Annotated in this window: 53 protein-coding genes (2 of these 53 running past the window's edge); 37 read left to right on the top strand and 16 right to left on the bottom strand. The window is 64.7% G+C overall.

Annotated elements, in window-relative coordinates; translation table 11 throughout:
- Positions 1–122, bottom strand: the start of a protein-coding gene (locus tag GA0061099_RS33630) for a hypothetical protein (RefSeq protein WP_036015722.1). It extends 160 nt beyond the left edge of the window; the window shows 122 of its 282 coding nt (coding positions 1–122); its start codon is at positions 120–122; its stop codon lies off the left edge, out of view.
- Positions 123–697: 575 nt separating this feature from the next.
- On the opposite strand from GA0061099_RS33630, the gene GA0061099_RS33625 reads away from it, so the two are divergent.
- The 6 genes from GA0061099_RS33625 (at position 698) to GA0061099_RS33600 (ending at position 6,573) form a co-directional block, all read left to right on the top strand.
- Positions 698–1,876 carry an ABC transporter substrate-binding protein gene (locus GA0061099_RS33625; RefSeq protein WP_036015725.1) on the top strand — a complete coding sequence of 393 codons (1,179 nt, stop codon included), beginning with the start codon at positions 698–700 and terminating at the stop codon, positions 1,874–1,876.
- 191 nt (positions 1,877–2,067) lie between these two features.
- A complete protein-coding gene (locus GA0061099_RS33620; RefSeq protein WP_036015727.1) occupies positions 2,068–2,937 on the top strand; it encodes a branched-chain amino acid ABC transporter permease in 870 nt (289 codons plus the stop codon).
- Between the two features lie 8 nt (positions 2,938–2,945).
- Positions 2,946–3,974, top strand: coding sequence for a branched-chain amino acid ABC transporter permease (locus GA0061099_RS33615; RefSeq protein ID WP_036029893.1), 1,029 nt, complete (start codon positions 2,946–2,948; stop codon positions 3,972–3,974).
- Positions 3,971–4,726, top strand: coding sequence for an ABC transporter ATP-binding protein (locus GA0061099_RS33610; RefSeq protein ID WP_036029897.1), 756 nt, complete (start codon positions 3,971–3,973; stop codon positions 4,724–4,726). The genes GA0061099_RS33615 and GA0061099_RS33610 overlap by 4 nt, the downstream gene beginning before the upstream one ends.
- Positions 4,719–5,435, top strand: a complete 717-nt coding sequence (locus GA0061099_RS33605; protein WP_036029900.1) for an ABC transporter ATP-binding protein — start codon at positions 4,719–4,721, stop codon at positions 5,433–5,435. The genes GA0061099_RS33610 and GA0061099_RS33605 overlap by 8 nt, the downstream gene beginning before the upstream one ends.
- Before the next feature lie 19 nt (positions 5,436–5,454).
- Entirely contained in the window at positions 5,455–6,573 is a 1,119-nt protein-coding gene (locus tag GA0061099_RS33600) for a cobalamin-independent methionine synthase II family protein (RefSeq protein ID WP_036015736.1), read from the top strand.
- A gap of 160 nt (positions 6,574–6,733) precedes the next feature.
- On the opposite strand, the gene GA0061099_RS41525 is transcribed toward GA0061099_RS33600, so the two are convergent.
- Complete coding sequence (locus GA0061099_RS41525) at positions 6,734–6,880, bottom strand: hypothetical protein (RefSeq protein ID WP_157784118.1); 147 nt, start codon at positions 6,878–6,880, stop codon at positions 6,734–6,736.
- A gap of 318 nt (positions 6,881–7,198) precedes the next feature.
- Between GA0061099_RS41525 and GA0061099_RS33595 the strand changes: the two genes are divergently transcribed.
- The 6 genes from GA0061099_RS33595 (at position 7,199) to GA0061099_RS33570 (ending at position 14,372) form a co-directional block, all read left to right on the top strand.
- Positions 7,199–8,554 (top strand): hypothetical protein, encoded by a 1,356-nt coding sequence (locus GA0061099_RS33595; RefSeq protein ID WP_057028724.1) that lies wholly within the window; start codon positions 7,199–7,201, stop codon positions 8,552–8,554.
- 60 nt (positions 8,555–8,614) lie between these two features.
- The gene (metK, locus tag GA0061099_RS33590; protein ID WP_036015759.1) at positions 8,615–9,811 is read left to right on the top strand and encodes a methionine adenosyltransferase; all 1,197 of its coding nucleotides are present in this window, start codon (positions 8,615–8,617) and stop codon (positions 9,809–9,811) included.
- A 123-nt stretch (positions 9,812–9,934) separates the two neighbouring features.
- Positions 9,935–11,356, top strand: a complete 1,422-nt coding sequence (ahcY, locus tag GA0061099_RS33585; RefSeq protein WP_036015760.1) for an adenosylhomocysteinase — start codon at positions 9,935–9,937, stop codon at positions 11,354–11,356.
- A 159-nt stretch (positions 11,357–11,515) separates the two neighbouring features.
- Positions 11,516–12,976, top strand: coding sequence for a flavin-containing monooxygenase (locus GA0061099_RS33580; protein WP_036029923.1), 1,461 nt, complete (start codon positions 11,516–11,518; stop codon positions 12,974–12,976).
- Positions 12,977–13,117: 141 nt separating this feature from the next.
- Entirely contained in the window at positions 13,118–13,780 is a 663-nt protein-coding gene (locus GA0061099_RS33575) for a ParA family protein (protein ID WP_036029927.1), read from the top strand.
- Positions 13,749–14,372 carry a phasin family protein gene (locus tag GA0061099_RS33570; RefSeq protein ID WP_036029929.1) on the top strand — a complete coding sequence of 208 codons (624 nt, stop codon included), beginning with the start codon at positions 13,749–13,751 and terminating at the stop codon, positions 14,370–14,372. The genes GA0061099_RS33575 and GA0061099_RS33570 overlap by 32 nt, the downstream gene beginning before the upstream one ends.
- Positions 14,373–14,493: 121 nt before the next feature.
- Here GA0061099_RS33570 and GA0061099_RS33565 read toward each other — a convergent pair whose 3' ends face one another.
- Positions 14,494–14,730, bottom strand: coding sequence for a tautomerase family protein (locus tag GA0061099_RS33565; protein ID WP_036029931.1), 237 nt, complete (start codon positions 14,728–14,730; stop codon positions 14,494–14,496).
- Positions 14,731–14,745: 15 nt separating this feature from the next.
- Positions 14,746–15,456, bottom strand: a complete 711-nt coding sequence (locus GA0061099_RS33560) for an SDR family NAD(P)-dependent oxidoreductase (RefSeq protein ID WP_036015767.1) — start codon at positions 15,454–15,456, stop codon at positions 14,746–14,748.
- A gap of 212 nt (positions 15,457–15,668) precedes the next feature.
- Between GA0061099_RS33560 and GA0061099_RS33555 the strand changes: the two genes are divergently transcribed.
- The 3 genes from GA0061099_RS33555 to GA0061099_RS33550 all read left to right on the top strand — a co-directional run bounded on the left by GA0061099_RS33555 (position 15,669) and on the right by GA0061099_RS33550 (position 17,967).
- A complete protein-coding gene (locus GA0061099_RS33555; RefSeq protein ID WP_036029935.1) occupies positions 15,669–16,592 on the top strand; it encodes a LysR family transcriptional regulator in 924 nt (307 codons plus the stop codon).
- A 146-nt stretch (positions 16,593–16,738) separates the two neighbouring features.
- Positions 16,739–16,894, top strand: coding sequence for a hypothetical protein (locus GA0061099_RS41520; protein WP_007612486.1), 156 nt, complete (start codon positions 16,739–16,741; stop codon positions 16,892–16,894).
- A gap of 143 nt (positions 16,895–17,037) precedes the next feature.
- Entirely contained in the window at positions 17,038–17,967 is a 930-nt protein-coding gene (locus GA0061099_RS33550) for an aspartyl/asparaginyl beta-hydroxylase domain-containing protein (protein WP_036029938.1), read from the top strand.
- A gap of 93 nt (positions 17,968–18,060) precedes the next feature.
- Here the strand turns inward: GA0061099_RS33550 and GA0061099_RS33545 are convergent, their stop codons facing one another.
- Complete coding sequence (locus GA0061099_RS33545) at positions 18,061–18,609, bottom strand: Spy/CpxP family protein refolding chaperone (RefSeq protein ID WP_036015773.1); 549 nt, start codon at positions 18,607–18,609, stop codon at positions 18,061–18,063.
- Positions 18,610–18,775: 166 nt separating this feature from the next.
- Between GA0061099_RS33545 and GA0061099_RS33540 the strand changes: the two genes are divergently transcribed.
- A complete protein-coding gene (locus tag GA0061099_RS33540) occupies positions 18,776–19,234 on the top strand; it encodes a YybH family protein (protein ID WP_036015790.1) in 459 nt (152 codons plus the stop codon).
- Between the two features lie 72 nt (positions 19,235–19,306).
- On the opposite strand, the gene GA0061099_RS33535 is transcribed toward GA0061099_RS33540, so the two are convergent.
- From GA0061099_RS33535 to galE, 3 genes are all read right to left on the bottom strand, one after another.
- Positions 19,307–20,008: a fumarylacetoacetate hydrolase family protein gene (locus GA0061099_RS33535; RefSeq protein WP_036029941.1), complete on the bottom strand. Its 702-nt coding sequence runs from the start codon at positions 20,006–20,008 to the stop codon at positions 19,307–19,309.
- Between the two features lie 33 nt (positions 20,009–20,041).
- Positions 20,042–21,844 carry an ABC transporter ATP-binding protein gene (locus tag GA0061099_RS33530; protein ID WP_036015777.1) on the bottom strand — a complete coding sequence of 601 codons (1,803 nt, stop codon included), beginning with the start codon at positions 21,842–21,844 and terminating at the stop codon, positions 20,042–20,044.
- Between the two features lie 119 nt (positions 21,845–21,963).
- Positions 21,964–22,977 carry a UDP-glucose 4-epimerase GalE gene (galE, locus tag GA0061099_RS33525; RefSeq protein ID WP_036015779.1) on the bottom strand — a complete coding sequence of 338 codons (1,014 nt, stop codon included), beginning with the start codon at positions 22,975–22,977 and terminating at the stop codon, positions 21,964–21,966.
- Positions 22,978–23,103: 126 nt separating this feature from the next.
- Here galE and GA0061099_RS33520 point away from each other — a divergent pair, with 126 nt between their 5' ends.
- On the top strand, positions 23,104–24,141 hold the full coding sequence (locus GA0061099_RS33520; protein WP_083235142.1) for a glycosyltransferase family 4 protein: 1,038 nt from the start codon (positions 23,104–23,106) through the stop codon (positions 24,139–24,141).
- 185 nt (positions 24,142–24,326) lie between these two features.
- Here GA0061099_RS33520 and waaF read toward each other — a convergent pair whose 3' ends face one another.
- Positions 24,327–25,388 (bottom strand): lipopolysaccharide heptosyltransferase II, encoded by a 1,062-nt coding sequence (gene waaF / locus GA0061099_RS33515; protein ID WP_036029947.1) that lies wholly within the window; start codon positions 25,386–25,388, stop codon positions 24,327–24,329.
- A 158-nt stretch (positions 25,389–25,546) separates the two neighbouring features.
- Between waaF and rfaD the strand changes: the two genes are divergently transcribed.
- From rfaD to GA0061099_RS33490, 5 genes are all read left to right on the top strand, one after another.
- Complete coding sequence (gene rfaD, locus GA0061099_RS33510; protein ID WP_036029948.1) at positions 25,547–26,527, top strand: ADP-glyceromanno-heptose 6-epimerase; 981 nt, start codon at positions 25,547–25,549, stop codon at positions 26,525–26,527.
- A 13-nt stretch (positions 26,528–26,540) separates the two neighbouring features.
- Positions 26,541–28,025, top strand: a complete 1,485-nt coding sequence (gene rfaE1 / locus GA0061099_RS33505; RefSeq protein ID WP_036029951.1) for a D-glycero-beta-D-manno-heptose-7-phosphate kinase — start codon at positions 26,541–26,543, stop codon at positions 28,023–28,025.
- Positions 28,022–29,308 (top strand): O-antigen ligase family protein, encoded by a 1,287-nt coding sequence (locus GA0061099_RS33500; RefSeq protein ID WP_036029954.1) that lies wholly within the window; start codon positions 28,022–28,024, stop codon positions 29,306–29,308. The genes rfaE1 and GA0061099_RS33500 overlap by 4 nt, the downstream gene beginning before the upstream one ends.
- 84 nt (positions 29,309–29,392) lie before the next feature.
- Positions 29,393–31,306, top strand: coding sequence for an SDR family NAD(P)-dependent oxidoreductase (locus GA0061099_RS33495; protein ID WP_074448259.1), 1,914 nt, complete (start codon positions 29,393–29,395; stop codon positions 31,304–31,306).
- Between the two features lie 35 nt (positions 31,307–31,341).
- The gene (locus GA0061099_RS33490; RefSeq protein ID WP_036029971.1) at positions 31,342–32,289 is read left to right on the top strand and encodes an NAD-dependent epimerase/dehydratase family protein; all 948 of its coding nucleotides are present in this window, start codon (positions 31,342–31,344) and stop codon (positions 32,287–32,289) included.
- Here GA0061099_RS33490 and GA0061099_RS33485 read toward each other — a convergent pair.
- The gene (locus tag GA0061099_RS33485; protein ID WP_036015796.1) at positions 32,277–33,296 is read right to left on the bottom strand and encodes an MraY family glycosyltransferase; all 1,020 of its coding nucleotides are present in this window, start codon (positions 33,294–33,296) and stop codon (positions 32,277–32,279) included. The two genes, GA0061099_RS33490 and GA0061099_RS33485, sit on opposite strands and share 13 nt — an antisense overlap.
- A complete protein-coding gene (locus GA0061099_RS33480) occupies positions 33,293–34,252 on the bottom strand; it encodes a lysylphosphatidylglycerol synthase transmembrane domain-containing protein (RefSeq protein WP_036029974.1) in 960 nt (319 codons plus the stop codon). Before GA0061099_RS33480 ends, GA0061099_RS33485 begins: the two co-directional genes overlap by 4 nt.
- A 225-nt stretch (positions 34,253–34,477) precedes the next feature.
- On the opposite strand from GA0061099_RS33480, the gene GA0061099_RS33475 reads away from it, so the two are divergent.
- From GA0061099_RS33475 to GA0061099_RS33450, 6 genes are all read left to right on the top strand, one after another.
- Positions 34,478–35,467 carry an SDR family NAD(P)-dependent oxidoreductase gene (locus GA0061099_RS33475; RefSeq protein ID WP_036029977.1) on the top strand — a complete coding sequence of 330 codons (990 nt, stop codon included), beginning with the start codon at positions 34,478–34,480 and terminating at the stop codon, positions 35,465–35,467.
- Between the two features lie 7 nt (positions 35,468–35,474).
- The gene (locus GA0061099_RS33470; RefSeq protein WP_074448258.1) at positions 35,475–36,887 is read left to right on the top strand and encodes a mannose-1-phosphate guanylyltransferase/mannose-6-phosphate isomerase; all 1,413 of its coding nucleotides are present in this window, start codon (positions 35,475–35,477) and stop codon (positions 36,885–36,887) included.
- Between the two features lie 182 nt (positions 36,888–37,069).
- Positions 37,070–38,074 carry a Gfo/Idh/MocA family protein gene (locus tag GA0061099_RS33465; RefSeq protein ID WP_036032059.1) on the top strand — a complete coding sequence of 335 codons (1,005 nt, stop codon included), beginning with the start codon at positions 37,070–37,072 and terminating at the stop codon, positions 38,072–38,074.
- 38 nt (positions 38,075–38,112) lie between these two features.
- Positions 38,113–39,264: a DegT/DnrJ/EryC1/StrS family aminotransferase gene (locus GA0061099_RS33460; protein WP_036032061.1), complete on the top strand. Its 1,152-nt coding sequence runs from the start codon at positions 38,113–38,115 to the stop codon at positions 39,262–39,264.
- Positions 39,265–39,478: 214 nt separating this feature from the next.
- The gene (murJ, locus tag GA0061099_RS33455; RefSeq protein WP_036032063.1) at positions 39,479–41,005 is read left to right on the top strand and encodes a murein biosynthesis integral membrane protein MurJ; all 1,527 of its coding nucleotides are present in this window, start codon (positions 39,479–39,481) and stop codon (positions 41,003–41,005) included.
- Positions 41,006–41,261: 256 nt separating this feature from the next.
- Complete coding sequence (locus GA0061099_RS33450) at positions 41,262–41,657, top strand: YjiS-like domain-containing protein (protein WP_036032065.1); 396 nt, start codon at positions 41,262–41,264, stop codon at positions 41,655–41,657.
- A 14-nt stretch (positions 41,658–41,671) separates the two neighbouring features.
- On the opposite strand, the gene GA0061099_RS33445 is transcribed toward GA0061099_RS33450, so the two are convergent.
- The gene (locus GA0061099_RS33445; protein WP_036015524.1) at positions 41,672–42,136 is read right to left on the bottom strand and encodes a hypothetical protein; all 465 of its coding nucleotides are present in this window, start codon (positions 42,134–42,136) and stop codon (positions 41,672–41,674) included.
- Between the two features lie 267 nt (positions 42,137–42,403).
- On the opposite strand from GA0061099_RS33445, the gene GA0061099_RS33440 reads away from it, so the two are divergent.
- From GA0061099_RS33440 to GA0061099_RS33425, 4 genes are all read left to right on the top strand, one after another.
- Complete coding sequence (locus GA0061099_RS33440; RefSeq protein WP_036015526.1) at positions 42,404–42,685, top strand: hypothetical protein; 282 nt, start codon at positions 42,404–42,406, stop codon at positions 42,683–42,685.
- 183 nt (positions 42,686–42,868) lie between these two features.
- Positions 42,869–45,178: a xanthine dehydrogenase family protein molybdopterin-binding subunit gene (locus GA0061099_RS33435; RefSeq protein ID WP_036032067.1), complete on the top strand. Its 2,310-nt coding sequence runs from the start codon at positions 42,869–42,871 to the stop codon at positions 45,176–45,178.
- A 128-nt stretch (positions 45,179–45,306) separates the two neighbouring features.
- Positions 45,307–45,756: a cytochrome c gene (locus GA0061099_RS33430; protein ID WP_036032069.1), complete on the top strand. Its 450-nt coding sequence runs from the start codon at positions 45,307–45,309 to the stop codon at positions 45,754–45,756.
- 308 nt (positions 45,757–46,064) lie between these two features.
- The gene (locus GA0061099_RS33425; RefSeq protein WP_036015534.1) at positions 46,065–47,348 is read left to right on the top strand and encodes a cystathionine gamma-synthase family protein; all 1,284 of its coding nucleotides are present in this window, start codon (positions 46,065–46,067) and stop codon (positions 47,346–47,348) included.
- 212 nt (positions 47,349–47,560) lie between these two features.
- Here GA0061099_RS33425 and GA0061099_RS33420 read toward each other — a convergent pair whose 3' ends face one another.
- The gene (locus tag GA0061099_RS33420) at positions 47,561–47,980 is read right to left on the bottom strand and encodes a CHRD domain-containing protein (protein WP_036015536.1); all 420 of its coding nucleotides are present in this window, start codon (positions 47,978–47,980) and stop codon (positions 47,561–47,563) included.
- A gap of 147 nt (positions 47,981–48,127) precedes the next feature.
- Between GA0061099_RS33420 and GA0061099_RS33415 the strand changes: the two genes are divergently transcribed.
- The gene (locus tag GA0061099_RS33415) at positions 48,128–49,051 is read left to right on the top strand and encodes a c-type cytochrome (protein WP_036030288.1); all 924 of its coding nucleotides are present in this window, start codon (positions 48,128–48,130) and stop codon (positions 49,049–49,051) included.
- A 135-nt stretch (positions 49,052–49,186) separates the two neighbouring features.
- On the opposite strand, the gene GA0061099_RS33410 is transcribed toward GA0061099_RS33415, so the two are convergent.
- Complete coding sequence (locus GA0061099_RS33410; RefSeq protein WP_018642903.1) at positions 49,187–49,432, bottom strand: Lrp/AsnC ligand binding domain-containing protein; 246 nt, start codon at positions 49,430–49,432, stop codon at positions 49,187–49,189.
- A 102-nt stretch (positions 49,433–49,534) separates the two neighbouring features.
- On the bottom strand, positions 49,535–51,514 hold the full coding sequence (locus GA0061099_RS33405) for a hybrid sensor histidine kinase/response regulator (RefSeq protein ID WP_141697708.1): 1,980 nt from the start codon (positions 51,512–51,514) through the stop codon (positions 49,535–49,537).
- A gap of 320 nt (positions 51,515–51,834) precedes the next feature.
- Between GA0061099_RS33405 and thiD the strand changes: the two genes are divergently transcribed.
- The 4 genes from thiD to GA0061099_RS33385 all read left to right on the top strand — a co-directional run bounded on the left by thiD (position 51,835) and on the right by GA0061099_RS33385 (position 55,742).
- Positions 51,835–52,635 (top strand): bifunctional hydroxymethylpyrimidine kinase/phosphomethylpyrimidine kinase, encoded by an 801-nt coding sequence (gene thiD, locus GA0061099_RS33400; protein WP_036030282.1) that lies wholly within the window; start codon positions 51,835–51,837, stop codon positions 52,633–52,635.
- 190 nt (positions 52,636–52,825) lie between these two features.
- Positions 52,826–53,638, top strand: coding sequence for a UDP-2,3-diacylglucosamine diphosphatase (locus GA0061099_RS33395; RefSeq protein WP_036030281.1), 813 nt, complete (start codon positions 52,826–52,828; stop codon positions 53,636–53,638).
- A gap of 13 nt (positions 53,639–53,651) precedes the next feature.
- Positions 53,652–54,695: a glycosyltransferase family 4 protein gene (locus GA0061099_RS33390; protein ID WP_036030278.1), complete on the top strand. Its 1,044-nt coding sequence runs from the start codon at positions 53,652–53,654 to the stop codon at positions 54,693–54,695.
- 63 nt (positions 54,696–54,758) lie between these two features.
- Positions 54,759–55,742, top strand: a complete 984-nt coding sequence (locus GA0061099_RS33385) for a threonine/serine dehydratase family protein (protein WP_036030275.1) — start codon at positions 54,759–54,761, stop codon at positions 55,740–55,742.
- A 187-nt stretch (positions 55,743–55,929) separates the two neighbouring features.
- On the opposite strand, the gene GA0061099_RS33380 is transcribed toward GA0061099_RS33385, so the two are convergent.
- On the bottom strand, positions 55,930–55,977 hold the final stretch of the coding sequence (locus GA0061099_RS33380) for a caspase family protein (protein WP_036030273.1). Its footprint extends 1,776 nt past the window's final position; only the last 48 of its 1,824 coding nucleotides appear in the window; its start codon lies beyond the right edge, outside the window; the stop codon is at positions 55,930–55,932.

Here is a 55,977-nt window from a genome sequence, read left to right as displayed (position 1 = left end):
CCGCCGGCCCATTGCGGGACGTAGTCGCCCATCCCGGCGGAGAGCTTCTCGTTGACCGTCCCGCAGCCTGCGAGATTGAGCAGGGCGAGTGCGGCGGCGATCGAAAGCGAGCGAGAACGCATGAATATCTCTGGTCGTGCCCCCGACGGGGCGCGGATGGTGGAGCGCCATAGGCGTTAGCGGCAACCATATCTCTCAATAGGTAAAATTGGCCTATTCGAGGGAGGGCAAAGCTGTATACAGAGAAGGTATTATAATAGGCATATTTTGGACTTGATGAGGTCGCCGCTGTTGGTACGGTATACACCGGGTATTTGTCATTGGACGGATCGTAGGACGGGCATGCCACGGACGCACTTAAGGTGTCCGGATTCTGCAAATGAGAGACTGAATCCTCCATCCCCGGTGTGGTGCGGCCCTCGTAGGGTGGCAAAGCCATCGCCCTCCGGCCCAGTGTCACAGGGCTTTTTCGTTGACAGGACCATTTCATTTGTACAATCGTACAAATAGCTCTCCGCCGTTGTTGAGGCAGATTGCGCGGCTTGCGCCGAATGGTCGCCCAACGTTCGATTGACAACGGGGTTACAGAGGACGCCATGTGGCCGCACGGCATGGCTTGTCCGTGAGTGAAGCGCGGCAAGGACCGGGTACTCGGTCCGCCGCACAAGAGGTGAGGAATGAAGGGGAGGGACATCTGATGTTCGAACGCAGGATTTTTTTACGCACCGCAGCGGTCGTTGCGATCGCGGGCCTCGCGGCCGTCGCGCCTGCCAAGGCGCAAGACACGGTCAAGATCGGGCTGATCCTGCCGATGACCGGCGGCCAGGCCTCGACCGGCAAGCAGATCGAGAACGCGATCAAGCTCTACATGCAGCAGAAGGGCGACACCGTCGCCGGCAAGAAGATCGAAATCATCGTCAAGGACGACGCGGCGATCCCGGATAAGACCAAGACTGCCGCGCAGGAGCTGATCGTCAACGACAAGGTCAACTTCATCGCCGGCTTCGGCGTGACGCCGGCCGCGCTCGCCGCCGCGCCGCTGGCTACCCAGGCCAAGATTCCTGAAGTCGTGATGGCGGCCGGCACCTCCATTATCACCGAACGTTCGCCCTATATCGTGCGCACCAGCTTCACGCTGGCGCAGTCCTCGACCATCATCGGCGATTGGGCGGTGAAGAACGGCATCAAGAAGGTCGCGACGCTGACCTCGGACTACGCGCCGGGCAATGACGCCCTCAACTTCTTCAAGCAACATTTTACGGCCGGCGGCGGTGAGGTGGTCGAAGAAGTCAAGGTGCCGCTGCAGAACCCCGACTTCGCTCCGTTCCTGCAGCGCATGAAGGACGCAAAGCCGGACGCGATCTTCGTGTTCGTGCCGGCGGGCCAGGGCGGCAACTTCATGAAGCAATATGCCGAGCGTGGCCTCGACAAGGCCGGCATCAAGGTGATCGGGCCGGGCGACGTCACCGACGACGATCTGCTCAACAACATGGGCGACGCCGTGCTCGGCACGGTCACCGCGCATCTCTATTCCGCGGCGCACCCCTCGCAGATGAACAAGGATTTCGTCGCGGCCTACAAGAAGGCCTTCGGCAACCGTCCGGGCTTCATGGCCGTGGGCGGCTATGACGGCATCCACCTGATCTACGAGGCGCTGAAGAAGACAGGTGGCGACACCAACGGCGACAAGCTGATCGAGGCCATGAAGGGCCAGAAGTGGGAGAGCCCGCGCGGTCCGATCTCGATCGACCCCGAGACCCGCGACATCGTGCAGAACATCTACATCCGCAAGGTCGAGAAAGTGGATGGCGAACTCTACAATGTCGAGTTCGCGACCTTCGAGGCTGTCAAAGATCTCGGCAAGACCAAGAAGTGACGCGCGAAAGCGCGTCATCCCGGGGCTCTCCTCACCTCTCCCGCCTGCCCTGCGGGAGAGGTCGACGCGGAGCGCCGGGTGAGGGTTCTCTCGTCGTCGGGAATCCTCCAAGTGGAAAGACCCTCTCCCGCAAGCGGGAGAGGGAGTGCAGCACGGCCCTTGGCCACACTTGAGATGACCCTCGACTGCTGATGACCGCAATCCTCACCAACCTGTTCGATGGCGTCGCTTACGGCATGCTGCTGTTCGTGCTCGCCTGCGGGCTCGCGGTCACGCTGGGCCTGATGAACTTCGTCAATCTCGCCCACGGCGCCTTCGCGATGGCGGGGGGCTATATCTGCATGGTGCTGGTCAACCGGATGGGTTGGCCGTTCTTCGCCGCTTTGCCGCTCGCTTTCGTCTCCTCGGCTGCAATCGGCATCGCGCTCGAACGGACGCTGTACCGTCATCTCTACGCCCGCAGCCATCTCGACCAGGTGCTGTTCACGATCGGCCTGACCTTCATGTCGGTGGCAGCCGTCGATTACATCCAGGGATCCTCGCGGGTCTTCATCAATTTGCCCGCCGCGCTCCAAGGCCAGTTCGATCTGTTCGGCGTCGGTATCGGCCGCTACCGGCTGATGATCATCGTGATCTGCGGCCTGCTAACCATCGCGCTTCAAATGGTGCTGGCGAAGACACGTTTCGGCAGCCGCCTGCGCGCGGCCGTCGATGACCCCCGCGCCGCGAGCGGTCTCGGCATCAACGTGCCGCAGGTGTTCGCCTTCACCTTTGCCTTCGGTTGCGGGCTCGCCGGCCTCGGCGGCGCGCTCAGCGCCGAGATCCTCGGCCTCGATCCGTATTTCCCGCTGAAGTTCATGATCTACTTCCTGATCGTGGTCACCGTCGGCGGCTCCTCCTCGATAACGGGCCCGTTCCTCGCCTCGCTGCTGCTCGGCATCGGCGACGTCGCCGGCAAATATTACGTGCCGAAGATGGGCCCCTTCGTGATCTACACCATCATGATCGTGATCCTGATCTGGCGCCCGAACGGCCTGTTCGGCCGAACGGCCGCGCGTTGAGTTCACCGATGAGCGCTGCTTCCGACGTCGGCTACCATGCCCAGCGCCAGGCGCGCTGGCACTACGGCGAAATCGCCTTCTGGCTGATCGTGCTGGCCTGCGGCTTCGCATTTCCGTCGCGCTATCTGATCATGACTGACATCCTGCGCCTCGCGCTGTTCGCGATGTCGCTCGATCTCATCCTCGGCTATGCCGGCATCGTTTCGCTGGGCCATGCCGCCTTCTTCGGCGTCGGCGCCTATGCCGCGGGGCTGCTGGCGCTGCACGGCATCGTCAAGGAACCCGTGCTGGCGCTGATCGTCGCCGGCCTTGCCGCCATGGTGCTCGGCTTTGCCACCAGCTTTCTGGTGATCCGCGGCGTCGACCTGACGCGCCTGATGGTGACGCTCGGCATTGCGTTGCTGCTGGAAGCGCTCGCCGAGCGCTTCTCCAATATCACCGGTGGGACCGACGGCCTGCAGGGCATCGAGATGCAGCCGATCTTCGGCGAGATCCCGTTCGACATGTTCGGCAAGGCCGGCTTCTTCTATTCGCTCGCCGTGTTGTTCCTGCTGTTCCTGTTGGCCCGCCGCGTCGTAAATTCCCCGTTCGGCCTGTCGCTGCGCGCCATCAAGAACAATCCTCTCCGCGCCGCCGCCATTGGCATTCCGGTCAACCGCCGCCTGGTCGCGATCTATACGCTGGCTGCGTTCTATGCCGGCATTGCGGGAGCGCTGTTCACCCAGACGACCGCGATCGCCTCGCTCGACGTGTTCGCCTTCGAGCGCTCCGCGGACCTGATGCTGGTGCTGGTGATCGGCGGTACCGGCTATCTCTACGGCGGGCTGGTCGGCGCGGTGATCTTCCGCCTGCTCCAGGAATTGTTCTCGACCATCACGCCGCAATACTGGCAGTTCTGGATCGGCCTCGTGCTGGTCGTGATCGTGCTGGTCGGCCGCCAGCGCCTGCATCGCTGGGTGCTGTATGTGCCGAACCTGATCATCAGGCGGATTGCGGGGCGCAAGGCGATCGTTGCCGTGCCGGAGAGCGATTCATGACCATCGCGCTCGAAACCCAGAATCTCGAAAAGCAGTTCGGCGGCCTGCGCGTCACCCGCGATCTGTCCTTGAAGGTCGAGCAGGGCGCCCGCCACGCGCTGATCGGTCCGAACGGTGCCGGCAAGACCACGGTCATTAACCAGCTCACGGGCGTGCTGAAGCCGAACTCGGGCCGCATCCTGCTCGAAGGCCAGGACATCACCGATCTGCCGGTGCACAAGCGCGTGCTGCGCGGGTTGTCGCGCACGTTCCAGATCAACCAGCTCTACCCGGACCTGACTCCCCTGGAGACCATCGGGCTCGCGGTCTCCGAGCGCCTCGGCCATGGCGGCGACTGGTGGCGACGGATGGGCACGCGCAGTGACGTCAATGGCGAGACCGCCGATCTGCTCTCCCGCTTCCATCTGCTCGACGTCATGAACGAAGAGACCGTGACGCTGCCCTACGGTAAGCAGCGCCTGCTCGAGATCGCGGTGGCCATTGCGGCCAAGCCGCGCGTGCTGCTGCTCGACGAGCCCGCCGCCGGCGTGCCCGAGAGCGAGCGCCACGACATTCTCGCCGTCGTGGGCAGCCTGCCGCGGGACGTCACCGTGCTCCTGATCGAGCACGACATGGACCTCGTGTTCTCCTTTGCCGATCGCATCTCGGTGCTGGTCTCCGGCGCGCTGCTGACCGAAGGCCGGCCCGAAGAGGTCGCGCGCGATCCGCAGGTGAAGGCGGTCTATCTCGGCGAGGAGGCGGTCGATGTCTGACCTGCTCGCGATCGATTCGCTTCGCGCCGGCTACGGCGAGGCGGTGGTGCTGCCGAAGATGACGCTCCGCCTCGCCGAAGGACAGGTGCTGGCGCTGCTCGGGCGCAACGGCACCGGCAAGACCACGCTGATCAACTCCATCGTCGGCGTCACGCGCCGCTTCGCAGGCTCCATTGCGCTGGCCGGCACCGATGTCACGGCGATGCGGCCCGACCAGCGGGCGCGCGCCGGCATCGGCTGGGTGCCGCAGGAGCGCAACATCTTCCGCTCGCTGACGGTGGAAGAGAACATGACCGCCGTAGCGCAGCCCGGTCCCTGGACGGTCGAGAAGGTCTACGAGATGTTTCCGCGGCTGAAGGAGCGGCGGAGCAATTTCGGCAACCAGCTCTCCGGCGGCGAGCAGCAGATGCTGGCGATCGGTCGCGCACTTACCCTCAATCCGAAAGTCCTGCTGTTGGACGAGCCGATGGAGGGCCTTGCGCCCATCATCGTCGAGGAACTCTTGAAGGCGATCGGGACCATCACCCGGTCCGGAGGTATCTGCTCGATCATCGTAGAGCAGAATGCCCAAAAGATTCTGGGGCTCGCCGATCGCGTTGTGATATTGGAGCGCGGAACGATCGTCCACGACGCTCCGAGCGCCGCGCTGAAGACCGACCCCTCTGTCCTGGAGCGCCATCTCGGCGTCGCCGGGGCGGCGGCCCACTAAGATGTCCAGGGAGTAACACATGCAGCGAACCACAGCCCCCTTCCGCGCCGACGAGGTCGGCAGCCTCCTGCGTCCGCTCAAGATCAAGGAAGCCCGTAGCCGGCTGGAGAAGGGCGAGATCTCGGCCGACGATCTGCGCAAGATCGAGGACATGGAGATCGAGAAGGTCGTGCACAAGCAGGCCTCGATCGGGCTGAAGCTCGCGACCGACGGCGAATTCCGCCGCTCCTGGTGGCATTTCGACTTCCTGGCCAAGCTCACCGGCTGCGAGCTGTTTCACCCCGACACCGGCATCCAGTTCACGGGCGTGCAGACCCGTCACGATGCGGTCCGCGTCATCGGCAAGCTCGACTTTCCAGACAGCCACCCGATGCTGGACCACTTCCGCTTCCTGAAGAAGGTCGCCGACCAGGCTCACGTCACCGCCAAGATGACGATCCCTTCGCCGGCAGTGCTCCACTTCCGCGGCGGACGCAAGTCGATCTCCAAGGACGTCTATCCCGATCTCGACGCCTTCTACGAAGATCTCGGCAAGACCTACCGCAAGGCCGTGAAGGCGTTCTACGACGCCGGCTGCCGCTATCTCCAGTTCGACGACACCGTCTGGGCCTATCTCTGCTCGCAGGACGAATTGCAGAAGGCACGCGAGCGCGGCGATAATCCGGATGGGCTGCAACAGATCTATGCGCGCATCATCAACTACGCGCTGGCGGAGAAGCCGGCCGACATGGTGGTGACGACCCACGTCTGCCGCGGTAATTTCCGCTCGACCTGGATTTCCTCGGGTGGCTACGAGCCGGTGGCCGAGACCATGCTCGCCGGCACCAATTACGACGGCTACTTCCTGGAGTACGACAGCGACCGCGCCGGCGGTTTCGAGCCGCTGCGCTTCCTGCCCAAGGGCAACAAGGTCGTCGTGGTCGGCGTCATCACCTCGAAGTTCGGCGAGCTCGAGAAGAAGGACGACATCAAGCGCCGCCTGGAAGAAGCCGCCAAGTTCGCGCCCTTGGAGCAGCTCGCGCTGTCGCCGCAATGTGGCTTTGCCTCGACGGAAGAGGGCAACATCCTCTCCGAGGAGGAGCAGTGGGCCAAGCTCAGCCTCGCGGTCGAGATCGCGAAGGAAGTGTGGGGGCAGTAAGGCTCCGCCGTTAAGGCTCACCCGTGTCCCGGACGCGCAGCAACGCTCCAGCGTTGCTGCGCAGAGCCGGGACCCATGCTGCTCGACTTGCTGCGCGGAGCTATAGGCCTCAGCTCTGCAGAGCACCGCTGAGAAGCGCTGCGCTGCGTCCGGGCACGAGTCACTTCTCCGCCAGATAGACCCCCACAGAGAGGAGTTCGACCATGGGCACATGCTTGTTCTTCGGGGTCGAGATCACCTTGCCGCGCCTGGCCTTGCCGCGATTGAGCTCGTGCCGCTCGGCGGGCCGTGCCCCTGCACCTCCCACGCGATGATTCCTTCGCAGGCATTGATCATCTTGTCTGCGGCGTCGTGTCCGCCGTGCAGCTCGGCTCGAGCTGATTGCGCGTGCCTGCGCGACCGCGGGCGGACCACAGGAGCGCGGCGAGCAGGGCGACCGGGCAGGCGCGCACGGTAAGGAGGCGATCAGAGGAGAAGCGCCAGTTGTTGCTCGGCGGGGCCAGAGTGGGGCGCGGCTCGCGGCCGGAGCAAACTGTGAAGGAGGCGCTTGGATCCGCTATTCCCTCAGTGGGCAGATTTTGCTAGGAGATTGGTCCCAATCCGTCTGCCCACCGATTTCCCACTCATGAAGAACGACGAAATCCTGAGCCAGATCACCGACTTCTGCCGCAAGGCGGACATGGCGGAATCGACGTTCGGCCGGCGCGCAGTGAACGATGGGAAGCTGGTGCATCGCCTGCGCGAGGGAAAGCGCATCACCATCGACACGCTGGAGCGGATCCAGGCCTATATGGCGGCCTCGATGGCCGGCGGCGTGCCGCCGCCGCGGGGACTTCAGGTGCCGCCCGAGAAGCGCGATCCGCGCGGCAATTTCCGCTTCTTCGAGAACCGCCAGAAATATCTGCTGTTCGTCCACACCTGCAGCGAAAAGCGGGTGATCGCGGACCGCGTCGCGCTGGAGCTTGCCTCCATCCATCCGCGCCCGCCGGCGCTGCGCCTGTTCGACGCCGGCGTCGGCGACGGAACGGTGCTGGCGCGGGTGCTGCGCGCCACGCACCAGCGCTTTCCGCACATGCCGTTCTACGTCGCGGGCAAGGAACTCAGCCTGGAGGATTTGCGCCTGACGCTGGAGAAGGTGCCGGACCGCATTTTCGAGCACCCGGCATCGGTGTTCGTGTTCACCAACATGTTCTACGCCGAGGCGCCCTGGCTGACGCCAGCGTCGCCCGCGGCGGCGGCCGCCACCGTCTGGCATGAGGTGCCGCTCCGCGGCGCTTCGTCGGGCGAGTTCGAGCAGCAGATCGCGGAACTGAGGCCCTTTCTGGAGCAGAACTGGCGCGCTGCGATCAGCCCACGCACTGCCATGCCGCTCTACGAGCGGCCGGTCGTCCTCGTGCTCTATCGCGAGGATCACCGGTTCCTGCTCGATTCGACCATTCCGCGGCCAGGTCAGACTGAGGCCAATTTCGACCTCGTCATCGCATCCCAGCCGTACCGGGCCCTGTCATCGGTCAATTTCCGGGCCAAGCGGATCATTGCACCTCTGGCGCGGGCGCTGCGGCCGGGCGGCAGGCTGATCGGTATCCACTCCCATGGGCAGGATCCGGGCATGGAAATGATCCAGGCGATCTGGCCGGGAGAAAATCCTTTCTCAGTCAGCCGTCATGAGCTACTGCGTGCCGTTAAGTATGAACTTGGATCGGTGGGCCGCGACTTAAATTTTAATGCATACGCGGACAATCGTTCGATCTTCAGGTATGATATGGAAGCTCTGCCCAACGAGGTCACCGGCACCATCGGAACCTCGACGGCCTTTGCAGCGTGGAATGCGGCGGTGTATGTCGCTCAGATTGAGGACGACCGATTGACAGAAATGACTCAAAACGGCCGCACTCTGGATGCCGCCAGGGATGTGCTGCGGAAGTACAACGGGCTCTGGTTTCTCGACGAATCCTACGTCATCTCGCGCCGGCGTGATTGACATCATCAAAAGTAAACATCGCAAACGCCCGCCGGCTAGCGGCGGAACAAGGGGTTACTGATGCGCGCGTCCTATCTCTTCACCAGCGAGTCCGTGTCCGAGGGCCATCCGGACAAGGTCTGTGACCGGATCTCCGATGAGATCGTCGACCTGTTCTACCGTGAAGGGCCTAAGGCGGGCATCGACCCCTGGCAAATCCGCGCCGCTTGCGAGACGCTCGCGACCACCAACAAGGTGGTGATCGCCGGCGAGACCCGCGGCCCGAAGTCGGTGACCAACGAGCAGATCGAGGGCGTCGTCCGCGGCGCGATCAAGGACATCGGCTACGAGCAGGAAGGCTTCCACTGGAAGACCTGCGACATCGAGATCCTCCTGCATCCGCAATCGGCCGACATCGCCCAGGGCGTCGATGCGCTGCAGCCGGGCGAGGTCAAGGAAGAAGGCGCGGGCGACCAGGGCATCATGTTCGGCTACGCCACCAACGAGACGCCCGATCTGATGCCGGCGCCGATCTTCTACGCCCACAAGATCCTGCGCCTGATCTCGGAAGCCCGCCACTCCGGCAAGGAGAAGGTGCTGGGTCCGGACTCCAAGAGCCAGGTCACCGTGCAGTACGAGAACGGCAAGCCGGTCGGCGTGCGCGAGATCGTCGTGTCGCACCAGCATCTGGTTCCCGACCTCAGCTCGAACCAGGTTCGCGAGATCGTCGAGCCCTATGTGCGCGAGGCGCTGCCGAAGGACTGGATCACCGCGAAGACAATCTGGCACATCAACCCCACCGGCAAGTTCTACATCGGCGGTCCCGACGGCGATTCCGGCCTGACCGGCCGCAAGATCATCGTCGACACCTATGGCGGTGCGGCCCCGCACGGCGGCGGCGCGTTCTCCGGCAAGGATCCGACCAAGGTCGACCGCTCCGCGGCCTATGCTGCGCGCTACGTCGCCAAGAACATCGTCGCCGCCGGTCTTGCCGACCGCTGCACCCTGCAGCTCGCCTACGCCATCGGCGTGGCGCGCCCGCTGTCGATCTACATTGACACCCACGGCACCGGTAAGGTTTCGGAAGACCAGCTCGAGAAGGCCGCCGCCAAGGCGATGGACCTCACCCCGCGCGGCATCCGCACTCATCTCGATCTCAACCGGCCGATCTACGCGCGCACCTCGGCCTACGGCCATTTCGGCCGCACGCCCGACAACGAGGGCGGCTTCTCCTGGGAGAAGACCGACCTCGTCGAGCAGCTCAAGCGCGCGCTCTAATAAACGCGACATCCCGGGGCGCGTACGCGAGCGACCCCGGGATCCTCATCTATCACGTCGAGATTCCGGGTTCGCCTCTTGGAAGTGCCCCGGAATGACGAGTTCAACAACAGGACACTCGCCATGAACGCGAAGCCCGGCTTCACCGATTACATCGTCAAGGACATTTCGCTCGCCGATTTCGGCCGCAAGGAGCTCTCGCTGGCCGAGACCGAGATGCCCGGCCTGATGGCCACCCGCGAGGAGTACGGCCCGAAGCAGCCGCTGAAGGGCGCGCGCATCGCCGGCTCGCTGCACATGACGATCCAGACCGGCGTGTTGATCGAGACGCTCGCCGCGCTCGGCGCCGACATCCGCTGGGTCTCCTGCAACATCTATTCGACGCAGGATCACGCTGCCGCTGCGATCGCCGCCGCCGGCATTCCCGTCTTCGCCGTCAAGGGCGAGACGCTGACCGAGTACTGGGACTACACCGCCAAGCTGTTCGACTGGCACGGCGGCGGTCACCCGAACATGATCCTCGATGACGGCGGTGACGCCACCATGTATGTCCATCTCGGTCTGCGCGCGGAGAACGGCGACACCGCCTTCCTCGATAAGCCCGGCTCCGAGGAGGAGGAAGTGTTCTTCGCGCTTCTGAAGAAGCAGCTCAAGGAAAAGCCGAAGGGCTACTTCGCGGGGATCGCCAACAGCATCAAGGGCGTCTCCGAAGAGACCACCACCGGCGTGCATCGTCTCTATGACATGCAGAAAGCGGGCACGCTGCTGTGGCCGGCCATCAACGTCAACGACAGCGTCACCAAGTCGAAGTTCGACAACCTCTATGGCTGCCGTGAATCGCTGGTCGACGGCATCCGCCGCGGCACCGACGTGATGCTGTCGGGCAAGGTAGCGATGGTCGCCGGCTTCGGCGACGTCGGCAAGGGCTCGGCCGCCTCGCTGCGCCAGGCCGGCTGCCGCGTCATGGTCTCCGAGGTCGATCCGATCTGCGCGCTGCAGGCGGCGATGGAAGGCTACGAGGTTGTGACCATGGAAGACGCCGCGCCGCGGGCCGACATCTTCGTCACCGCCACCGGCAACAAGGACATCATCACCATCGAACACATGCGCGCGATGAAGGATCGCGCCATCGTCTGCAACATCGGCCACTTCGACAACGAAATTCAGATCGCGTCTCTGCGCAATCTGAAGTGGACCAACATCAAGCCGCAGGTCGACGAGATCGAGTTCCCCGACAAGCACCGCATCATCCTGCTGTCGGAGGGCCGCCTCGTGAACCTCGGCAATGCGATGGGCCATCCGTCCTTCGTGATGTCGGCGTCCTTCACCAACCAGACGCTGGCGCAGATCGAGCTGTTCGCCAACAACAAGGACGGCAAGTACGAGAAGAAGGTCTACGTGCTGCCCAAGACGCTCGACGAGAAGGTCGCCCGCCTGCACCTCTCCAAGATCGGCGTCAAGCTCACCGAGCTTCGCAAGGACCAGGCCGACTATATCGGCGTGAAGCAGGAAGGCCCGTACAAATCGGACCACTACCGCTACTGAGCCACCGGTTCGACCAACCATCGACGCAAAGCCCCGGAGCGATCCGGGGCTTTGTTGTTTCGGGGCATGGAATTCAACTCGCTTTGCAGTTGCGGCACGTTGATTGCCGATTGACGGCCAGCAGCGGCAGGCGGACAATCCGCCCCGGCGGAGGAAACCATGCAACAAGAACATTTCGACGTGCTGATCGTCGGCGCCGGGCTATCAGGCATCGGCGCCGGCTATCATCTGCAGACCAAGTGTCCGGCCAAGAGCTACGTCATCCTCGAGGGACGCGATTGCATCGGCGGCACCTGGGACCTCTTCCGCTATCCCGGCATCCGCTCTGACAGCGACATGTTCACCCTCGGCTATTCGTTCAAGCCGTGGACCGATCCGAAGGCGATCGCCGACGGGCCGCAGATCCTGAACTACGTGCGCGAGACTGCTAGCGAGAACGGCATCGACAAGCACATCCGCTTCCACCACCGCGTCAAGCGCGCGGCGTGGTCGACGCCGGATGCGCGCTGGACCGTCGAGGCCGAGCGCATCACGGGCGAGGGCGCGACCGAGCTGGTGCGCTTCACCTGCAACTTTCTATTCATGTGCTCAGGCTATTACAAATACGAAGCGGGCTATACGCCGGAGTTCAAGGGCGCCGCTGATTTCGCCGGCCGCATCGTGCATCCGCAGAAATGGACCGAGGACATCGACTACGCGGGCAAGCGTGTCGTCGTGATCGGCTCGGGCGCGACAGCGGTAACGCTGGTGCCGGAGCTCGCCAAGCAGGCGGAGCAGGTCACCATGCTGCAGCGCTCGCCGACCTATGTGGTGTCGCGGCCGGCGCAGGATCCCGTCGCCAACAAGCTGCGCCGCAACCTGCCGGCGAAGTTCGCCTATCACCTGATCCGCTGGCGCAACGTGATGTGGGGGATGTTCTTCTTCCAGCTCAGCCGGCGCAGGCCGGCGAAGGTGAAGGATCTCATCCTCAAGGGCGTGAGGATCGCGCTCGGCCCGGACTACGACGTCGCGACCCACTTCACGCCGCGCTACAATCCCTGGGACCAGCGGCTGTGCCTCGTGCCCGACGGCGACCTCTTCAATGCGATCCGCGAGCAGCGCGCCAGCGTCGTCACCAGCGAGATCGACACCTTCACGCATGACGGCATCCGCCTGAAGGACGGCCGCGAGCTGGCGGCCGACATCATCGTGACGGCGACCGGGCTGGTGCTCCAGGTCGCCGGTGGCCTCGAGGTCAGCGTCGACGGCCGCTCCGTCGATTTCGCCAACACGCTGACCTACAAGGGCATGATGTATGCCGACGTGCCGAACATGGCCTCGGCCTTCGGCTACACCAACGCGTCCTGGACGCTGAAATGCGACCTCACCTGCGAATATGTCTGCCGCCTCATCAATTACATGGACCGGCACAATTTCCGCCAGTGCATGCCGCACAACGATGATCCCACCATCACCGCGCAGCCTTCGCTCGATTTCACCTCGGGCTACGTGCAGCGCTCGATTGCCAGGATGCCGAAGCAGGGCTCGAAGCGGCCCTGGCGGCTCCACCAGAACTACGCGCTCGACATCGTCTCGTTGCGCTTCGGTCGGATCGACGATGGCGTGATGCAGTATTCCTGATCTTGCTACGTAGGATGCCGGGATAGCCTCGCGTTCGCTTGAGACGAATCGCGACTTGCGGTAGTATTTTTGCGCTGCAAGAAGTTTATTTCCGACAACGTCTAAGTTCCGCGTCGTTGCCGTCGAAGGGGAGCGCGGGACATGCACGTCCTTGCCCTGGTCACGCAAAAAGGCGGAAGCGGCAAGAGTACGCTGTCCGTTGGACTGGCGGTGGCAGCAATGCAGCAAGCTGAGCGCGTCGCTCTCATTGAGGCGGACGCGCAAGGTACGATCTCGAAATGGAAAGAGCGCCGCGATCATCCCTATCCCCGCGTCGAGCGCGTTGCCGATCCAGCCGAGATCGAACCGTTGATCGCGCGGCTGAAGGCCGAAGGCGTCTCGCTTGCCATCATCGACACAGCTGCCACGACCAACGGCTTGGCAATGCGCGTCATCGCCTGCGCCGATCTCTGTCTCATCCCGGCGCGCCCGAGCCCGGCCGATATCGAAGCCGCAATTCCTACACTGATCGCCATTCGCAGGCTCAACCGCCGATTTGCCTTTATCCTCAATCAGACACCGACGCGAGGGTGCCGGCTGAGCGAAGCTGCCACATCGCTAAGCTCGCTCGGCGTGCTTGCACTCCTGTTTATTGCGCAGCGTAACGATCACCAGGATGCACTCGGAGCAGGGTTGGGCGTGACGGAGTTCGCACCGGCGGGCAAAAGCTTCGGACGAAATTGTAAGTTTGTTGGTTGGATCGCGGCGCACTTGGCCGAGGAGTCGGATGATTATGGGAAAGGCGCGCTCAAAGCTGCCTGCTGACGTTGCACGCACCTGGCGTCGCTCGCTGCTGGAACTGGCGGCGGAAGTGAGCCGTGCGGTCGACGAGGGCTTGGCCATGCCGCCGGGCTCATTCGCCGTCTTCCCGCAAGATGCGCCGCAGGTCGCGCAAGGAGCCCCTGCTCCTATGACTGTTCCGGCACAACAAGCGGCCAGCGTCATTGTTGCAAGACCTGAACCTCCGAGCAGCACTGATCTCATCGTGGCCATGGCTAAGGGATATCAAGCCTGCGCTTTGGACGGCATGAGCGCTACGCTCAACTACGCCAACGACCTCGCAAAGTCACGGCTGGCCAGTGTGACATCAGAGGCCAATGAAACCGTCGTCGCGGAAAGCGATCTCATCGACGCGATTGGGACGGCAGCCGAGTGTCGCACCGTCGTGCTCGAACTGATGAAGGTCAATGCGGGCGCGACCTTGGAGTATGCGCGGGAGCTAGGGCGTGCAAAGACTCTGGCAGAGTTGGTTGAGCTGTCGGGCACGCATGCGCGAAAGCAATGTGAGTTGGTCCTGAAGCAAACCGAGTTGCTGAGGTCGCTTGCTCAAAGCATGACAAAGCCCAGTGCCAGGTGATGCAGCTCGCCTGCGCGAAGGGCGGGACCAAAACCCGAGCGGTCGCCGAGATGGTCGGCGACGAGCGGGCCGACGATCGTGCCGAGGTCATGTCATCCTCTTGCGCGCGACGGCGTGCAGATCATCCTGCCTGGGCGGCGCGGTGGCGGCGGAATTCCTGCACGGGCACGCCGCCCCAGCCCCAATTGTCGGTGTCGACCTCCTCGATCACGACGAAGGTGGACTCGAGCGGCTTGCCGAGCACGTCGCGCAGCAGCTCGCTCGAGCCCTTGATCAGTGCGGCCTTCTCCTCCGCCGTGAGCGACGCCGCAACCGGCGCCGTTCCCTCGCGGGTCACTTGAATGGTGACGATGGGCATTGTCGTTCTCCTCGCTCAGTGGCCGGCGCTCTGGCCGCCGTCGACATGCAGAATTTCGCCGGTGACAAAGGAGGCGCCCTCGAGATAGAGCACGGCATCGACGATGTCAGACATCTCCCCCATATGGCCGACCGGGTGCAATGCGTCGAGCTGGGCATGCGTCGCGACCGGGTGCATCGGCGACTTGATGATGCCGGGCGACACCGCATTCACGCGGATGCCGCGCCTGGCGTATTCGATCGCAAGCGACTTGGTCGCGGCGTTCAGCCCGCCCTTGCTCAGCGAGGCCAGCACCGAGGGCACATTCGAATTGGCCTGATCGACCAGCGTCGTCGTGATTTGGACGACGTGGCCAGACCCCTGCTTCTCCATTTCGGCGATGGCAAGCTGCGTGATGTTGAAGAAGCCCGCGACATTGGTGCCCATAACTGCGGCATAGTCCTCGGCCGTGTACTGGGTAAACGGTTTTGCGACGAAGATGCCCGCGTTGTTGACCAGCGTGTCGACTCGGCCGAAGCGGGCGATCGCTTGCGACACCACGCGCTCTGCGGTGGACCGCTCGGCGATGTCGCCTGCAACGGCGAGGACGTCGTCGTCACCCGACGGCTTGATGGAGCGCGCCGTTGCGACGACGCGATAGTTGCGATCGCGAAAACCCTGGACCAGGGCGGCGCCGATACCCTGCGATGCACCGGTGATGATGGCGACCTTCTGCTCGATACCCATGACGGGCTCCTGTTGTTGGCTTGAAAACCTGCGCCAGCGGCGGCTGGCTTGGGCGTTGAGGTACGCTGCGGCGGCTTGCTTGCGAATATCCGCTGCCCGGCAGACACTCTTTCGCGACGCGAACGAATGCCGGATCGATCCTTGCGGAGGTTGTCGCAGCCGGCGCAAACGCCTAGCTTTCAGCCGAAATCTCAGGGGGCTGCGGCGAGCGCATGGATCGTCTGGACGCGATGAAGGTGTTTGTCCTTGCGGTGGACGAGGGCAGCTTGGCTGCCGCAGGACGCAAGCTCGGCCGATCGCCGGCTGCGGTGAGCCGCGCCATCGCCTTTCTGGAGCAGCGGGTCGGCGCCGAGCTGCTGCACCGGACGACACGCTCGATCAAGCTGAGCGAGGAAGGCGAGCGTTATGTCGCGATCTGCCGCCGCGTGCTCACCGATCTGGAGGAGGCCGAGGACATCGCGGCCGGACCGCGCACGGCTCCGCGTGGTCTGCTCACGATCACCGCTCCGGTGGTCTCCGGCGAGATGGTACTGCGGCCGATCCTCGACGCGTTTCTCGACGCCTATCCGACCGTATCGGCAAAACTCCTGCTGTTCGACCGTGCGGTCAATCTGATCGAGGAAGGCGTCGATATCGCGCTTCGCATCGGTCCGCTGGCGGATTCGGCGATGTTGGCGATGCGGGTCGGCGGGATCAGCCGCGTCGTGGTGGCAGCTCCCCGCTACCTGAAACAACATCCGCGCATCACCGAGCCGGGCGATCTCGCCAAACACCAGATCGTCGCGATGGCGCATCTGCCCAATTCCTGGACCTTTGCGCCGCAGCCGGGCTCATCGGCGCCGCGCACCGTGCAGTTCACCCCGCGGCTCGTCGTCAACAGCACCTATGCGGCAGTGGCCTCCACTGTGGCCGGGCGCGGCGTGGCGCGGATGTATTCGTACCAAGTGGCCGAGCAGGTCTCGCGCCGCGAGCTCGAGATCGTGCTGGCGGACGACGAGGATCCGGAGATGCCAGCGCATCTGATCTGCCCGCAGGGCCGGCTTTCGGTGCCCAAGGTGCGCGCCTTCACCGACTTCGCCGTGCCCCGGCTGAAGAAGCAGTTTGCGCTGCTGAAGCAGAGCACCAAGGCGCGTTGAGCCGCTTCATGCCCGCGCAATGCGCGTTTTCGCGTATACGGCGGGGCGGCTGAATCGGCGATGGTTCCTGAACGGTTAACGCCGATTTAACGGATGAGTCCTAGCCTGTCTCGGCCGGGGTTACGCGCAAGGCCGAGGTGAACCCAATGGAAGCCCAGAGAATAGCGGTCGACGCCGTCGTCGCGCTGACCGATTGCGACCGCGATGCCGTCATCGCCTTCATCCGCCGCCTCTACCTCGCCGGCGTCACCGACCCCAAACGCCTGACCTTCAAGGGCCTGCAGGCGCTGTCGCGGGCCTGATTCGGCTCGTTTCGGCCGGTTTTGACCCCAGTTTCAACCCTTGCTCTCCCCGGCGTGATTGCAACCCACCGGCGAATATCTTGCCGCTCCGGCCGGGTCGAGCTACACGACACCCCGGCTGGGTCACTTGGGGGGTTGGGGAAATGTTGAAACAGCTTTTTGCGCCGCAGCTCGTCATTTTGTACGTGCTTGCGGCTTCGACGATTTACGTCCACTTCCGCGGCAAGCAGCGGCTGCGCTTCGCGCGCCAGCTCGGCGATCACTCGACCTATCTCGCACCTTACAATGTGCTGATGTATGCGGGCTCGGCGGTGCCGAACAAGCCGGTGATCTCGGTCGATCAGTTTCCGGAGCTGAAGCCCCTCCGCGAGAACTGGGAGACCATCCGCGACGAAGCCGTGCGCCTGTTCGATGAAGGTTTTATCCGCGCGGCGGCGAAGAACAACGATTGGGGCTTCTACTCGTTCTTCAAGAGCGGCTGGAAGCGGTTCTACCTGAAATGGTACGACGACTTCCTGCCGTCGGCGAACACGCTGTGCCCGACGACGGTGGAGCTACTCAAATCGATACCGAGCGTGCATGGCGCGATGTTCGCGATGCTGCCGCCCGGCGGCAAGCTCGGCGCTCACCGTGATCCCTTCGCCGGCTCTCTGCGCTATCACCTCGGCCTGGTCACGCCGAACTCGAACAAGTGCCGGATCCTCGTCGATGGCGTCGAATGCGTCTGGCGTGATGGCGAGGCCTTCATGTTCGACGAGACCTTCATCCACAGCGCCGAGAATGCGACCGACGTCAACCGCATCATCCTGTTCTGCGATGTCGAGCGCCCGATGAAGTACGGCTTCATGACCGCGATCAACCGCTGGGTCAGCCATCACATCGTCAAGGCGTCGGCGACCCAGAATGTCGACGGTGAGCACGTCGGCGTGCTCAACAAGGTGTTCGGCAAGCTCTACGAGATCCACCTCGCCAGCCGCAAGGTGAAGGAGTGGAACCGCAACGTCTACTACACGCTGAAATACGCGCTGGCGGCGCTGATCCTCGGCCTCATCGTGTATTCGGCACTGAACTGAGGCAAATGCGCGGGGCGGATCAGCGAAGCTTGGTCGGCCGTTGCCTCATCTCGATCCGCCCTAGCGCGATCGTCTGATCTCGGTCGGCATTGTCTAGTGATGGTGCTTGTGCTTGTGCCCTGCGGAGCCGTCGGGACGCTGATAGCCCCGTAACTCTGCATATCGCTGCATCTGGCTCTGATCGAGCACGGCAGCGGTTGAGAGGTGGTATTTGAGGTGGCTCTCGCGGAGCTGCCCCTGAGTTTCGGCAATGGCGCCAATGCTGGTCTTGAGCGCTTCCGATGTGACCCTGCGGGAAGAGAAGAGGTCTTCCAGCGCTCTCTCTTGCTCGACGAGCTTGTTACCCAGCGGAACGGCTTCCTGTTTCATGGCATCGAACAGCCGTTGAACCTCGGCGCGCTGATCGGCGGTCAGGCCGAGACGATCACTGAGCTCGAGGACGTGGCTGGGACCGGGATATCCATTGAGCTCCGCAGCGAGAGCCAGGCCCATACCGCGTCCGGCGCGGAGATCGTCGATCTGTTGCTGTGACAGCGCCTTGATGGGGCGCTTCTCAAGGCCGGCATAGGGTTGACTGGACTGCGCGCCGGCTGTGCTGCCCGTGAGGAGGAGGGAGGCTGCAAGCAGAAGGACGCGGTTCATGAATCTGGCTCCCACAAAATGGAGCCGGCCGATGTCGAAGCATCGAACCCGGCTGTGACGTGACACCTGTCGCGATCGAGTGATCCCGGAGCACAAATCTTGCTGGATCGTCCGGCCCATGGCAACAAAGATCGCCGTGATTGAGTTGCCGAATGTGGAGCAGGTGATGGCCTCTTTGCCGACCGCGAATACTGAGATCACGCAGTTCTTCCGCCGATGGCTGGACACCTTCGCGGGTTATGTCCGAGAGGTCGATTACGCCTCGGCGCGGCCGCTCTTCGATCCGGACGTGCTCGCCTTCGGCACCCATAGCGACGTCATCCCCGGCCTCGATCAATGGGTCAAAACCCAATGGGACAATGTCTGGCCGAAGACGACCGACTTCCGTTTCGTCCTCGATCAGACCTCCGTTCTGGCATCACCGGACGGTATGATGGCAACCGTCGTCGCGCCGTGGACGAGCACGGGCTATCATCCCGATGGCAGCACGTTCGCGCGCCCAGGCCGCGCGACGATGGTGTTTTCGAGGAACGGCGATGGCTGGCTGTGCGTGCATTCGCACATGTCGCTCAATCGCGGTGTGCCGCAGGCGAGCCACGCCAATCGGCCGGTAAAGGCCTGGTAGCTCGACCGCGTGCACGATCGACATGCAAAAGGCCCCATTCCGGGGCCTTTTGAGTTCGAGCTGCAGCGAGCCTTATTCCGGCTGGCCGATGCTGACCTTCAGCGTGCCGATGCCGTCGACGCCGCATTCGAGCTTGTCGCCAGGCTGGAGCTGCGACACGCCGGCGGGCGTGCCGGTCATGATGATGTCGCCGGCGGCGAGCTTCACCTGCTGGGAGAGCTGCCAGATGATCTCGGGCACGTTCCAAATCAACTCGGTGAGGTCGCCCTTCTGCGCTTCCTTGCCGTTGACCGTCAGCCAGATCTTGCCCTTGGAGGGATGGCCGATCTTCGAGGCCGGCTGCAGCGCGGAGCAGGGCGCCGAATAGTCGAACGACTTGCCGATCTCCCACGGGCGCTCCTTCTTGCGCGATGCGATCTGGAGATCGCGCCGGGTGAGGTCGATGCCGACAGCGTAGCCGTAGACGTGGTCCAGAGCCTTGTCGGCGGGAATGTTCAGTCCACCGCTCTTCATCGCGACGACCAGCTCGACCTCGTGATGCAGATCCTTGGTCAGAGGCGGATAGGGAATGGTGGCGCCGTCGGGCACCAGCATGTCGGCATGCTTGGCGAAGAAGAACGGCGGTGCGCGCTCGTCATTGCCCATCTCGCGGATGTGCTCGAGATAGTTGCGGCCGACGCACCAGATGCGGCGTACCGGATAACGGCCGCTCTCGCCGACGACGGGAAGCGAAGCCTGGGGCGGAAGCGGGATGACGTAGGAGGCGGCGTTCATGCGGGTCTCGCTGCTCTTGAGGTGGAACGAACTCTATGCGGTTGCGCTGATCGGCGCCAGAGCGCCGGCGTCGTGATGCTGCAGGCGGAAGAACGAGGCATAGCGGCCGCCGCGACGGAGCAGCTCGTCATGGCGGCCCTGCTCGACGATCTCGCCGCCTTCGACAACCAGGATGCTGTCTGCGTGCATGATGGTGTGCAGGCGGTGCGCGATCACGATGGTGGTGCGGTTCTGGCAGAGATGCTCGATCGCCTCCTGCACCTGCCGCTCGGATTCGGAATCGAGCGCGGCAGTGGCTTCGTCCAGGAGGATGATCGGCGCGTTCTTGAGCAGCGCGCGCGCGACCGCAATGCGCTGGCGCTGTCCGCCCGAGAGCTGGGTGCCGTGCTCGCCGACGGGCGTGTCGTAGCCGAGCGGAAAGCCCGTGATGAAGTCGTGCGCGCAGGCCGCCTTCGCCGCCTCGACGATCTCGTCCTCGCTGGCGTCCGGCTTGCCGAAGGCGATGTTGTTGCGAATGGTGTCGCGGAACAGATAGACGTCCTGGCCGACATAGGCGGTCTGGGCGCGCAGTGATTTGCGCGAGACCGACGAGATCGGCTGGCCGTCGATCACGATGTCGCCCTGCGTCACCTCGTAGAAGCGCAGGAGCAGGCCCAGCACGGTCGACTTGCCGCCGCCGGAGGGGCCGACCAGCGCAGTCACCTTGCCGGGCTCCGCGACGAAGCTCATCCGGTTGAGCACCGTCTCGCCCGAGCGATAGGAGAAACTGACATCGCGCAGCTCGATACGGGCATCTGTCAGCTTCAGCGCCGGCTTGTCATCGTCGGACTGCTCGCTCGCGGGGCTGTCGACGACCTCGAGCAGCATACGGGCGCCGACGAGCTGGCTGTTGAGATCGATGTTGAGCCGGGCCAGCCGCTTGGCCGGCTCGGTCGCCATCAGGAATGCGGTCATGAAGGAGAAGAACGCGCCGGGCGTGGCGTTCAGCGCGACCACGGCATAGCCGCCATACATCAGGCAGCCCGCGACGGCGAAGCCGCCCAGCATCTCCATCAGCGGGTTGGAGCGGTTGGCGACGCGGGCCATCTTGTTGGCGTTGCGTTCGACGACCGCGATGTTCTCGTCGATGCGCCTCTGCATGGTCTCTTCGAGCGTGAACGCCTTGACGGTGCGGATGCCCTGAAGCGATTCCTGCATCGTCTCCATGATGTCGGCGGTGCCGGTGAACTGGTTGAAGGCGAGGCCCTTGATGCGCTTGACCAGCTTGCGCAGCACCAGCATCGCCGGGGGCACTGCGACGAGGCCGATGAACGACATCAGCGGATCCTGCCACACCATCACGCCGATCATGGCGAGCAGCATCAGGAGGTCGCGCCCGACGGCGTTGACCAGCATGTTGAGGACGTCGGTGATCGACTTGGCGCCGGCGGTCAGCCGCGCCAGGAATTCGGAGGAGTGCCGCTCGGAAAAGAAGCCGACGCTCTCGCGCATCAGCTTGGCGAACAGCTGGCGCTGGTTGGTGGCGAGGATGGCGTTGCTGATCTTGGTCAGGATCACCATGTGGCCGTAGGTCGCCACGCCTTTGATGAAGAGCAGAACGACCGTGATCCCCGAAAACATCGCGATGCCCGGGATGTTCTTGTCGACATAGGCCTGGTTGATGACCTGGCCGAGCACGTAGGTCGCGCCTGCGGTCGCACCGGCCGCCAGCGCCATCAGCGCGAAGGCCACGAGGTAGCGCCGCCAGTAGATGATTCCCTGTTCCGTGATCAGGCGGCGAATCAGGACCGCTGCCGCGTAGGGATCGTCGGTGATTTTCTTTGGAAACTGGGCCATCCGGTGTCCATTGACGGCGCAGGACAAAAGCCTGCCCGCGCGTCAGGGATCGATGGGCCTCTGTGCCCGCTCAAGCCGGGTTTTTCAAGCCCAATTAAGGGCTTGCGCTTGGGATGATTCTAGGCGGAGGCGGCGTGGCGGAGCTCGCCGTGGCGCTCGCGGAACAACTTGTCCTCCCAGGCCAGCGCATGGGCTGCGATGGTCTCGAGGTCGTCGTATTGCGGCCGCCAGTCGAGCAGGCTGCGGATGCGGCTGGTGTCGGCGACCATGGTCATGATGTCGCCGGGCCGGCGCGGGGCGTATTGCACGGCGAAGCTGCGGCCCGAAACCCGGCGCACCGCGTCGATGGTCTCCAGCACCGAATAGCCGCGGCCATAGCCGCAATTGAGCGTGGACGAGGCGCCGCCATTGCGCAGATAAGCGAGTGCCGAGCGATGGGCCTGCGACAGGTCCGTGACGTGGATGAAGTCGCGGATGCAGCTGCCGTCCGGGGTCGGATAGTCGGTGCCGAACACGTCGATCTTGGCGCGCTGGCCGGTGGCGGCTTCCACCGCGATCTTGAGCAGGTGCGTGGCGCCGACGGTGGCTAGCCCAATGCGCGCCTGCGGATCGGCGCCGGCGACGTTGAAGTAACGCAAGGTCACGTATTGCATGCCGTAGGCGGCTGCAACGTCGTGCAGCATGATCTCGGTCATCAGCTTCGAGGAGCCGTAAGGCGACAGCGGCCGCGTCGGCGCGTGCTCGGGCACCGGCACCTGGTCCGGATTGCCGTAGACCGCAGCGGTCGAGGAAAAGATGAAACGGCCAATGCCGCGCTTGACCGCGACGTTGAGCAGGTTGCGCGCGGTGGTGAAGTTGTTGCGGTAATAGCCGAGCGGATCGCGCATCGAATCCGGCACGACCACCGAGCCTGCGAAATGGATGATGCTCTCGATGTCGTGCTGGGCGATCACGCCTTCGAGCAGGTTCTCGTCGCCGGCATCGCCGATGAACAGCGGCACGCCTTCGGGAAGGTAGGCCGAGAAACCGGTGGAGAGATCGTCGATCACGACGACGTCCTCGCCGGCTTCCGCCAGCGCCAGGACCGTATGACTTCCAATATAGCCGGCGCCGCCGGTGACTAGCACAGTCATGATCTCACCCGTCTTCGATCAACGCGCAAGGCTAGCGCTTGCGTGGTGAAGAGGGGGTATCGGAGCGGCTGAACTGGTCACTATGCTTAATGTTGCGTATAGGGACTTTGCGAAATGGAGTGTGACGTGGCGGGTTTCCCCGGCGATCTCGAATTGATCGTGCCAAATCTGCACAGGCGCTATTCCGGGGTCACCGCGACCAACCGGATGGTGGCGCCGCGGCTGGCAAAGCTGTACCGCGCCGCCTGGTTCGGCTCGGACGCGCCGGCGGGGATCGCGCGCCTGAGCATCGGAGATCTCCTCAAGCTCTGGCGCCGCAAGCGGCCTGTGATCTGGCATGCGCGCCGCAACAACGAGATGATCGCGGGCGTTGGCTTGCGCGCGCTCGGCTGGCCGCTCAAGCTCGTGTTCACCTCGGCGGCGCAGCGGCACCATAGCTGGATCACGCGCTGGCTGATCCGACAGATGGATGCGATCATCGCGACGAGCGACATCTCGGCCTCGTTCCTGAAGGTGACGGCGACGGTGATCCCGCACGGCGTCGACACCGACGTCTATGCGCCGCCCCAGGACCGCGCTGCGGCCTTTGCCGAAAGCGGCCTGCCGGGCCGCTACGCCATCGGCTGTTTCGGCCGCGTGCGGGCGCAGAAGGGCACCGACCTGTTCGTCGATGCGATGTGCCGGCTGCTGCCGCGCTATCCGGATTTCACCGCTGTCATCGTCGGGCAGGTGACGGCCGAGCAGACGCCCTTTGCCAACGACCTGAAGAAGCGCATCGAGGCAGCAAACCTGCAGTCGCGCATCGTCATCACCGGCGAGCTGCCGATCGAAGCAGTGCAGTGCTGGTATCAGCGCCTGACCATCTACGCCTTCACTTCGCGCAACGAAGGCTTTGGTCTGACGCTGATCGAGGCGATGGCGGCCGGCAGCGCGCTCGTGGCCGCACGCGCCGGCGCGGCGGAGCTCGTCGTCGAGGATGGTGTCACCGGCGTGCTGATCCCGACGGGAGATGCCGACGCGCTCGCTGCGGCGCTCGAGCCGCTGATGCGTGATGTGGCTGCGGCGACCGCGATGGGTGAGCGCGGGCGGGCGCGGGTGCTCGAGAAGTTCAGCCTCGATGCCGAGGCGGCGCGGATCGGCGCGGTCTATCGGCCGCTGCTCTGAGGCCGTTTTCGTCTGTCGCAAACAAAACCGCGAAAACAACCCCATGCACAGTAGCCGGGGTCAGCAAAATCAAGGAGTTGGCGGAGAGTTCGAGAGATTGCGGATTTTTCGAACGAATTTTGACTCGTCGGGCAAAACAGTGGCAGGATGTCATCATCGGCCCGAGCCACGATCGCCTCAGTTCGTCACCCGCTTCCCGCTTCCCCCAGCACCCTCTCCGCAATCCCCACCACCTCGCTTGCCGCAATATTCCGCATGCAGCGGTGGTCGTTCACCTTGCAGACCGTGCTCTGGCAGGGCTGGCAGGACAGCTTTTCCTTGTCCTGCACCAGTGTCGCGGCGAGGCCGTTCAGCGGGGCCCAGAGATAGGGGCTGGTGGGACCGAAGATGCCCATGGTCGGCGTGCCCAGGGCGGCTGCGATGTGCATCAGGCCGGAATCGTTGGAGATGGCAACGCCGGCGGCGGCCATGGCGAGGATGCCGTTGCGCAAGTCCGAGCCGGTGAGATCGCGGACGCCCGGGCCGCCGGCGGCGACGATCTCCTGGGCGAGCTCCTTTTCGGCGGGACCGCCGACCACCCAGACCTCGAGGCCGCGCTCGACCAGCAGGCGGGCGGCTTCGGGATAAGAGGTCCAGCGCTTGGAGACGCCGACCGAGCCCGGGGCGAGTGCCACCGCAGCGCCGGCACCGAGACCATTGGCCTCGCGCCACCGGGCGATCTCCTCGGCCGGGACGCGCAGTTGCGGTACCGGCCATTCCGCGGGCAGGGGCGCGCCGTCGGGCTGGGCGAGGGCGGCGTTCTTGTCGATGAAGCGGGGCAGCTTCTTCTCACCCCAGCGCCAGCGGTTGAGCAGGCCGAACCGGAACTCGCCGACGAAGCCGATCCGTTCAGGAATACCGGCGAGTGCCGGCGCGATGGCCGCTTTCCAGGTCCGGGGCAGCACCAGGGCAGTGCCGTAATTCTGTTTCCGCAGCAGCCCTGCCAAGCCGAACTGGCGTGCGACGGCCAGCCGGCTGCGCGGCATATCCCAGACGATGCCGGCGCGCACCCCGGGCATGTAGTCCACCAGCGGGGCGCACAGGGAGGTGGTGAGGAGATCGACCGGCCGGTTCGGCCAGCGCTCCTTCAGGACCCGCACGACGGTGTGATTCCGCACGAAATCGCCGATCCACATGTAGGGGACGATCAGGATCGGGCGTGTGTCGCTCCGATCTGCATCACTACCAAGTTGCGAATCAATATTCATTCGTTATGAGGGCCGACCACGTGCCGATATGGCGGCTCGGTTAGCCGCTCCGGGCCGGCAGGTAAAGGCGGCAGAAGAGCAATCCCAAAACAGCTTACACTTTGGCGGATCATGCGCTAGGGCAGGATCGGGCACCTAAAATCGGGCAGGTAGGTGGAATGTTGCTGGTGACCGGCGGGGCCGGTTTTATCGGATCGAATGTCGTGGCCGCGCTGAACGAGGCCGGTCGCAGCGACGTCGTGATCTGCGATCTCCTCGGAACCGAAGGCAAATGGCGCAATCTCGCCAAGCGGCAGCTTGTGGATATCGTTCCCCCGACCGAGCTGATGGACTGGCTGAAGGGCCGCAAGCTGGAGGCCATGATCCATCTCGGGGCGATTTCCGCGACCACGGCGACCGACGGTGATCTCGTCGTCGAGACCAATTTCCGCCTGTCGATGCGCCTGCTGGACTGGTGCACGATGAATGCCGTGCCGTTCATCTACGCGTCCTCGGCGGCGACCTATGGCGACGGCACGGAAGGCTTCGACGACGATTCCTCGCTGCCGGCGCTGAAGAAGTTGCGGCCTATGAATCTCTACGGCTGGAGCAAGCACCTGTTCGATCTCGCTGTCGCCGAACGTGTGGCGCGCGGCGATCGGCTCCCGCCGCAATGGGCCGGCCTGAAATTCTTCAACGTGTTCGGGCCGAACGAATATCACAAAGGCTCGATGATGAGCGTGCTGGCGCGGCGCTTCGACGACGTCAGGGCAGGCCGCGTCGTGCAGCTGTTCAAGTCGCATCGCGAGGGCATCGCCGACGGCGATCAGCGTCGCGATTTCATCTATGTCGACGATGTCGCGCGCGTGGTTCTTTGGCTGCTCGCGACGCCGTCGGTGTCCGGCCTGTTCAACGTCGGCACCGGCAAGGCGCGCAGCTTCAAGGACCTCATGCTGGCTGCCTATGCGGCGCTCGGCACCAGTCCCAACATCGAATACATCGACATGCCCGAGCAGATCCGCGGCGCTTACCAGTATTTCACCCAGAGCGAGGTCGATCGTCTGCTCCGCGCCGGCTATAACGGCGGCTTCACGACGCTCGAGGACGCGGTGAAGGCCTATGTCGGGGATTATCTCGACCGGCCCGACCGCTTTCGCTGAGGCCCTTTCGACCATGCCGACGCCCATTCTCGATTTCGATGCCCTCGCGCAAGCCATCTCAGGCCGTACGGTGCTGTGCATCGGCGACATCATGCTGGACGAGTTCGTCTACGGCGAGGTGTCGCGGATCTCGCCGGAAGCGCCGGCGCCCGTCATCGCCGCCCAGCGCAGCGAGATCCACGTCGGCGGCGCCGGCAACGTCGCGCGCAACGTCGCTTCGCTCGGCGCGCGCTGCATCTTCGTCGGTCTCATCGGCGAGGACGAGGCCGGCACGCGGCTCGAGGCCGCGCTCAATGATCAAGCCGGCATCGAGAGCGTGCTGGTGCGCGACGCCTGGCGGCCGACCACGCGAAAAGTCCGCTTCGTCTCCGAACATTTTTCCACGCACATGCTGCGCGCGGATTGGGAGCAGGCGCTGGCTGCGTCCGACGAGATCGAAACGAAGTTGATCGACGCGATCCTGCCGCAGATCGCGCGCGCCGACATCGTGCTGCTGTCCGACTATGCCAAGGGCGTGCTGACGGCTCGCGTGATCCGCCACACCATCGATGCCGCGCGCAAGCTCGGCAAGCCCGTCATCGTCGATCCCAAGAGCCTGAACTGGGCGATCTATCGCGGCGCCACGCTGCTCACGCCCAACCGCAAGGAATTCTCGGAAGCGACCCGCAGCCGCGCCGACACGGTGCAGAGCATCGTCGAGGCCAGCGAGGACGTGATGCGGCTCGCCGATTGCGAGGCGATCCTGGTCACCCAGGGCGAGCACGGCATGACCTTGGTGCCGCGGAATGGCGGGGCCGTCCACGTGCCGGCCGTCCCGGTGAAGGTGCGCGACGTCTCGGGCGCCGGTGACACCGTCGCCGCTGCGGTTGCGGTGTCGCTCGCGGCCGGCGCGGACTGGGACACGGCACTGCGCATGGCCAACGCCGCCGCCGCCGTCGCGGTCGGCAAGCAGGGCACCGCCAGCGTCAGCGCGGCCGAGCTGCGACGCAAGATCCTGCCGCATGCCACGCTCGCGGCCGAAGAGAAGATCGTGCTCGACCCGGCAGCACTCGACGCGCAGCTCGCCGAATGGAAAAGGCAGGGCCTGCGCGTCGGCTTCACCAACGGCTGTTTCGACATCCTTCATCCCGGCCACGTCAAGGTGCTGACCGCGGCGCGCGCCGCCTGCGACCGCCTGATCGTGGGGCTCAACAGCGACGCCTCGGTGCGGCGGCTGAAAGGTGCCGATCGTCCGGTCCAGGACGAGCGCGCGCGTGCCGAGGTGCTCGCCGCACTGGAGGCCGTCGATCTCGTCGTCATCTTCACGGAAGACACGCCGATCGACCTGATCACCAGGATCAACCCCGGCGTGCTGGTGAAGGGCGGCGATTACACACGCGAACAGGTCGTCGGCCATGAGGTGGTCGAGGCCGCGGGCGGGGCGGTCGTGCTGGTCGACATCCTCCAGGGCTTCAGCACGACGGCGCTGGTTCATCGCGCCCGGGGAGGGGGCAAGTGACGGCGCTCGCACGCGAGACCCCCGGCCAGATGTTGCGGCGGCGCCTGCGCAGTCCGGCGGCCTGGCGTGAAACAGTCGATCTGTTTGCGATCCTGACTGCGGCCTCGCTGCCCTGGTCGACATCGCTTGCGGGGATCTTCAACGCGCTGATGCTGATCTGCATGGTGCCGTTCCTCGATCTACGCGACTTCCTGCAGTCCTTGAAGCGTCCGATCTGCATTGCGCCGATCGCGCTGGTCGTTCTCGCGCTGCTGGGGACGCTGTGGTCGGACGCGGCCTGGGGTGCGCGCTTCTACGCGGTCAATCCGACCGTCAAGCTGCTCGTGCTGCCGGTCCTGCTCTATCATTTCGAGCGCTCGCCGCGTGGCCACTGGATATTCATCGCCTTCCTGGTGTCCTGCGCCTTGCTGTCGGTGATGTCCTGGCTGGTCGCCTTCTACCCGAACCTCGCGCTCAAGACCGATCCGCCCGAGCGCGGCATCTTCGTCAAGAACTACATTGACCAGAGCCAGGAATTCGCGCTTTGCGCGGTGGCGCTCGCCTATCCGATCGTGATGCTGTTGCGCGAGAAGCGATACTGGTTCGCCGCGTTGCTGACGGCGCTGGCGCTTAGTTTCTTCATCAATATGAGCTTCGTGGTGGTGTCGCGCACCGCGCTCGTCACCATTCCGATCATGTTCGGCGTGTTTGCACTGCTTCACCTCAAATGGCGCAGCATCGCGATCATCTCCGGCGCGCTGCTCGTCGGCGCCGTTCTCGCCTGGCAGGCCTCGCCGCAATTGCGCCACACCGCCGAGAGGTTTACCACCGATTACACCGGCTATGTGGAACGGGGCGAGGCAACCTCCATGGGCATGCGGCTCGAGTTCTGGCGGAAGTCGCTCGGCTTCTTCGCGGAGGCGCCGATCCTGGGGCACGGCACCGGTTCGACCCGCGGGTTGTTCGAACGCGTCGCGACGCCCGCCGGTCAGGGGCGGGCGTCAGCCGAGGTGATCGGCAACCCGCACAACCAGACGCTGAACGTTGCGGTGCAATGGGGCGCGATCGGCGTCGCCATTCTCTACGCGATTTGGATATTGCATCTGCGGTTGTTTCGCGGCGACGGGCTTGCCAATTGGATCGGACTCCTAGTCGTGGTGCAGAACGTCTTCACCTCGCTGTTCAACTCGCATTTGTTCGACTTCCACGAGGGCTGGATGTACGTCATTGGCGTCGGCGTCGCCGGCGGAATGGTGATCCGGGAACAACAGCTCGGGGCGAAGATGAGGGAAGCCGGTTCCTGAGGGGCCACGCGGCTGGCAAGTCTTGTCGAGATGGGCTATCAGCGCGGTCAAGTTGCATTTAACTGGGTTTTCATCGGTCGGCGGATGACGCGACTTTCGCATCTCACCTCGCGCAATTTCCTGATCGCGCTCCACGACCTGCTGGCGACCACGGCGGCGCTTTTTGCCGCCTTCTATCTGCGATTCGAGGGTGGCGACGATTTCTACGCTCGATTGCCGCTGCTGTTCCAGATCCTGCCCTACTTCCTCGCCTTCAGCGTGGTCGTGTTCTTCCTCTGCAATCTGACCACGACGAAATGGCGTTTCATCTCGCTGCCTGACGCGCTGAACATCATTCGCGCGGCGACCGTGCTCACGGTTGCGCTGCTCGTGCTCGACTACATCCTCGTTGCCCCCAACGTTCGCGGCGCCTTCTTTCTCGGCAAGGTGACGATCGTCCTCTACTGGTTTCTCGAGATCTTCTTCCTCAGCGCGCTGCGCATGGCGTACCGCTACTTCCGCTATACGCGGGTGCGGCGTCACGCGAGGGGCGGGGAGGCCGCGCCGACGCTGCTGATCGGCCGCGCCGCGGATGCCGAAGTGCTGCTGCGCGGCATTGAGAGCGGAGCGATCAAGCGCATCTGGCCGATCGGCGTCTTGTCACCATCGCCTGCCGATCGCGGCCAGCTCATTCGCAACGTGCCGGTGCTGGGCGGCATCGACGACGTCGAGGATGTGATCTCGGATTTCGCCAAGCGCGACAAGCCCATCGCGCGCCTCATCATGACACCATCGGCTTTCGAGCCGGAGTCGCATCCGGAATCGATCCTGATGCGGGCGCGCAAACTGGGTGTGATCGTGAGCCGGATGCCCTCGCTGGAGAGCGGCGATACGCCAAGGCTCACGGCGGTTGCGGTCGAGGACCTCCTGCTGCGTCCGAGCGAGAAGATCGACTATGCTCGCCTGGAGGCCTTGATCAGGAGCAAGGCCGTGATCGTCACCGGCGGCGGCGGCTCGATCGGATCCGAGATCTGCGAGCGTGTGGTCGCCTTCGGCGCGGCACGTCTCTTGATCGTGGAAAATTCCGAGCCGGCTCTCTACGCGGTCACCGAGGCGCTGGCCGCGCGTGGTGCCACCGCACAGATCGAAGGCCGGATTGCCGACATTCGCGACCGCGAGCGCGTCATGCGCCTGATGGCCGAGTTCAAGCCCGACATCGTCTTCCATGCCGCGGCGCTCAAGCACGTGCCGATCCTCGAGCGCGATTGGAGTGAGGGCGTCAAAACCAACATCTTCGGTTCCATCAACGTCGCGGACGCCGCCGTTGCCGCCGGCGCCGAGGCGATGGTGATGATCTCTACCGACAAGGCAATCGAGCCGGTGTCGATGCTCGGCCTCACCAAGCGCTTTGCCGAAATGTACTGCCAGGCGCTCGATCGCGACCTCGCAGCCGGAGCGAGCGGCAGCAAGCCGCCGATGCGGCTGATCTCGGTCCGGTTTGGCAACGTGCTGGCCTCGAACGGGTCGGTGGTGCCGAAGTTCAAGGCCCAGATCGAGGCCGGCGGGCCGGTGACGGTAACTCATCCCGACATGGTCCGTTACTTCATGACCATCCGCGAGGCCTGCGATCTCGTCATCACCGCGGCGACGCATGCGCTTGGGACGCAGCGTCCCGACGTCTCGGTCTACGTGCTCAACATGGGCCAGCCGGTGAAGATCGTCGATCTCGCCGAGCGCATGATCCGCCTGTCCGGGCTGCAGCCGGGCTACGACATCGAGATCGTGTTCACCGGCATGCGGCCGGGCGAGCGCCTGCACGAGATCCTGTTTGCCTCGGAGGAGCCGACCCGCGAGATCGGCGTGCCCGGCATCATGGCCGCGCAGCCGAACGAGCCGCCGATGCAGACGCTGCGCAAATGGAATGCGGCGCTTGAGCAGGCGATCGCGCGCGACGATCGCGCCACCATCAGGACCATCCTGAAGGATGCCGTGCCGGAATTTGGATCCACGGCGGCCTGACCATTGTTGCGCAATCCAGCGCTCGGGGAGCGACGATGAGCGAACGCAAACCGGTCGTGCTGGTGACAGGAGCGAGCGGCTTCATCGGCCGTCACCTCGGGCAGGCGCTGGTGCGCAAGGGATGGTCGGTCCGCCCCGTCGTCCGCAAGCGTCAGGGCATCGACGGCGAGGTCGTGATCGAATCGATCGGCGCCGACACCGATTGGCGGGCCGCGCTCGAGGGGGTGGAGGCGGTCGTTCACCTTGCCGCGCGCGTGCATCACAGGCGCGAGGAGCATGCAGCCCAGCTCTACCAGGACGTCAACACCGCCGGCACGGTGCACCTGGCGCGCTGCGCGGCGAGGGCGGGCGTGCGCCATTTCATCTTCATCAGTACCGTGCTGGTGCATGGCCGCAGCAACGAGGGCAGGGCCCCGTTCAGCGAGAACGACGTCCCGACGCCGCGCGGCCTCTACGGGACGTCCAAGGCGGCGGCCGAGGCAGGCCTGAGGACGCTCGCGGGCGAGAACGACATGAAGATCTCTGTGATCAGGCCGCCCATGGTCTATGGCGCGAGCGCCAAGGGAAGTTTCGCTCTGTTGACGCGCGCGATGAACCTTGGGGTGCCGTTGCCGTTCGCCGCGATCCGCAATCGCCGCGCCTTCCTTGCCGTGCAGAACCTGTCGTCCTTCATCCTGCACCGGCTCGCTCATCCAGATGCGGCCGGCCATTTCGAGATATTCCTGCTCGCCGACAGTGAGCAGTTCTCGACGCCCGAATTCATCGCGCGTCTGGCGAAGGCGTCCGGCAAGAGCCCACGACTATTCGGCTTGCCGCCGGGCTTGCTCAGCGCGCTTTTCCGAATGATCGGCCGGCAGGACATGCATGACAGCCTGATCGGCTCGCTCGAGCTCGACGTCTCCAAGGCGCTCGCGACCGGCTGGCGGCCGGAGGTTTCGCTCGACGAGGGGCTGCGGCTCGCCGTGTCGGCTCAGGACGCCTGAGGGCGGGAGAAGCGGCGCAGCAGGAGGGCGACCGCGATCGCGCCGGCGATCAGCGCGGGCAGCGTGACGGCCACCGTCGCGGCGCGAACGGCGAGGATCGCCAGCCCTGCGAGCACGAGGTTAAGCAGGAAGACTTCGCCGCTCACCCGGGACACCGAGAAACCGTTGTCGGTCGCGCGCTGATAGAAATGCGAACGGTGCGCCGACCAGAACGGCTCGCGGCGCGCGATGCGCCGAAACAGCGTGATGGTGGCATCGGCGAGGTAGTAGGCCGGCAGCAGCAGCGCCGCAGCCGCTTGTCCGTGCAAGGCGAGCTCGAGCAGGCACCAGCCGAGCAGGAGGCCGATCGGCAGGCTGCCGACATCGCCCAGGAAGACTTTTGCGACAGGACGGTTGAACGGCGCGAAGCCGAGCATGGCGCCGCACAGCGCGGTGGCGATCAGCACGGCCGGCCATGGGAGATCCCCGAGCATTCCCAGCAGCAGCAGCGCAGCGGTGACCGGAACGACTTCCGCCACCGTCATCAGGTCGAGCCCGTCCATGAAGTTGACGAGGTTCACGAACCAGACGCCGGCAAGGACGATGAGGCCGCGCTCCAGCGCGAGCGGCAGCGCCGGCACGATGCGCGCGGTGTCGGGGGCGGTGAACACCACGGCGCCGACGCAGGCGGCCTGCAGCACCAGGCGCACCAGCACGGGCAGCGATACGATGTCGTCGACGAAGCCGACCAGCGCGATCACGATTGTCGCAGCGACCAGCGCCGGCGGGATCGCGACATTGGCGGAGACCCCCCACAGCGAGGCAACGATCAGCGTCGCGGCGATCACCGCGATGCCGGCGCCCTGCGGGGTCGGCACGCGATGGGAGGACCGCGCATTCGGCCGCGCCAGCGCGTAGCGCTGCAGCAGGGGGCGACTGGTCCAGGTCACGAGCGCCGAGATCAGCACGGCCGCCGCAACGGCAAGCAGCAGGGCCGCGCCGGCGAGCGCATCGGCAGCCGAATTCACTCCGGCACTCCGATCGGGGCCGACCCTTGCGCGGCTTTCTCGGCGCTGAGGATCCAGACCAGGCCGCCGACTGCCCCGACCAGGAAGAACACGGCGCCGAACAGCAGCGAGACGTTGACGCCCTCGTTGGCGGAAAGTCCCGCGAAGCCGAACGCAAGGCTCATCGTGGCCTCACGCACGCCCCAGCCGGCGATCGAGATCGGCATCATCGAAATCAGCATCACCGGCGGCACGAGCAGAAAGACGTCGCTGAAGCGAACCGGGGCCCCAATCGACTGCACGACGCACCAGGCGATGACGACGGCGAGCACGTGAACGAGGACCGACAGGATCGCGACGACGGGGCCGCTTGTGCCGCTGAAGATCACGCGATTGGCGATGACGGCGCAGGCGTGGATGTGATGCGTTGCCCACCAGGTCTTCAGCCAGCGCCATTTCAGCGCGCCGAAGATCAGGAAGCCGAGGCCGCCGGCGAGCGCCACGAGGTCGATGAGCAGCAGCGCCGAGCGACCGTGCGGATCGGTGATGAGGGTGTAGCTCCAGGGCAGGCTGGCGACGATCAAGATCGCGAGCGCGACCAGGCCGATGGCGCGGTCGACGAAGATCGAGTAGGTCGCCGTGCGCCAGCCGGCGCCGGCGCGGGCGACCAGCCACAGGCGCACGGCATCGCCGCCGATCGCCGACGGCAGCGTCTGGTTGAAGAACGAGCCGATCACGTTGTATCGCATGGCGCGGCCGAGCTCGAGCGGCGCGCCGCAGGCGGCGCTGATCTCGCGCCAGCGCAGCACGCCGACGAAGATCTGCAGGAACGTGACCGCGATCGCCACACCTAGCCAGAACAGGCTGGTCAGGGTGAATCGGGAAAACAGCTCGGACAGGTCGACCTTGCGCAGCGCCAGATAGAGCAGCGCCGCGGAAATCAGGATCTTGGCCGTCGACAACAGGATTCGGCGCATCTCGTCCGCATGAACAGGGTTTGCTAAGATTGGAGGCAACCCGACGCGATGCGCCGAATTCGGCCGCTTTGGTATGGTTTTGGCGCCGATCTTGCAATAGCTCTCGTCGAGGAGCCGTCGTTAAGGACGCCATGAGGAGACCGCGTGAAGGAGCGGGGAGCCTATTGCGACCCCGTCGAGGTGGCGGCTAGACAGGATCGGGCGAGGGATCACCCAGGGAACAGGATGACGGATCGGGCGATTTTGGTCACGGGTGCGGCCGGCTTCATCGGCTTCCACGTCGCCCGGCAGCTCCTGGGCGAAGGTCGCGCCGTCGTCGGGCTCGACAATCTCAACAGCTATTACGATCCGGCGCTGAAGAAAGCGCGCCTTGCTCTGCTCCGGGACCAACCGCGTTTCTCGTTCGTCGAGGCCGATCTCGCCGACCGCGAGACCATGGCGGCGCTGTTCGCGCAGCATCGTTTTGCCAAAGTCGTGCATCTGGCCGCGCAGGCCGGCGTGCGCTACTCGATCGAACAGCCGCAGACCTACGCCGATTCCAATCTCGTCGGCTTTCTCAACGTGCTGGAGGGCTGCCGCAACAATGGCTGCGGTCATCTGGTCTACGCCTCGTCATCCTCCGTTTACGGCGCCAACACAAAACTGCCATTTGCGGTTGCGGACCGCACCGACCATCCGGTCAGCCTCTACGCCGCGACCAAGAAGGCGAACGAGGTGATGGCGCAGTCCTACAGCCATCTTTATCGCCTGCCGGTCACGGGGCTGCGGTTCTTCACCATCTACGGGCCATGGGGCCGCCCCGACATGGCCATGTTTCTGTTCGCGAGCGCCATCATGGCCGGCAAGCCGATCCGGCTCTTTAACCATGGCAAAATGCGCCGCGATTTCACCTATATCGACGATGTGACGCGCGTCGTGTCCAAGCTGATCGATCTCGTGCCTGCGGACGATCCGGCTGCCGCAAATGCGCCGTCAAAGCTCTACAATGTCGGCAATCATCATCCGGAGGAACTGATGCACGTCGTCGGTCTTCTGGAGCGGGAGCTGGGCCGGACGGCGATCAAAGAATTGCTGCCGATGCAGCCGGGAGATGTGCTGGAAACGTTCGCGGATGTCGAGGATCTCTCGCGCGACACCGGCTTTGCACCGTCAACGCCGATCGAGCATGGGGTTCATAACTTCGTCACCTGGTATCGGGACCATTTCAAGGTTTGAGATCACGATGGACAAACGCATAATCCCCCTGATCATGTGCGGCGGTGCCGGCACGCGGCTGTGGCCCGCTTCGCGCGAGGTTCGGCCCAAGCAGTTCCTGCCGCTGTTCGGCACGCGCTCGACGTTCCAGGACACGCTGCTGCGCGTGTCCGATCCCTCTTTGTTCGACCGGCCGATCGTCATCACCAACGCCTCCTACCGCTTCATGGTGCTGGAGCAGCTCGCCGAGATCGGCATCGAGGCCGACGTGATCCTCGAGCCGATGCGGCGCGATTCCGGCCCTGCCATCGCAGCCGGCGCGGTGTTTGCGCAGAACCGCGCCAGCGAGGCGATCGTGCTCGCGCTCGCCGCCGATCACGTCGTGCAGAATAATGCTGCCTTCGTCGCCGCCTGTCGCGAGGGCCTCACCGCCGCGAATGCCGGGCGCATCGTCACCTTCGGCGTCAAGCCGGAACGGCCGGCAACGGAATATGGCTACATCAATCCGGGCGAGGTGGTCGCGGGCGAAGTGCAGGCGGTGGCACGCTTCGTCGAGAAGCCGGATGCGGTGAAGGCCTCCGACTACGTCAATTCGGGCTATCTCTGGAACAGCGGCAACTTCATGTTTCCGGTGAGCGTGCTGCTCGACGAATATCGCAAGGTGGATGCGGCAAGCGTCGAGGCCGTTACCAATGCGGTCAACAATGCCGGCCGCGATCTCGGCTTCGTCACGCTGGAGCCCGAGGCGTTCGGCGCGGCCAAGGCGATCTCGATCGACTATGCGGTGATGGAGAAGACCTCGCGCGCCGCCGTCGTGCCGGTGTCGTGCGGCTGGTCCGACGTCGGCTCCTGGCATGCGGTGTGGGAGCTGTCGGAGAAGGACGCGCAAGGCAATGCCGCGCACGGCACCGCCGTGTTCGAGGATTCCCGCAATTGCAACGTCACCACGGATTCCGCGCTGGTCGCGCTCGAGGGCGTCGACGATCTCGTCGTGGTCGCGACCGCGGACGCGGTGCTGGTCTCGCGGCAGAAGGATGCCAACGGGCTGAAGCGCCTGGTGACGAAATTGAAGTCGGTCGCGCCGAAGGTCACCGAGGAGCATCTCAAGGTGCACCGGCCCTGGGGCAGCTATCAATCCGTCGACAATGGCGAGCGCCACCAGGTCAAGCGCATCGTGGTGAAGCCGGGCGGGCGGCTGTCGCTGCAAAAGCACCATCATCGTGCCGAGCACTGGATCGTGGTCCGCGGCACGGCGCAGGTCACCGTCAACGAGACCGTGAAGACGGTGCACGAGAATGAGTCGATCTACATCCCGATGGGCGCCGTCCACCGGATGGAGAATCCCGGCAAGATCCAGCTGGAGCTGATCGAGGTCCAGACTGGAAGCTATCTGGGGGAAGACGACATCATCCGGATTGAAGACGACTATCAAAGGTCGTAACCAGCAAACTCCGAATCACGCGACCCGGGCCGAGAAGCGGTATCTTTTTCGGCCTAAGGCCCGGGGAACGTGTAACTTTTTGAATCAAATCGTGTCCGGCCCGCCAGGGCGGCATTCGCCACAAATGTGGCGTCCGTGCTAGAAGCGGCCCGGGGATTTGCGTTGAATCGGGGTTTGCTCAGATGACTTCCAGGGGATCTGCACCGGCAAAGGCCGGCTTGCGCGTCGGTGTCATTGGCGCCGGCGTGATGGGCAGCAACCATGCGCGCGTGCTCAGCGGCCTGCCCGGCGTCAGCCTCGTCGGCGTCGTCGATCCCTCGCCGGCGCATCGTGCGCGGGCCACGGAGCTCGCCAATTGCGAAAGCTTCGAGACGCTCGACCAGCTGTTCGCCGAAGGCGTCGATGCCGTCACCATCGCGGCACCGACCCATCTGCATCACGAGGTCGCGCTCGCATGCATCGCCAAGAACATCCACGTGCTGGTCGAGAAGCCGATCGCATCCACCGTGGAAGAGGGCCGCGAGATCGTCGCCGCCGCGCACAAGGCGGGCGTCACGCTGATGATCGGCCATGTCGAGCGCTTCAATCCGGCGGTCGCCGCGGTCAAGCAGGCGATCGCGGGCGAGGACATTCTCTCCATCGCGATCACCCGCGTCGGCCCGTTCCCGCCGCGCATGTCCAATGTCGGCGTCGTCATCGATCTTGCCGTGCACGACATCGATTTGATCCGCTGGTTCACCGAATCCGACATCGTCGAGGTGCAGCCGCAATTGTCGAGCGCGGTCGCCGAGCGCGAGGACATCGCGCTCTTGCAGTTCCGCACCGAGAGCGGCGTGCTCGCCCACATCAACACCAACTGGCTGACGCCGTTCAAGGCGCGCAGCGTCACGGTCGCAACGCGCGGCAAATACGTGATGGGCGATCTCTTGACGCGCCAGGTCACCGAATGCTTCGGCTTCAAGCCGGACGGCAGCTACTCGATGCGGCATCTGCCGGTCGGCCATGACGAGCCGCTTCGCGCCGAGCTGATCGCATTCCTTAAGGCGGTGCGCAACGGCGAGACGCCGGCAGTGACGGGCGACGAGGGCGTCGCCAGCCTCGAGATCGCCACGCAATGCCTGGAGAGGCCCTCGCGTCCTGCGGCGACGTCACCCGCGCGCAAGGGGCCGCGCCGCGTCGCCGGCTGATCCCTTCCATGTCGACCGCTCAAACGTCACAAGGCGTCATGAACCAGCACTTGCGTTCCGAACCCATTCCCTTCATCGACGTCGCCTCGCAGCGCCGCCGGCTCGGCGCCTCGCTCGATGCCGCCGTGAAGCGCGTGATGGACCATTGCCAGTTCGTCAACGGGCCGGAGGTCTTCGAGCTCGAGAAGCAGCTTGCGGCCTACTCAGGCGCCAAGCACGTGATCGGCTGCGCCAGCGGCACCGACGCCATCCTGATGGTGATGATGGCCAGGAATGTCGGGCCCGGCGATGCCGTGCTGTGTCCGTCCTTCACCTTCATCGCGACCGCTTCGCCGGTGGCGCGGACCGGCGCGACGCCGGTCTATGTCGACGTCGACGAGACCACCTTCAACATGAGCCCGGAATCGCTCAAGCGCGGCATCGCCACCGCCCGCAAGGCCGGTCTCAAGCCCGTCGCGGTGATTCCGGTCGATTTGTTCGGCCAGCCCGCCGATCACGACGCCATCGCCGAGATCGCCAGGGCCGAAGGCCTGTTCGTGCTCGACGACGCCGCGCAAGGCTTTGGCGCGAGCTACAAGGGCCGCAAGCTCGGCACCTTCGGCCACGCCACTGCGACCAGCTTCTTCCCGGCAAAGCCGCTCGGCTGCTTCGGCGACGGCGGCGCCATCTTCACCGATGACGACGAGCTCGCCGCCACCTTGCGCAGCATCCGCGTGCACGGGCAGGGCGTCGACAAATACGACAACGTCCGCCTCGGCCTGACCGGCCGGCTCGACACTATGCAGGCCGCGGTCCTGATCGAGAAGCTGAAGATTTTTGACGACGAGATCGCCGCCCGCAACAGGGTCGCGGAGCGCTATGCGCGCGGCCTGTCCAACGTGGTCACCGTGCCGCGCATCGCGCCGGGCAATACCTCAGTCTGGGCGCAGTACACCATTCGTCTTCCCAAGGGTATCGACCGCGACGGCTTCGCTGCCGCGCTAAAAGCCCAGGGAGTGCCGACCGCGATCTATTACGGCAAGTCGATGCACCAGCAGACCGCCTACAAACAGTACCCGGTCGCCGAGGGCGGATTGCCGGGTTGCGAGAGCCTGTCGCAGGACGTCATCAGCCTGCCGATGCATGCCTACCTGACCGAGGCCGATCAGGAGCGAATCATCGCCGCCGTCCGCGGCGCGCTGGCGGGCTGAGTTCTTCCCTCTCCCCTTGCGGGAGAGGTTGGCTTCGCGAAGCGAAGCCGGGTGAGGGGTCTCTCTCCGTACGGCATGCGCTGAGAGATACCCCTCACCCGATTGAGTCTGTATCTGCCTGCGGTGCTGCCCTCTCCCGCAAGGGGAGAGGGCGCAGTAATGCGCATCGCAAGATGCATCGACCTCCGTCCGATAAGTCTCTACAACAATCCGCATGCTCGGACGCATCTTCACGGTCGGTGGTTACACGCTGCTGTCGCGGCTGACGGGGTTTGCCCGCGACATCATGCTCGCGGCGATCCTCGGTGCCGGGCCGGTGGCCGACGCCTTTTTCGTGGCGCTGCGGCTTCCCAACCATTTCCGCGCGATCTTCGCCGAGGGCGCCTTCAACGCCGCCTGGGTGCCGGCCTATGCCCATGTCCATGGCGAGAAGGGGGAGGCGGCCGCACATTTGTTCGCCGACCGCATCTTCACGCTGCTCCTGGCCTCGCAGGTGGTGCTGCTGATCGCCGCCTGGCTGTTCATGCCGCAGGCCATGAGCATCCTGGCGCCAGGCTTTGGTGAGGATGCCGAGCAGCGCAAGCTCGCGATCGAGCTGACCCGGATCACCTTTCCCTATCTGCTCTTGATCACGCTGGTGACGCTCTATGGCGGCATGCTCAACGTGATGCAGCGCTTTGCCAGCGCCGCGGCCGCCTCGATCTTCCTCAACGTCGCCATGATGATGACGCTGGCGGTTGCCGTCTGGTTTCCGACCGCGGGCCATGCCGCGGCCTGGGGCGTGCTGATGTCCGGCTTCCTGCAATATTTCCTGCTCGCAGGCGATCTCGCCCGCCATGGCGGCCTGCCGCGCTTTGCGCCGCTCAAGCTCGACGAAGATGTCCGCGGCTTCTTCAAGGCACTGGGGCCGGCAACATTGGGCTCGATGGGCACGCAGGTGGCGCTGTTCGCCGACACCATCATCGCGACCTTCCTGCCTGCCGGCGCGTTGTCCGCGCTCTATTACGCCGACCGGCTCAACCAGCTCCCGATCGGCGTCATCGGCATCGCCATCGGCACGGTGCTGCTGCCGGAGATGTCGCGGCGGATCACCGCAAACGACCACGACGGCGCACTGAGCGCGCAGCGCCGTGCCTTCGATTTCACGCTGCTGTTCTCGATCCCGTTCGTCGCGGCCTTCCTCACCGTGCCCGATGCGATCATGCGCGCACTGTTCGCCCGCGGTGCGTTCTCCAAGGCCGATGCCGCCGCCGCCGGTGCGACGCTCGCGGCCTATGCCATCGGCCTCATCCCGTTCGTGCTGATCCGCAGTGCGGTCGCGACCTTCTATGCCCGCAAGGACACCGCAACGCCGGTCCGCGCGTCGCTGACCGGCATCGCGGTCAATGTCGCGCTGAAGGTCGCCTTGATGGGATCACTCGCCCAGATCGGCCTCGCGCTGGCGACCGCCGTCGGCGTCTGGACCAATCTCTTGCTGGTGCTGTTCTTCGCCGTGCGGCGCGGCTTTCTCGTGCTCGACCGCGCCTGGCTGCTGTCGCTCGCCAAGTTCTTGCTAAGCGGCCTCATCCTCGCCGCCGCGTTCTGGCTGATTGCACGTTTCAGCGGCCCCTGGTTGGGCGCGATGCACTTCCGGGATGAATTGATACTGATCCTGCTCGCCGTCGGCGGCACGATCGTCTACGCGCTCGCGATCCTCGTATTGTTCGGACGCAAGTGGCTGGTCTCGCTGGTGCGGGGTTAGAGAGCACGGCATTCGCCTCCAAGCTGCAGCCAACATCGGCACATCTCTTGATTTTGCGCGATTGCGGTGGTAGGAGTCGCTCATGATCAAATGCTCGCGCAAAGTCTCCCGCAATCACATCACCCGCTTCGGCTGGGCGGTGGGAGGAGTCGTGCGCTAGGATTTCGACGACATCTTTTCCACCAGGCCCCGCCGGCATCGGACGGGGCCTTTTGTTTGGCCACGCTCCCTGCCGGCTCAACAGCAGGAGCGTCCGATGCCACCACAACTGACGAGCATTTCATCCGAGGCCGAGCACGATGCGGCGGTGCTTCGCCTCGACCAATCCATTGCGCTCGCGAAGCAGGCCATGGACGAGGTTCTGGCGGCAGCGGCTCGTCTCAACGTGTCCGTTGCAACGCCGGGCCAAGCCTTGTCGGGGAGAGAAGCTGCCGCAGCCGCGCCGGCGCAAAGTCTCCTGGGCCTGCTCAAGCGATATTGGTCTGCTTTTGGGACGTGGCGCCTGCACCCGCGGGTCAGTTTGATGGATCTGAGCGACAGGGAGCTGACCGACATCGGCCTGACGCGCGCCGAGATCAACTATCTCGCACCTGGGCGGGCGATCGATGCGCTCAGAGATAGTACGAGGTATCTGTTGAGCCGCGGGATGTGAGTAATCGACGATCCTCACGCTGGCATATGACCTGACGCGCGCGGCTTGAACTCGGCAAGGTCTGGCTCAATCCAGCCGTGCCGCGCCTCCCGCGAGAACAGCGCTTCGCGGCTCCAGAAACGCAACAGTGCATCCTTTTCGGTTGCCGGGGACGCAAGCACCGCGTTGCAGGCGGCGACAATGTCGCGGCGGCCGACCTCCGCAAGAATTCCTTCGATGATCATCAAGAAGGCCATCGTCATCGTGTGGTGATAGCCACGCACATCGTCGTTCACGCCGCCAGCGGCAACATTGTAGGCGCGGATCATCTCGGGGAGTTCGACCCGCCAGTCCCGAGCCGGATCAGTGGCGAGCAAGTAGCTCGTCACGATCAGATGTTCACGATGGCTGAAACGTGCCCCGGGAAGTGTACGCGCGAGGAAGCCCTCGCTCAGTTCGGCGACCTCTGCAGCATCCGTGCAGCAAATTCTGTTGCTCATGGCGGCGTCCTATGTTACCTTGGTACCAAGGTAACATTCTAGAACGGAAAAGGCAAATTGGGATCGGTCAACTCGGCCGCCCAGGCTCTGCCTGTGTGACAACAATCGTTCCGCGATCAGAGCGTCGACCCCGCAGGCGTCCGAACGAATCCAAGATTCACCTGGTCTCTGAGGACGTGAGTTGCAGGGCTGGAGACCGATGCCCGAGCAAGTCCGGCAATGGCATGATGCGACTAAACCCCCGTCTTCCGATCGAGGTCACACATTATGAACTCAGAAGCTCACAAACATTCAGTCCAACGCGTACAGACGGGAGTTCGGATCGAGAAGCGCATTCTCAAGGTCGCGAAGGGCCTCGCCGAATACCTGGATATGAGCCTGGGTGATTTGCTGGAGGGCGTTCTCCTGCATTCGTTCGAAGGCAAGACTCCGTTCGAGCCTGCGACGCTGCAACGCATTTCGACGCTGAAAGATTTGTACGGGCTGACGCTCACGGCCTCCGATGCTCATCAGCTATTTGAAGCTCGGGGTGAGCACGAGAACAGCTAAGTGGGAGCGCTTGGCTCTCGCCGTCAACGTCACACGATCACGCTGGGACCTTGCCGAGCATTCCCGTGAGGCACGCGTGGCGCGATTGAACCTGCGACCCCTGCGCCCGCCTAAACCCGTTTGCCTTGCCAGTTTTTCCACGGCAATATGCCCACAAAACAACCATGAGAACGGGAAGATAAAATGGCGGCTCCCATCAAGTTCGGCGTTGGCCAAAGCGTGCTGCGCAAGGAGGATGACGCGCTCATCCGCGGCAAGGGCCGCTATACCGACGATTACGCGCCGCAGGCCGCGCTCCGCTGCCTGGTGCTGCGCTCGCCGCATGCGCATGCCAAATACAGCATCGATGCGAGCCGCGCGCGCGGCCTGCCGGGCGTTGCGCTGATCCTGACGGCCGACGACGTCGGGGATCTCGGCAATCTGCCCTGCCTGTTCAACCTCGAGACCGATCCCTTCACCGGCCCGCCTTACCCGATCCTGGCCAAGGACGAGGTGCGCCACGTCGGCGATGCCGTCGCCTTCGTGGTCGCCGAGACCATCGACCAGGCTCGCGATGCGATCGAGGCGATCGAGGTCCAATGGTCACCGCTGCCCGCGGTGACTGGCGTCGTCAACGCCGTGAAGAAGGGCGCAGCCTTGGTCTGGCCCGACAAGCCGGGCAACGTGCTGTTCGACGTCTCGATCGGCGACAAAGCGGCGACGGAAGCTGCCTTCGCGAAAGCACATGCGGTCGCCGAGATCTCCATCGTCAATCCGCGCGTGGTTGCAAGCTTCTTGGAGACCCGCGCGGCGGTCTGCGAATACGATTCCAAGCGCGACCATCTGACGCTGACGGTCGGCAGCCAGGGCAGCCACCGCCTGCGCGACATCCTCTGCCAGAACGTGCTCAACATCCCCACCGACAAGATGCGGGTGATCTGCCCCGACGTCGGCGGCGGGTTCGGCACAAAACTGTTTCCGTATCGGGAATATGCCCTGATGGCCGTCGCTGCGCGCAAACTGAAGAAGGCGGTGAAGTGGGCGGCCGACCGCTCCGAGCATTTCATGGGCGATGCGCAGGGCCGCGACAACGTCACCACTGCCAAGATGGCGCTGGCTGAAGACGGCAAGTTCCTCGCGATGGATTGCGACCTCATGGGCGACATGGGCGCGTATCTGTCGACCTTCGGGCCCTACATCCCGCATGGCGGCGCCGGCATGCTGCCCGGCCTCTACGACATCCAGGCCTTCCATTGCCGGGTGCGCACGATCTTCACCCACAGCGTGCCGGTCGACGCCTATCGCGGCGCGGGCCGGCCCGAAGCCGCCTATGTCATCGAGCGCCTCGTCGATGCCTGCGCGCGGAAGCTCGACATGACGCCGGACGCCATCCGCCGCAAGAATTTCATCCCTCCGAAGGCGCTGCCCTACAAGACCGCGACCGGCAAGGTCTACGATTCCGGCGACTTCGCCGCGCACCTGAAGCGCGCGATGGAGATCGCGGAATGGAAGGAATTCCCCAAGCGCGCCAAGGCGGCCAAGAAGGGCGGCCTGATCCGCGGCATCGGGCTTGCGAGCTATGTCGAGATTTGCGGCGTGATGGGTGAAGAGACGGCCAACGTCCGCCTCGATGCCAATGGCGACGTCACCGTGCTGATCGGCACGCAATCGAGCGGGCAGGGCCATCAGACCGCCTATGCGCAGATCGTCGCCGAACAGTTCGGCGTGGCGCCCGAGCGCGTGCATGTTCGCCAGGGCGACACAGACGAGATCGCGACCGGCCTCGGCACCGGCGGCTCGGCCTCGATCCCCTCCGGCGGCGTCAGCGTCGAGCGCGCCACGCGCGAGCTCGGTTCGAGGCTGAAGGAGATCGCGGCACAGGCGCTCGAAGCCAGCGCAGGCGACCTCGAAATCTCCGAAGGCGTGGTGCGGATCGCCGGCACCGATCGTTCGATCTCGTTTGCCGATCTCGCCAAGCGGCCCGGGGCCGATCCGTCGAAGCTGAACGGCAGCGCGACCTTTGCCAGCGCCGACGGCACTTATCCCAACGGCACCCATGTTGCGGAGGTCGAGATCGATCCGGCGACCGGCATCATCAAAATCGTCAACTACGTGATCGTCGACGATTTCGGCAAGACGCTCAATCCGCTGCTCTTGGCCGGCCAGGTGCATGGCGGCGCCATGCAGGGCATCGGCCAGGCCTTGATGGAGCAGGTGGTGTATGGACCGACCGACGGGCAGCTCATCACCGCGACCTTCATGGACTATGCGCTGCCGCGCGCGGCGGACGGGCCGGCCTTCGTGTTCGAGACCCACAACGTGCCCTGCAAGACCAATCCGATGGGCGTGAAGGGGGCCGGCGAGGCCGGCGCGATCGGCTCCTGTCCGGCCGTGGTCAACGCCATCGTCGATGCGCTCTGGCGCGAGTACAAGATCGACCACATCGACATGCCGGCAACGCCCGAGCGGGTGTGGGTTGCGATCAGCGAGCATCACCGCCGTCACAGCTTGTGAAGCCGCGCTTCCCGCGCGCACGGGAATAAACCCGCCGCGCGGGGTTCTACCCATGATGGGTCCCGGCTTCGCGCGAAGCCGGTGACGTCTCATTCCCTGAGGGTCTCGATAGCCGGAGAAACCAACCAATGAAACGGACGATGATTGTCGCGGGCGTCCTCGTGCTGGGCGCGGGCGCCGTCATGGCGCAACAGGAGATTGCCGTCCAGCAGGACAATCTGATGCGGGCAATCGCCAAGAATCAGTATGGCGTGCTTCAGAAGATGAGCAAGGGCGATATTCCCTTCGACAAGAAGGCTGCCGATGAGGCCATCGCCAGCATCGAGGCCGATGTTGCCAAGATCGCCAAGACCTTCGAGATCAATCCCAAGCAGGATGTCGTCAACGCGACCTACGGCTCGTCGCCGAAGGTCTGGCAGAACAAGGCCGATTTCGATGCCAAGATCCCGCCGGTGCAGAAGGCGATCGCCGACGCCAAAGGCAAGATCACTAATGTCGCGGGCCTGAAGGCGGCCTACACGGCGATCAACGACCGCTGCAATGATTGTCACGAAACCTATCGTGTGAAATTGAAATAGCGGGGCGGTCATCGTTTGTAGCCCGGATGGAGCGCAACGCAATCCGGGAAGACGGCGTGATGGACTTGTCCCGGATTGCGCTGCGCTCCATCCGGGCTACCAAGGACTTCAGAAGGGCGGTTGCGAAAGCAACCGCCTTTTTCTTGACCGCGGCCCGCAGGAACTTCCGTCCGCAAGGCCTGACGGATTGCCGCGAGAGCGGCTATCCTTGCGCCAACGGCCGTGCGCTCACACGAGTCTCCTCCCGGCATCCTCACGTCGGGATTCCCAGCGCGCGGCGAGCACCTCGATCAACCGCGAGACAGGCCATGGCAAAACCGTTCCCCTCCAAGACCCATATCGGCAATCATATGCTGCATCCGGAAACCCTGATGCTGACCTATGGCTATGATCCGCAATTGTCGGAGGGCGCCATCAAGCCGCCGGTGTTCCTGACCTCCACCTTCGTGTTCAAGACCGCCGAGGATGGCCAGGACTTCTTCGACTACGTCGCCGGACGGCGCGAGCCGCCGGAAGGCATGGGCGCGGGCCTGGTCTATTCGCGCTTCAATCATCCCAACAGCGAGATCGTCGAGGATCGGCTCGCGATCTACGAGCGCACGGAGAGTTGCGCGCTGTTCTCGTCCGGCATGGCGGCGATCGCAACCACGATTCTGGCCTTTGTTCGCCCGGGCGATGTCATCCTGCACTCGCAGCCGCTCTATGGCGGGACGGAGACGCTGCTGACGAACACGCTCGCGCGCCTGTCGATCGGCGCCGTCGGCTTTGCCGACGGCATCGACGAGACGGCGGTCAAGCAGGCCTCGGAGGAGGCCATGGGCAAGGGGCGGGTTTCGATGATCCTGATCGAGACGCCGGCCAATCCGACCAACGGCCTCGTCGACATCGCAATGATCCGCCGCATCGCCGATTCCATCGGCAAGGCCCAGGGACATACGCCGGTCATCGCCTGCGACAACACGCTGCTCGGGCCGGTGTTTCAGCGGCCGATCGAGCACGGCGCGGATCTGTCGCTGTATTCGCTGACAAAGTATGTCGGCGGTCATTCCGACCTGATCGCGGGCGCCGCGCTCGGATCGAAGGCGATCATGAAAGGCATCAAGGCGCTGCGCGGCGCCATCGGCACCCAGCTCGATCCGCATTCGTGCTGGATGATCAACCGCTCGCTCGAGACGCTCAGCCTGCGGATGGAGAAGGCCGATGCGAATGCGCGGCTCGTGGCAGACTTCCTGCGCGACCATCCGAAGGTCGCCAGGGTGCACTACCTCGGTCACCACGAGCAGGGCTCGCTGTCCGGCCGTGTGTTCGCGCGGCAATGCCTGGGCGCGGGCTCGACGTTCTCGTTCGACATCGTCGGCGGCAAGGAGGCGGCGGTGAAATTCCTCAACGCGCTGCAGATCCTCAAGCTGGCGGTGAGCCTTGGCGGCACGGAATCGCTCGCAAGCCTGCCGGCGACGATGACCCATTCCGGCGTTCCCGCCGACATCCGCCGAAAGATCGGCGTGCTCGATTCCACGATCCGGCTGTCGATCGGCATCGAGAACCCGTCGGACCTGATCGCCGACCTCGCGCAGGCGCTGAACGCGGCTTGAGCACGGTCAGAGTCGTAGCGTCGTAGCCCGGATGGGGCGCAGCGAAATCCGGGGACCTGTCCGCAACGCGCAGGGCTCCCGGATTGCACCAACGGGCGGCGCTTCGCGCCGACCGTTGGCTCCATCCGGGCTACGAAGTTGCTTGGAATCGAAAAGGCCGGACGCTCCCTCCTTGCGTCCGGCCTTTCCGCGACGAAGCCCGCGTTTTCGCTTTACTTCGTCACCTGACCGCGGATCTCGCCGGCCGGGTTCGCCGCGGTATGGATGTTGATGTAGTACTTGCCGCCGAGCAGATCGGCGGCCTGCGCGTCGGTGAGCGTGGCTTCGCCCTTGACCGGGCTCGAGGCTGCATTCGGGATCGGGACCGCGACGCCGGCGTTCTTGCCGGCTTCGGCAGGCCCGTGGAAATGCGCGGCGGTGGCGGGGCCCGAGAGGCCGGAATAGGTGACGGTCCAGGACAGCTTCTTGCTGGCAGCGTCGTAGTCCAGATCGGCCGTTCCGGTCGCGCTGCTGGTGTTGGCGGGGACTTCGGATTTGCCGTCCAGCGTCGCCTTCAGTTTCTCCGCGCTGGCCGGGGCGGCGAACGCAACGGCAGCTCCGAGTACCAGTGTGGCAAAAACGGCTTTGGTCATGGCTTTCTCCTGTTGACGCCTGATTGCTTTTCAAACAGTGCGTCATGCGGTTTATTCCGGCATTACAGCCGGGCCGTCTAAAATATTCGTGGTTGGATCGAGCGCGGCATGACCCTTAAGTTCGCGCGTTCACGATGGAATGATCGAATGTTGCGACGAACGCTCCTTGCCGCCCTGATCGCCGCCGTCGCGGCGTTCGCCCTCTATTGGTGGTTGACCGCCCCGGCCGTGCTGGCCGTGCCGGCGCCGATACGCAACCCCGATCTCGCCAACGGGCAGGAGCTGTTCCACGCCGGCGGCTGCTCGTCCTGTCATGCCACCCCCAATCAGCCCGATCGCCTGCGGCTCGGCGGCGGGCTGGCGCTGGGCTCGCCGTTCGGGACGTTCTACGTCCCCAATATTTCCCCCGATCCCGCCTACGGGATCGGCCGCTGGAGCGAGGCCGATTTCGTCAACGCCGTGATGCGCGGTGTCTCGCCCGCGGGCACGCACTATTTCCCCGCGTTTCCCTACACGTCCTATCATCTGGCCAGTGTCGACGACGTCCGCGATCTCTTTGCCTATCTGAAGACGCTTCCGTCGGTGTCCGGCACAGTGGGCGACCACGCGCTGCCGTTTCCGTTCAACATCCGCCGCAATGTCGGCATCTGGAAGCTGCTGTTCATGGACACCGCGCCGTTCGTCGCGGACGCCGCGCGCTCGCCGCAATGGAATCGCGGAGCCTATCTCGTGAACGCTTTCGGCCACTGCGCCGAATGCCACAGCCCGCGCAATGCGCTCGGCGGCATCATCGCCAGCCAGCGCTTTGCCGGTGGGCCCAATCCCGAAGGGGAGGGCTGGGTGCCCAACATCACGCAGCAGGGCATCGGCAACTGGAGCGAGAAGGATATCGCGGATTTCCTCGAGACCGGCGACCTGCCCGAGGGCGACAGCGCTTCGGGCGCGATGCGGGCGGTGATCAAGAATCTGGCGCAACTTACCGCGGAAGACCGCGCCGCGATGGCCGCCTATCTGAAGTCGCTGCCGCCGGTGCAGGGACCGACACCGCCCAAGCGCAAGGAGGGCGGCTAGCGCTGCCGGCGCTTCGGCCGTTGTTTTGCGCGTGATCTAAAGCGATGAGATTGGGATGAATCATCATCGCGCTTTAGGTTGTTGTTTACGCATGATCTTTCCGGAAAACCGCTCCGCACTTTTCCGGATCATGCTTTAGCCGGTGCCGAACGCCTTGAAGGTGATGATGGTGAGAGTGTCCTGGATGCCCGGCAGCACCTGCACCTTCTCATTCACGAAGTGGCCGATGTCGGTGTCCTTGTCGACGTAGAACTTCACCAGGAGGTCGTATTGGCCGGCCGTGGAGTAGATCTCGGAGGCGATCTCGGCTTCGGCAAGCGCATTGGCCACCGTATAGGACTGGCCGAGCTTGCACTTGATCTGAACGAAAAAAGGAACCATCGCGGGCACTCCGAAAGCGTATTCTTCCGGCTAATAGGCCAAAACCGGCTGGATTTAGCAAGCGAACTTGCTGGATCATCCGAGGTGCATTCGGGCGCGATGCTAGGATGGGACCACTGCGGCGGCCAATGCATCCCTCAGGCGCTGGGCGAGCTCGACCTTGCGGTAGGGCTTGGTCAGCACGACCGCTCGCGCCTGCGCGCGGCCCTGCTCGACCAAGGTCTCCAGCGCGTAGCCCGAGGTGAACAGGACCGGCAGGCCGGGACGCACCCGCCGCGCCTGATCGGCGAGCTCCCAGCCGCTCATGCCGCCCGGCATCACGATATCGGTGAACAGCAAGTCGATGCCGGGATCGCCCTGCAGCTGCTGCAAGGCGTCCTTGCCGTTGACCGCGGCGACGACGCGATATCCGAGCGCTTCCACCCTGCGAATGACGGAGGAGCGGACGAACGGATCGTCCTCGACGATCAGGACCGTCTCGTAGCCTCGCGGCGGCGTGTCCTCGCCGTCGGGAAGATCGGCTTGCGACCTACCGGTGCTCGCGCGCGGCAGGTAGATCCTGGCCGTGGTCCCAAGGCCAGCCTCGCTGTAGATCGAGACATGGCCGCCTGATTGCTTGGCAAAGCCATAGACCATGCTGAGGCCGAGGCCCGAGCCCTTGCCGACCTCCTTGGTGGTGAAGAACGGCTCGAACGCGCGTGCGGCGACCTCCGGCGTCATGCCTTCGCCGTCATCGGTAACCGCGATCAGGACGTAGCTGCCGGGTGCGACCTCCCGGTGAACGGCACCGTCATCATCCTCGATCGTGATCAGCTCCGTGGCCAGCGTGAGGTGGCCTCCCGATGGCATGGCATCCTGCGCGTTGAGCGCGAGATTGAGCACGGCGGATTCGAGCTGCGCGCGGTCGGCAAAGGCCAGGATCGTGCCGGGCCCGGAGGTCGTCCTGATCTCGATGTCTTCGCGCAAGGTGCGCTTGAGCAGCTTGAACATGGAATCGAGCAGGCTCCGGCAATCGATCGTCTGAGGCCGCAGCAATTGGCGGCGGCTGAAGGCGAGCAGGCGCTGCGTCAGCTCGGCACCCCGTTCGCCCGATTGGCAGATGTCGTCGGCAAAGCGCCCGAGGTCGGGCCTCGCCTTGAGCTGCTCGCTCAGGTGCTCGGCATTGCCGATGATGACGGTCAGCAGATTGTTGAAGTCGTGCGCGATGCCGCCGGAGAGCTGACCGACCGTCTCCATCTTCTGCGCCTGCTGAAGCTGCTGCTCGGTCAGCTTGCGCGCGGTGAGGTCGTGGACGATGCCGACGAAGATCAATTCGCCGTCCTGCCGCGCCTGGCCGACCGACAGCTCCATCGGAAACGTCGTGCCGTCCTTGCGCAGGCCGACGGCCTCGCCGCCGGTCGCGAAATGCCGCGCCTGGCGCTCGGATGCTGCATCCGCCTCGGGCATCAGCATGCCGACATTGCGGTTCATCACCTCGTCGGCACGGTAGCCGAACAGGCGCTCGCAGGCCGGATTGAACAGCAGGATGCGGTCCTGCGCATCGAGCAGGATGACGCCGTCGACCGCGGTCTCGACGATCGCGGTGAGGCGCGCCACGCTCTCGCGCATCGCGCGCTGGGCGTCGCGGACCTGCTGCAGCAGCAGCGTGGCGTCGCGGCTCTTGATTTCCTCCTCCTCGAGCGCGGCCTGGACCTGTCGCAGCTCGAACGGCGAGGGGATCGTGAGGATCTTCGGCAGCAGCGGCCAGAGCGCGGCGGCGGTGAAGACCGACGCGACCGCCGTGGCGGCCTTGAGCATGCCCTCGATGCCGTAGATCGGAACCCAGAGCGTATAGATCGACAGCACGTGGGTCAGGCCGCACGCCATGATGAAGATCGCGAACGCCCAGTAGACCCAGCCGAACTTGAGGTCGCGCCGCTTGGTGACGAGGATAGCGAGGGCGAACGGGATCGAGAAATAGGCAGCGGCAATGCTGGCGTCGGAAACGACGTGAAGCCAGATCAGCTCAGGCTCCCACAACAGGCAGATGCCGTGCGGCGACAGCATGGACGAGTCGAGGAGACGTTCGAAGAAGGCCCACATCGTTCCACCCCAAGGAGTCTTGTTCAGGTGGCTTGCAGGGCCGGCGGCCCGCAACATGGGGGCGCTGGACGGTTCCACCACCTGACGTCTCGCGTAACCGGCGAAGCACGCTAAGGTACGCGACTATAGCAAGGGTCCGGCGCCGTTGCATTTTCAAGCCCGCATCATTGCGGGCCTTGGTCCGCGCGGTGTCCGACTGATTCGCAAGGCGCGCAATCGGTTCGCGAATCACGCCTGGCGGCGGCCCGGCGCGCTTGCTGACGTTCCACGGTCGCGCTACGAGAGGCCATGGCGGCCTCCTCAAGCACATGTCTCCCGCGATGACGACCCCGGTCGCACTCACCATCGCCGGTTCCGATTCGAGCGGCGGCGCCGGCATCCAGGCGGACCTGAAGACCTTTGCCGCGCTCGGCGTCTATGGCGCCTCCGTGATCACGGCGCTGACGGCGCAGAACACGCGCGGCGTGACCGGCATTCACGCGGTGCCGGCCGGGTTCGTCACCGAGCAGATCGACGCGGTGTTCTCCGACCTCGACATCGGTGCGGTGAAGATCGGCATGGTGGCCCAAGCCGCCAGCATCGATGCCATCGCGGCCGCGCTTTCGCGCTGGGCGCCGCGGCATGTCGTGCTCGATCCCGTCATGGTGGCGACCTCCGGCGACCGCCTGCTCGCCACTGAAGCCGTCGACGCCCTGCGCACCAGGCTGATGCCGCTGGCTGCCGTGATCACGCCGAACCTGCCGGAGGCTGCGGCCCTGCTCGATGCGCCGGTGGCGGCGAGCGAGGCCGAGATCGAAAGCCAGGGACGCCGCCTGCTGGCGCTGGGCTGCCGCGCCGTCCTGATCAAGGGCGGGCACGGGGAGGGCGCCGAGAGCACCGACTATCTCGTCACTGCCGAGACCGCGATCGCGCTCGCCGCGCCGCGTGTGGCCACCCGCAACACCCATGGCACCGGCTGCTCGCTGTCCTCCGCTATCGCGGCAGGGCTGGCCAGGGGCGAGGACCTCGAGGCCGCCGTGCGCAACGCCAAGGCCTGGATCAGCGCCGCGATCGCCGCCGCCGACCGCTTCAGCGTCGGCCACGGCCATGGGCCGATCCATCATTTCCACAAGTTCTACTGAGGCGGGCTTGCTTCGCCTCCCCCGCAAGCGGGGGAGGGAGCGCCCCCACCCTGCGGCGCCATGTCGCCTGATTGTCGCATGCGACTGATATTCGCGGGGAGGGCGAGGCAAGGCGTGATTCGTATTTGAAGGTGCCTCAAGGGTTCAATCGGTCATCCCCCTGTCACGGGACATTGTTACAGGCTGGCGCATGGGAAGTTACGATGTGAGTGACGAGAGCCCGGAGCGGCGCTTTCGCACGTTGTTCATCTCCGACGTCCATCTCGGGGCCCGCGGTTCACAAGCCGATCTTCTGCTCGACTTCCTGCGCTACCATGATGCCGATACGATCTATCTCGTCGGCGACATCGTCGACGGCTGGGCGCTGAAATCGAGCTGGCACTGGCCGCAATCGCATAACGACCTCGTCCAGAAGCTTTTGCGCAAGGCGCGCAAGGGCGCCAAGGTCATCTACATTCCCGGCAATCACGACGAGTTCCTGCGCAACTATTACGGCACGCATTTCGGCGGCATCGACGTGGTCGAGAACACGGTTCACACCGGCGCCGACGGCAAGCGCTATCTCGTCATTCACGGCGACATCTTCGATCTCGTGGTGCAGAACGCGCGCTGGCTCGCCCATCTCGGCGACAAGGCCTATGACTTCGCGATCCAGATGAACCGCCTGGTCAACTTCTTCCGCCGCATGTTCGGCGTGCCCTATTGGTCGCTGTCGCAATGGGCCAAGCAGAAGGTCAAGAACGCCGTCAACTATATCGGCGCCTTCGAGCAGGCGCTCGCCGCCGAGGCGCGGCGTCACCAGGCCGACGGCGTGATCTGCGGCCACATCCACTACGCCGTGATCCGCGACGAGGCCGGCATCCGCTACATGAATTGCGGCGACTGGGTGGAGAGCTGCACCGCCCTGGTCGAGCATGACGACGGCCATTTCGAGATCATCACCTGGGCGGATCAGTTGCGGAAGCCGGAGCGGGTGCCACAGGTCGCAGCCAGAGCTGCATAACAAGGACCACTTGATGCGCATCCTGGTCGCGACCGACGCCTGGCACCCGCAAGTCAACGGTGTGGTTCGGACGCTGACCAAGCTCGCTGACGCTGCAAAAGCGCTCGGCGTCGAGTTCACGTTCCTGACGCCGCAATCGTTCCGCACCTTCGCGATGCCGAGCTATCGCGACGTGCGCCTCGCCATGCCGCGCCCGGCCCGGATCGCAAGGCTGATCGAGGAGGCACGTCCCGACAGCATCCACATCGCGACCGAAGGGCCGATCGGCCTGATGGTCCGCCGCTATTGCCGCCAGCGCAAGCTGCCGTTCACGACCAGCTTCCATACCCGCTTTCCCGAATATGTCCGCGCCCGCGTGCCAGTGCCGGGCTCGCTGATCTGGCGGGCGCTGCGGCGCTTCCACAGCGCCAGCCGCGCCGTGATGGCGGCGACGCCGGCGCTCGCGCGCGAATTGACCGCGCGCGGCTTCGACAATGTCGTGCTGTGGCCGCGCGGCGTGGACACCACGTTGTTCCACCCGCGCGTCATCGATCTCTGCCTGCCGGCACCCGTGTTCCTGTCGGTCGGCCGCGTCGCAGTCGAGAAGAATCTCGAGGCGTTCCTCGACCTCGACCTACCCGGCACCAAGGTGGTCGTCGGCGACGGCCCGGCGCGCGCCTCGCTGGAAGAGGTCTACCCCGATGCGATCTTCCTCGGCGAGAAGCACGGCGAGGAACTGGCGGATATCTACGCGGCCGCCGACGTGTTCGTGTTCCCGAGCAAGACCGACACCTTCGGCCTGGTCCTGCTGGAGGCGCTCGCGAGCGGCCTGCCGGTCGCGGCCTTCCCCGTGAAGGGTCCCCGCGACGTGATTGGCGATGCGCCGGTCGGCGCGCTCGATCACGATCTGCGCAATGCCTGCTTCGCCGCGCTCGATATCTCCCGGCAGGACTGCGTCGCGTTCGCCGCCAACTACACCTGGGAGGCCTCGGCAACGGTCTTTATCGACAGCATTTTGGCGGTCGGGGCGGTGCTGCCCGGCCGGACCGGCGCGGAACAGCCGCGTTTCGTGGCTTGAGGCAAGAAATCCTCTCGCGGAGGTGTCTTGCCCGGGCCTGATTGGCCGCGATAGCATTCCGCCATGACCGAACAGGCCCTTCCGGTCGGCCCTGCCGACATCGATGCCGCAGCGCGCGTGATCGCGCCTTACGCCATCCGCACCCCGCTGTTGTCCTTCCCCGTGCTCAACGAGCGCGTCGGTGCGAAAGTGTTCCTGAAGCCGGAGATGCTTCAGCGCACCGGCTCGTTCAAGTTCCGCGGTGCGTTCAACAAGGTGTTCTCGATCCCGCAGGACAAGCGCGCCGGCGGCGTCGTCGCGTTCTCCTCCGGCAACCACGCCCAAGGCGTGGCGGCGGCGGCAAAGATCCTCGACATGCAGGCCACCATCGTGATGCCAGCGGACGCCCCGCTGTCGAAGCGCGAGCGCACCAAATCCTACGGCGCCGAGGTCGTGCTGTACGACCGCGACAAGGACGACCGCGAGGCGATCTCGCGCGGCATTGCCGAGAAGCGCGGCGCGACGCTGGTCAAACCCTACGACGATCCGTTCGTGATCGCAGGGCAGGGCACCGCCGGCCGCGAGATCGCCGAGGACATGGCAACGCTCGGCCTCGGCCCCGACATCGTGGTGGCGCCGGCCTCCGGCGGCGGCTTGATCGCGGGTGTCGCGACCGCCGTGAAGGCGCGCTATCCGCAAGCCGAGATCGTGGTCGCCGAGCCCGAGGCCTTCGACGATCACGGCATTTCACTCAGCGCAGGCCATCGCGAGCCGCATCCGCCGGCCGGCCGCACCATCTGCGATGCGCTGATGGCCCTGATGCCGGGCGAGATGACGTTTGCGATCAACAGCAAGCTCTTGGCGCGCGGCGTCACGGCGTCGGACAAGGAAGTCGGCGCGGCGGTCGCCTTTGCCTATCGCGAGCTGAAGCTGGTGGCGGAGCCCGGCGGCGCGGTGGGGCTTGCTGCGCTACTCGCGGGCCGCCTTGATGTGGCCGGCAAGAACGTCGTCATCGTGCTGTCAGGCGGCAATGTCGATGCGGATCTGTTCGCGGAGCTGGTGGCCTGATCGTCATTCCGGGGCTCGCGCAGCGAGAGCTATGATGCGCAATTGCGCATCTGAGAATCCATAACCACGATCGGGAGTATGGATTCCGGGCCTGCGCCTTACGGCGCATCCCGGAATGACCAAGAACAGACATGAAGAAGGGGCAGAGCGTTTCCGCTCTGCCCCTTTGTCGTCTCGCTCGCCGCAATCAGTGCGTGAAGCCGCCGCGACGGTTGCCGCCATTGTTCATGCTCGG

Origin of the sequence: Bradyrhizobium yuanmingense, assembly GCF_900094575.1 — a bacterium.
GTDB classification, from domain to species: Bacteria; Pseudomonadota; Alphaproteobacteria; order Rhizobiales; family Xanthobacteraceae; genus Bradyrhizobium; species Bradyrhizobium yuanmingense.
Note: the sequence above shows the minus strand (reverse complement) of the source record. Positions and strands in the feature narration are given on the sequence as shown.

Excerpts from the sequence above, each read along its gene's own strand:
- GA0061099_RS33625 (WP_036015725.1), top strand. The coding sequence starts at position 698 with ATGTTCGAACGCAGGATTTTTTTACGCACCGCAGCGGTCGTTGCGATC.
- GA0061099_RS33620 (WP_036015727.1), top strand. The coding sequence starts at position 2,068 with ATGACCGCAATCCTCACCAACCTGTTCGATGGCGTCGCTTACGGCATG.
- GA0061099_RS33615 (WP_036029893.1), top strand. The coding sequence starts at position 2,946 with ATGAGCGCTGCTTCCGACGTCGGCTACCATGCCCAGCGCCAGGCGCGC.
- GA0061099_RS33610 (WP_036029897.1), top strand. The coding sequence starts at position 3,971 with ATGACCATCGCGCTCGAAACCCAGAATCTCGAAAAGCAGTTCGGCGGC.
- GA0061099_RS33605 (WP_036029900.1), top strand. The coding sequence starts at position 4,719 with ATGTCTGACCTGCTCGCGATCGATTCGCTTCGCGCCGGCTACGGCGAG.
- GA0061099_RS33600 (WP_036015736.1), top strand. The coding sequence starts at position 5,455 with ATGCAGCGAACCACAGCCCCCTTCCGCGCCGACGAGGTCGGCAGCCTC.
- GA0061099_RS33595 (WP_057028724.1), top strand. The coding sequence starts at position 7,199 with ATGAAGAACGACGAAATCCTGAGCCAGATCACCGACTTCTGCCGCAAG.
- metK (WP_036015759.1), top strand. The coding sequence starts at position 8,615 with ATGCGCGCGTCCTATCTCTTCACCAGCGAGTCCGTGTCCGAGGGCCAT.
- ahcY (WP_036015760.1), top strand. The coding sequence starts at position 9,935 with ATGAACGCGAAGCCCGGCTTCACCGATTACATCGTCAAGGACATTTCG.
- GA0061099_RS33580 (WP_036029923.1), top strand. The coding sequence starts at position 11,516 with ATGCAACAAGAACATTTCGACGTGCTGATCGTCGGCGCCGGGCTATCA.
- GA0061099_RS33575 (WP_036029927.1), top strand. The coding sequence starts at position 13,118 with ATGCACGTCCTTGCCCTGGTCACGCAAAAAGGCGGAAGCGGCAAGAGT.
- GA0061099_RS33570 (WP_036029929.1), top strand. The coding sequence starts at position 13,749 with ATGGGAAAGGCGCGCTCAAAGCTGCCTGCTGACGTTGCACGCACCTGG.
- GA0061099_RS33565 (WP_036029931.1), bottom strand. The coding sequence starts at position 14,730 with ATGCCCATCGTCACCATTCAAGTGACCCGCGAGGGAACGGCGCCGGTT.
- GA0061099_RS33560 (WP_036015767.1), bottom strand. The coding sequence starts at position 15,456 with ATGGGTATCGAGCAGAAGGTCGCCATCATCACCGGTGCATCGCAGGGT.
- GA0061099_RS33555 (WP_036029935.1), top strand. The coding sequence starts at position 15,669 with ATGGATCGTCTGGACGCGATGAAGGTGTTTGTCCTTGCGGTGGACGAG.
- GA0061099_RS41520 (WP_007612486.1), top strand. The coding sequence starts at position 16,739 with ATGGAAGCCCAGAGAATAGCGGTCGACGCCGTCGTCGCGCTGACCGAT.
- GA0061099_RS33550 (WP_036029938.1), top strand. The coding sequence starts at position 17,038 with ATGTTGAAACAGCTTTTTGCGCCGCAGCTCGTCATTTTGTACGTGCTT.
- GA0061099_RS33545 (WP_036015773.1), bottom strand. The coding sequence starts at position 18,609 with ATGAACCGCGTCCTTCTGCTTGCAGCCTCCCTCCTCCTCACGGGCAGC.
- GA0061099_RS33540 (WP_036015790.1), top strand. The coding sequence starts at position 18,776 with ATGGCCTCTTTGCCGACCGCGAATACTGAGATCACGCAGTTCTTCCGC.
- GA0061099_RS33535 (WP_036029941.1), bottom strand. The coding sequence starts at position 20,008 with ATGAACGCCGCCTCCTACGTCATCCCGCTTCCGCCCCAGGCTTCGCTT.
- GA0061099_RS33530 (WP_036015777.1), bottom strand. The coding sequence starts at position 21,844 with ATGGCCCAGTTTCCAAAGAAAATCACCGACGATCCCTACGCGGCAGCG.
- galE (WP_036015779.1), bottom strand. The coding sequence starts at position 22,977 with ATGACTGTGCTAGTCACCGGCGGCGCCGGCTATATTGGAAGTCATACG.
- waaF (WP_036029947.1), bottom strand. The coding sequence starts at position 25,388 with ATGAATATTGATTCGCAACTTGGTAGTGATGCAGATCGGAGCGACACA.
- rfaD (WP_036029948.1), top strand. The coding sequence starts at position 25,547 with ATGTTGCTGGTGACCGGCGGGGCCGGTTTTATCGGATCGAATGTCGTG.
- rfaE1 (WP_036029951.1), top strand. The coding sequence starts at position 26,541 with ATGCCGACGCCCATTCTCGATTTCGATGCCCTCGCGCAAGCCATCTCA.
- GA0061099_RS33495 (WP_074448259.1), top strand. The coding sequence starts at position 29,393 with ATGACGCGACTTTCGCATCTCACCTCGCGCAATTTCCTGATCGCGCTC.
- GA0061099_RS33490 (WP_036029971.1), top strand. The coding sequence starts at position 31,342 with ATGAGCGAACGCAAACCGGTCGTGCTGGTGACAGGAGCGAGCGGCTTC.
- GA0061099_RS33480 (WP_036029974.1), bottom strand. The coding sequence starts at position 34,252 with ATGCGCCGAATCCTGTTGTCGACGGCCAAGATCCTGATTTCCGCGGCG.
- GA0061099_RS33475 (WP_036029977.1), top strand. The coding sequence starts at position 34,478 with ATGACGGATCGGGCGATTTTGGTCACGGGTGCGGCCGGCTTCATCGGC.
- GA0061099_RS33470 (WP_074448258.1), top strand. The coding sequence starts at position 35,475 with ATGGACAAACGCATAATCCCCCTGATCATGTGCGGCGGTGCCGGCACG.
- GA0061099_RS33465 (WP_036032059.1), top strand. The coding sequence starts at position 37,070 with ATGACTTCCAGGGGATCTGCACCGGCAAAGGCCGGCTTGCGCGTCGGT.
- GA0061099_RS33460 (WP_036032061.1), top strand. The coding sequence starts at position 38,113 with ATGAACCAGCACTTGCGTTCCGAACCCATTCCCTTCATCGACGTCGCC.
- murJ (WP_036032063.1), top strand. The coding sequence starts at position 39,479 with ATGCTCGGACGCATCTTCACGGTCGGTGGTTACACGCTGCTGTCGCGG.
- GA0061099_RS33450 (WP_036032065.1), top strand. The coding sequence starts at position 41,262 with ATGCCACCACAACTGACGAGCATTTCATCCGAGGCCGAGCACGATGCG.
- GA0061099_RS33445 (WP_036015524.1), bottom strand. The coding sequence starts at position 42,136 with ATGAGCAACAGAATTTGCTGCACGGATGCTGCAGAGGTCGCCGAACTG.
- GA0061099_RS33440 (WP_036015526.1), top strand. The coding sequence starts at position 42,404 with ATGAACTCAGAAGCTCACAAACATTCAGTCCAACGCGTACAGACGGGA.
- GA0061099_RS33435 (WP_036032067.1), top strand. The coding sequence starts at position 42,869 with ATGGCGGCTCCCATCAAGTTCGGCGTTGGCCAAAGCGTGCTGCGCAAG.
- GA0061099_RS33430 (WP_036032069.1), top strand. The coding sequence starts at position 45,307 with ATGAAACGGACGATGATTGTCGCGGGCGTCCTCGTGCTGGGCGCGGGC.
- GA0061099_RS33425 (WP_036015534.1), top strand. The coding sequence starts at position 46,065 with ATGGCAAAACCGTTCCCCTCCAAGACCCATATCGGCAATCATATGCTG.
- GA0061099_RS33420 (WP_036015536.1), bottom strand. The coding sequence starts at position 47,980 with ATGACCAAAGCCGTTTTTGCCACACTGGTACTCGGAGCTGCCGTTGCG.
- GA0061099_RS33415 (WP_036030288.1), top strand. The coding sequence starts at position 48,128 with ATGTTGCGACGAACGCTCCTTGCCGCCCTGATCGCCGCCGTCGCGGCG.
- GA0061099_RS33410 (WP_018642903.1), bottom strand. The coding sequence starts at position 49,432 with ATGGTTCCTTTTTTCGTTCAGATCAAGTGCAAGCTCGGCCAGTCCTAT.
- GA0061099_RS33405 (WP_141697708.1), bottom strand. The coding sequence starts at position 51,514 with ATGTGGGCCTTCTTCGAACGTCTCCTCGACTCGTCCATGCTGTCGCCG.
- thiD (WP_036030282.1), top strand. The coding sequence starts at position 51,835 with ATGACGACCCCGGTCGCACTCACCATCGCCGGTTCCGATTCGAGCGGC.
- GA0061099_RS33395 (WP_036030281.1), top strand. The coding sequence starts at position 52,826 with ATGGGAAGTTACGATGTGAGTGACGAGAGCCCGGAGCGGCGCTTTCGC.
- GA0061099_RS33390 (WP_036030278.1), top strand. The coding sequence starts at position 53,652 with ATGCGCATCCTGGTCGCGACCGACGCCTGGCACCCGCAAGTCAACGGT.
- GA0061099_RS33385 (WP_036030275.1), top strand. The coding sequence starts at position 54,759 with ATGACCGAACAGGCCCTTCCGGTCGGCCCTGCCGACATCGATGCCGCA.